This window comes from Tateyamaria pelophila (assembly GCF_019966495.1).
GTDB lineage: Bacteria > Pseudomonadota > Alphaproteobacteria > Rhodobacterales > Rhodobacteraceae > Tateyamaria > Tateyamaria pelophila.
In genome coordinates this window covers 1-56723 of record NZ_JAIMIA010000025.1, presented here as the reverse complement: position 1 = coordinate 56723, position 56723 = coordinate 1, and the positions used below count along the sequence as shown (strand labels likewise).

Genomic DNA, 56723 nt, shown 5'->3' with positions numbered 1-56723 from the left:
GAGCACATGACAACAAACCCAGGCGGACGGGTTTTGGCCTGAGTCATATAACGCAGCTTGATCCGCTTGCCTTGCGGTGCCGGAGGCGGGTGCGCTTCGACCATGCCCACAAGCCAGCGGTTCAATTGCGCCGTTGTCACGCGACGATTCCACACGTCGTAGGCGCGCAGGATGGCATCATGCAGACGATCGAGGCCACGGCCTGTCTTGGCTGAAACCGTCACCAGAGGTGCCCCGCGCAGCTGTGGCAAAAGCCGCTCGAAGCTTTCCTTCAGATCTCGCAGCTTGACCTGCTTGTCATCCTCGATGTCCCATTTGTTGACCGCGATGACGACAGCCCTGCCCTCACGTTCGGCCAGGTCTGCGATGCGCAGATCCTGTTGTTCAAAGGGAATCGCTGCGTCCAACAGCACAACAACAACCTCGGCAAACTTCACGGCGCGCAGCCCGTCACCCACGCTGAGCTTTTCGAGCTTTTCCTGTACCTTGGCCTTTTTGCGCATGCCTGCCGTGTCAAAAATGCGCATCGGGGTTTCCCCCCAGGTCGTGCGCAGGGAAATCGCATCGCGTGTTATGCCCGCTTCTGGGCCGGTCAGCAGACGTTCTTCGCCGACGATCTGGTTGATCAGCGTGGATTTGCCCGCATTCGGCCGACCGACGACCGCCACCTGCAAGGGTTTGGCATGTGTGGGCACCGGCACGACATCCTCGTCGTCTTCGTCCACGATCACATCAACCTCCGGAGCGTCACCTGTGGCACGTTCGGCGAACTTGTCGGCCAAAGGCTGTAGCTGGGCGTAGAGATCGTTGAGGCCTTCGCCATGTTCCGCAGAGAGACGGATCGGTTCGCCCAGACCCAGCGAGTAGGCTTCGATCATGCCCGCGTCCGCGGCGGACCCCTCAGCCTTGTTCGCGGCCAGCAAGACATGATCCGCACGTTTGCGCAGGATTTCGGCAAAAACCTGATCGGTGGGCGTGACGCCAGCACGGGCATCAATCATGAACAGGCACACGTCGGCCATGTCGACGGCCCGTTCCGTCAGGCGGCGCATCCGGCCTTGCAGGCTTTCATCCGTGGCTTCTTCCAGTCCGGCCGTGTCGATCACGGTGAATTTCAGGTCCGCCAGTCGGGCAGCGCCTTCGCGCAAATCACGCGTGACGCCGGGCTGGTCATCGACCAATGCAAGGCGTTTGCCAACGAGGCGATTGAAGAGTGTCGACTTGCCCACATTGGGCCGTCCGACGATGGCGAGGGTCATGGACATTGTGCGTACCGGAAATCAGATCAAGCGCGGCACATAGACCATCTGCCGCCAAACGGAAAGGACCGAAACGCAAGGTGCGATTCAGCGATACGCCACAAGCCGACCATCCCGCGAGACGATATAAAGGGTTTGTCCCGCCACAACCGGCGCCGTCGTCGCACCGCTGGCAATTTCCGTCCTGCCCAACAGCGCGCCGGATTTGGGGTCAAAACTTCGGATTACCCCGTCGGATGACGCCACAATCAAGCGCCCCCCGGCCAGTATGGGCCCATGATTTGCGAAAACCTCGGCAACCCTTCTGGGCCGGTCCTTGACGAAATTTGGCAATGGAACGCCCCAGATCCGGGAGCCATCCTGTGCGTTCAGGCGCAGCAATTCGTTACGATCGCTGATAAAGAACACGCTGCCGCCCACCGGAACAACGCGTCCGATCGCGCCTTCTTTCGCGCTCCAGATCCGGGCTCCGCTGGCGGCGTTCACAGCGACCACCCGACCCGACTGGTTACCAGCATAGATCACGCCGTTCGCCTCGATCGGCTGGCCTGTTACATCACCGATGTTGGCCAGCGCCCGACCTCTGCGCTCGCCGACCACGGTCGCGCCCCAGCGCTGCAACCCGCCCTTGCGGAACACCGCCTGCATCTCACCCGATCCGAAAGCGAATACGACCAGATCACCGGCCAGCACCGGAGTGGGGGCGCCCAACACATTGGATGCACTTGCAGCGCCCGTTATCTGCCACTGCATGCGCCCCGTCCTTTTGTCGATGGCCCATCCGGTCATGTCCCCGGCGATCACATAGAGCAGATCGCCGTAAATCATCGGCGCGCCTGCGCCCGTCGTTTCGAGGTCCTGCGTCCAGAGGGTCGCGCCTGTGGTTGCGTCCAGCGCGGACACCGCACCAAAACCGCTCGCCACGTAGAGAACGTTCCCTTCGACGGCCAACCCACCGCCTGTTGCGTCCGCCTCATCGGCCCCATCCGGCAGGACATTGCGCTGCCAGATCACACCGCCCGACGTGGAAATCGCAGAAACGAGAGTCAGCGCGTCGAGCGTAAAGACTCGCCCTCCCGACACGACCGGGTCGGCGACGATGCGGTGCCTGCGGCTGTCGCCCTCGCCGATACCGACGCTCCAAACCGGTGTCAGGGACGTGGAAAGCCTTGGGTTGTCGGTACGGAACGCCTGGGTTCCGCGGTTTTGGGCCGCGTCCGCATTGGCGACCTGTGCGGGCAACCGGATATCTGGTGCCGCGTTGACGGGTCGGACAATCTGTGTGGCTTCTTCGGCTTCGCTGCTCGAAAAGACAGCCGTGATCGGCTCGCGTTTGCCAGGCAGAATGACATCAGGTTCCGTACAAGCCGACAGGATTGTAGCCAAAACCGCAAATGCACCCACCGCAACATACCCGCGTCGCACTCGACCAGTCGCGTTCAGCTCAGGTGCTGTCCGAATACGTGTTTCAGCCATGTTGCAGCCCTTATTCATCGGGCGTGTCTGCCGTACCATCCACCGTCAGCGCGCCCCCCAGCGCCACAATTGCCTGAAGGGCACGACGTTGCAAGCCCGTGGTCGCTTCTGCATCGTCCATGATCATCCGGAACCGTTCAATGGCCGCGTCAGTATTGCCCGTTTCGATGTCGATCAACGCCAGCTGTTCTTCGGCAAGGACCCGCAACGAAACGCCCGGTACGGCCAGAGATTCGAACGCGGCGCGGCGCGCCTCTGCATCCAGCGTGTCGGACTGAAGCGTCAACGCCTTGAAGGTGGCGACCTGCCGATAGATCAATGGAATATCAGGGTTGAGGGACACCCCATTCAACGTCTCGACAGCGGCCTCGGTCTCGCCCGCTTCGGTCTGCACCCCTGCGGTCATGAAAGCCAGGATCGCCGCTCCTTGTGGAGTATCCGCTTGCGCTGCGGCAAGTGCTGCGGCGCGACCTTCATCGTCATCAATGCTGAGACCGGCGAGCATTGCATCTCCGAGAGCCTCGGCTTGTGCGGTAGCTTGCGCGCGACGGTATTCGTTGAAGCCCGCAGCCCCAACAACCAGCACGATGAACAGAACAGCGATCCACCCATAACGCCACAGATAGCCATAGAGCCGGTCCCGGCGCACCTCTTCGTTGACCTCTTGGATAAAGCTGTCGCTGTCGCTCACGCCTGCGCTCCTCATACTGGGCCATATTTCAGGCCTCACGCTCGAATTCGCGACCCTCTTATAGCGCCGGCGCGGTCAAGCCAAGGGCAACAAAAACACATGGCCACTGCGACATTTGGGGACCATTGCAGAATACTCGCAAAAAAAGTATTCTGAACTGGTTAGTTCAGTAAAAAAACGTCCTAAATAAAGTTGATAGGCTGCCTTGGGTGGCAATCGATTCTGTCAAGAAAGAGCGTAAATGCGTATTGTATCGTTTATCCTTGCCATCATTGCGGCAGTGGGAACTTATCTTTGGGTGATCGAGCGAGACAGCACGCAGGCCTTTTTCGCCGAGCGTTCTGGCAGCGCCGAAGCCGTTGAGGCCGCTTCAGAAACCGCTGAACCCGAGGCGGAGACAGTAGCCGAGGTCGCTCCCGACGCAGACAACCTGATAAAGGTGGTCGCCCGACGTTCCATTGCACGTGAAATTGACAGCGCTGTGATCCTGCGCGGCCAGACTCAGGCCATCCGCCAGGTCGCCGTGCGCGCGGAGACCTCATCGACTGTTTTGTCGCCACCCTTGCGCAAAGGGACTTTCGTCGAGGAAGGGCAACTGCTGTGCCGCCTTGACCCGGGCGCGCGGGCGTCATCCCTGGCGGAAGCCCGCGCACGTGTGGCCGAAGCGGTGGCACGCAAAACCGAAGCCGAGAGCCGTGTTCCCGAAAGCCAGGCCCGTGTCGCCGAAGCGCAGGCGCTTCTGGAAGAGGCGCGTGTAAACCAAACCGCAGCCACAAGCCTGAGTGCGGGCGGATTTGCATCGCAAACCCGCTTGAAGAACAGCCAGGCACTTTTCGCCGCCGCAGAAGCCGCCTTGGAAGCCGCGCGCGCTGGTGTGATTGGTGCGAAATCGGGCATCGAATCGGCCCAGGCGTCGATCGAAAGCGCCATCGCCGGGGTCGCCGCTGCCGAGATTGAACTGGAACGGCTGGAGATTCACGCCCCCTTCGCGGGTCTTTTGGAAAGTGACACGGCCGAGTTGGGCAGCCTGCTTCAAGAGGGCTCGCTCTGTGCGACGATCATCCAGCTTGATCCAATCAAACTGTCCGCCTACGTCCCGGAAACCGAAGTGAACCGGGTGCATGTCGGTGCGCAAGCCTCTGCATCGCTGGCCGCGGGCGGTGGCACGGTTACAGGTGTCGTGACCTTCCTCAGCCGCTCTTCTGATCCGACGACACGCACCTTCCTCGTCGAGATCGAAGTGCCAAATCCTGACCTTGCGATCCGCGATGGCCAGACCGCCGAAATTCTCATTGCAGCCGATGGCGCTAGGGCACATCTGCTACCCGCATCCGCATTGACCCTGAACGAGGACGGACAGATCGGGCTGCGCACCATTTCGGACAGCGACGTCGTCGCCTTCACGCCTGTGAAGGTCATGCGCGATACGGTACAGGGCGTTTGGCTGACCGGACTGCCCGATGAGATCAACGTGATCGTCGTCGGACAGGAATTCGTGACCGCAGGCGTAACCGTCGCTCCGACCTATCAGGAGCAGACCCAATGACCGGCGTCGTTGATTGGGCCGCCTCAAGGGCGCGGATGGTTCTGGCCTTTATCGTGCTGTCGCTGGTCGTCGGCGCCGCAGCCTATATCAGCTTGCCCAAAGAGGGTGAGCCAGACATCGAAATACCGACCCTCATCATCTCCGTCCCCTTCCCCGGGATTTCGGCGGCTGATAGCGAAACGTTGTTGATCCAACCGATGGAGACGGAACTGTCCGACCTCGACGGATTGAAAAAAATGACCGCGACGGCCGCCGAAGGCTACGCGAACATCGTTCTGGAATTTGAATTTGGCTGGGACAAGACCAAGGTCATGGCCGATGTCCGCGATGCGATGGACGGTGCCCAATCGGATTTTCCCTCGGGCTTTGAGCAATACACGCTGGACGAATTCAATTTCTCCGAATTCCCGATCATCATCGTCAACCTGACCGGTCCCGTGCCGGAACGCACGATCACGCGCGTTGCCAAGGACTTGCAGGACGACATTGAATCCCTGGATGCCGTGCTCGAGGCCAGCATCGTCGGCAGCCGCGACGAGATGGTTGAGGTCATCATCGACCCGTTGCGGCTTGAGGCCTACAACGTCACCGCCGGTGAGTTGATCACCGTCGTTCAAAACAACAACCAGCTGATCGCCGCGGGTGAGGTTGAAACGGCCCAGGGGGCTTTCGCGGTCAAGATACCGTCCTCGTTCAATGAAACGCGCGATATCTACAGACTGCCCGTCAAAACCAATGGTGATCGGGTGGTCACCCTTGGTGATGTGGCAGAGATCAATCTGACATTTGAGGACAAGTTGTCCACTGCACGGTTCGACGGCGTTGATACGGTCGCGCTTCAGGTGGTCAAGCGGAAGGGCTTCAACCTGATCGACACGGCCACGGCCGTGAAGGCACTCGTTTCGGAACGCGCGGCCGAGTGGCCCGATGGCTTGCAGGCTGCGGTAGAGGTTGGCACCTCGAATGACCAAAGCCGGGTCGTCGATTCCATGGTCAAACAATTGCAGGGGTCGGTCTTTACCGCGATCGCGCTTGTGATGCTGGTGTCGCTCGCAGCGCTGGGACCCCGCGCATCGCTCTTGGTGGGCTTTGCGATCCCGACGTCTTTCCTTCTGTGCTTTGTGCTCTTGGCCATCATGGGCATCTCGATCTCGAATATCGTGATGTTCGGCCTGATCCTGTCGGTGGGGATGCTGGTGGACGGTGCGATCGTGGTCGTCGAATATGCCGACAAACGGCAACAACAGGGCGTCGGGCCGATGCAGTCCTATGTGGATGCGGCCAAGCGCATGTTCTGGCCGGTTGTGTCGTCGACCGCCACGACGCTCTGCGCCTTCCTGCCGATGCTGTTCTGGCCGGGCGTGCCGGGCCAGTTCATGGGCATGTTGCCTGTGACGCTGATCTTCGTCCTTTCCGCCTCCCTGATCGTGGCCCTGATCTATCTGCCTGTAATGGGGGGTGTGCTTGGGCGCATCATGAACTGGTTCTCCACGCAAAACCTCCGGATCGCCAGATTGCCCTTTCTTGCGCATCTGATGCTGTTTCCATTGTCCGCGCTGTTCATTGCATCCGCCGCAGGGTTGGGACCGCTACAGGCGAACATTACGACGGTATTTGCAACGATGGATCAACAGGACACTTGGGGATCCGTTCTGCCCAGCCTGACGAGCGTCTTTGCGAATGGGCTCGGCATGACCGCATTGGTCGGGCTTGCCTTGACCGGCGTGATCATGGTGTTGCTTTCGATCACAGCGGTCTTCCTGCGACTGGGATGGGCCGGATTATGGGCGGGGCGCAAGGTGTTCGGCAGACGTGAGGGACATGTCACATCCGGCTATCAACGCTCGGGCTTTGGCTATTTCGTTCAGGGCATTGTCGGCAACCCCGTCATGCCGATGGTCATGATAGGGGCCGTGTTTGTCTTTGTCGGCACAACCCTGATCTATTTCATGAACAACAACAACGGCGTGGAGTTCTTTGTCGACACGGAGCCGGAAGAAGCCATCGTATACGTTCTGGCGCGCGGTAACCTCAGCCTCGATGAAAAGGACGCCTTGCTGCGGCAGGCCGAACAGGTCGTTATCGATCACCCCGGCATATCGAGCGTCTTTGCCTTTGCAGGCAGCGGCGGGCTGAACGCCAACACCGGCGGCGCCTCGTCCCCCAAAGATGCAGTTGGACAGATCCAACTCGAAACCATCCCGTGGGAAGACCGGCCCGACTCGAACCAGCCGTGGTTCACAATTCCGATCGTCAATTACACGGTGATGCACAAGGTCAAAGCCGAGACTTTCGATGGCGACACCATCATGGACGAATTGACCGCCGCGTTGGCCCAGATACCGGGCATCAAGACCGAAGTGCTCAATCTCAGCCGTGGCCCGGCCAGCGGCAAACCCGTGCATCTGCGCATCAAGGGCGACAACTTCGAACAATTGGTCGACGTCGCAGGCCAGGCCCGCAGCAAATTTGAAGCGACCCCCGGCCTGATCAAGATCGAAGACACCCGTCCCCTGCCCGGCATCGACTGGCAGATTGACGTGGACGTCGAAAAGGCGGGCCGCTACGGCGCTGACGTGGCAACCGTGGGCGCGATGGTCCAACTGGTCACACGCGGCTTGCTGCTGGACACGATGCGCGTCGACAGTTCGGATGAAGAGATCGAGATCCGCGTGCGCCTGCCCGAAGAAGACCGCGTTTTGTCGACGCTGGATACGCTCAAGGTGCGCACAGGCGACGGGCTGGTACCGCTGGCCAACTTCATAACCCGGACCCCCGTAGCCGAACTGGCCCAGATCAACCGGGTGGATCAGAAGCGGTATTTCGATGTCAAAGCCGACGTGGCAGCAGGCCTGCAAAAGCTTGTCGAAACCGTTGAGGTCGACGGGGTCGACGTTGAACAGATCGTTGCCACATTGCGACCCTCACCCGACGGAACAATCGTCGCGGACAGCCAGGAACGCTATGATGTGCTGGCCCTCGAAAACGGCACAACAGGTCGCGACCTCGCGTCCGAGTTGGCAAGCGGCACGCTTCGGATGCTGCCCGTAAACGCCAACGAACGGATTGCACATTTGAACAAATGGCTCGACACCAATCCTTTCGGCCCGGGCTTTGAAACCGAATGGACCGGCGATCAGGAAGATCAGGCAGAATCAGGCGCCTTCCTGATGAAGGCCTTTGCCGGTGCTTTGGGCCTGATGTTCATCATCCTGCTGGCGCAATTCAACAGTGTCTATAACGCCTTGCTGGTGTTGGGCGCGGTTGTTTTGTCAACGGCAGGTGTCCTGATCGGCATGCTGGTCATGGAACAGCCTTTCTCTATCATCATGACCGGCACCGGGATCGTCGCGCTCGCCGGTATTGTCGTGAACAACAACATCGTGCTGATCGACACCTATCAGGAGTACGAGAAATATATGCCGAGGATCGAAGCAATCATTCGCACGGCCCAGGATCGTATTCGCCCCGTGCTGCTGACCACGATCACGACGATGGCGGGTCTGGCGCCGATGATGTTCGGCCTGAGCCTCGATTTCGGCGATGGCGGCTATACGGTCGACAGCCCCACGGCGCTTTGGTGGAAACAACTCGCAACAGCCGTGGTCTTTGGCCTCGGAATCGCGACGGCGCTGACACTCCTCGTCACACCGTCGCTGCTGGCCATGCGGGTCTGGGTCGTGACCTACGCGCTGTGGACCAGCCGCCTTCTGGCCAAACTGTCGCTCGGACGTGCCAGCACCGCATCCCGCGATTGGGCTTTGGTCCGCAAGGCAAGCGTGATGGAAAATCGCGAAATCGTTTGGGATTTCGACGAGGTGGACCCACCCCAAAGTCAAACCCAGGAACCGACACTGCCGACCGCACCGCTCAGGGCCGCGGAATAAAGCCACCTTTTTGGGTCCAGAAAGACCAAAGGCCGGAGCACCCGCCCCGGCCTTTGGTATTTTAGCGCACTCTGGGACGGCGGGCGGGGCGTCTTTGCGGCGCAGCCGTCAAAGAGCGCCGTTCGTCGTCACAGCGTCTCGTCGGATTGCTGGCGGTACCACAATTGCGCATAGCGCCCATCCTTGGCCAACAAAGCCTCATGGGTCCCGGTTTCCACAATCTCACCCTGTTCCAGCACCACAATGCGATCGGCTTCGGCAATCGTACTCAGGCGATGGGCAATGGTCAGCACGGTCCGGCCTTCTCCTGCCCGCACCAAAGCGTCCTTGATGTCCTGTTCGGTCTCGCTGTCCAGCGCGCTTGTCGCCTCGTCCAGCAAAAGGATCGGCGGGTTTTTCAGCAAGGTCCGGGCAATCCCGACGCGCTGCTTCTCTCCGCCCGACAATTTCAGACCGCGTTCGCCGACGGTGGTGTCATAGCCATCGGGCAGCTGTTCGATGAATTCGTGAATTTGAGCCGCCTTTGCAGCCTCAATGATCTCCGACGGGATCGCCCCATCGCGGCCATAAGCAATGTTGTAGCGGATCGTATCGTTGAACAGCACCGTATCCTGCGGCACCACACCGATCGCCGCGTGCAGGCTGTCCTGGGTCACGTCGCGGATATCCTGCCCATCAATGCGCAGCGCCCCCCCGCCCACATCGTAAAAGCGGAACAGCAGACGGCCGATGGTAGATTTGCCCGACCCGGTCGAGCCGACAATCGCCACCATCTCGCCCGGTTCCGCCACCACTGACACGCCTTTGAGAATGGGCCGCGCCGCATCGTAGCCGAAATGCACGTCATCCAGTTCAACCCGACCGCCCTTGACCTGCAACGGTTTGGCATCCGGCGCATCAACGACTTCAGACGGTTGTTCAAGCAGATCGAACATCTCACCCATGTCCACAAGAGCCTGACGGATCTCGCGGTAGACCGTCCCGAGAAAGTTCAGCGGCATGGTGATCTGGATCATATAGGCGTTGACCATCACGAAATCCCCGACGGTCAGCGTGCCGTTCTGAACGCCAATCGCGGCCATGACCATGACACCAACGAGGCCCGCCGTGATGATCACGGATTGACCGAAATTCAGAAACGCCAGTGAATAGCTGGTTTTCAGGGCCGCAGCCTCATAGCCTTCCATGGCGCTGTCATAACGGGCAGCTTCGCGTTTTTCGGCCCCGAAATACTTGACGGTTTCAAAGTTCAGCAAGCTGTCGATGGCCTTTTGGTTGGCATCGGTGTCCTGGTCGTTCATCTGGCGGCGCAGCTTCACCCGCCATTCAGTCACCGCGAACGTGAACCAGACATAAAGGGCAATCGTGCCTGTGACGACGAACAGATAACTGACGTCGAACATGATCGTCAGCACGATCCCGATCAGGACCAGTTCCAGCACCAATGGACCGATGGAAAACAGCAGGAACCGCAATAGGAAATCGACGCCTTTGACGCCACGCTCGATGATCCGGCTCAACCCGCCTGTCTTTCGGGTGATGTGATAACGCATCGACAGGCGGTGAATGTGTTCAAAGGTCTCCAGCGCCAACATCCGCAGCGCACGTTGCCCCACCCGGGCGAAAATCGCATCCCGCAACTGTTGAAACCCGACATTCATCAACCGGGCAATCCCGTAGGCAACCGTCAGACCAATCGCGCCCAAAGCCAGCGTCGGCACACCTTCGCCCGCCAGAACATCCACCGCATCGCGATACAGGATCGGAGTTCCGACAGACACTAGCTTGGAAAAGACCAGCGCGATCATGGCCAGTACGACGCGCTTTTTCACCCAAGGCATGTCATCCGGCCAAAGATATGGCGCGACCTTGCGGATCGTGCGCATGCCAGAGTTATGCTCTGAGGCGTCGTTCTTGTTGGCCGGGTCAGGCTTTGGATTGGCCGGATCGGCCTTGTCCGCGGCAGCGGTCGTATCAGCGGGCATAGGGAAAGTGTCCTGTTTCTACAGGCTTGTAACATAGGGCACTGCACCCGGAGTTGCCAGTGCGTGCAGCGGCGCGATCAGCTCAATCCGGCAATGCGAATATCTGACCCGGATAAATCAGGTCCGGATCAACGATCCTGTTCCGATTGGCATCATAGATCTGGACATAGAGCGACCCCTCGCCGTAGCGCTCGCGCGCAATCGCCCACAGTGTCGAACCCGTCTGAACCGTGATCCGCTTTGCCGTTTTCGGGTCAGCTTCCAACCCGATCAGCACCTGCGGGTCCTCGCGCCGGAAGGGTGTTTCCACGCGGCTGAGCACGTCGCCGGATGCATCGACCTCATCCAAGCGCAGCGTATACACACCCGTATCGATATCCGGCAGATCACCGCGCCAGCGGCCCTGCGCATCCACACGCAACTCCGCCACGGGCCGGTTGTTCACATAGACCCGCACGACCTGCGCATCAGATTTTGCCCTGCCGGAGAGTTGCACACCGCCTGTGTCCGAATAACTGATGGTGTCGATGGACATACTCTCCGACGCCCCAAGTCGCGGCCTCAGAACCTCGACACCTTCCGAGGTGGATTTCAAGACCGTGATCTGTTGCTGCGTCGCCGGTACGTCAGACGAGGTCGCAGCCAATTGCTGGTCAGAATCTTGCGCCATTGCGGATTGTAGGGTTTCGGTCGGCCCGGACGTTGGGCTGGACACAACGCCACCATCGGTGATCGGCGGCCGGTTTTCGACGGCAACTTCATCATCCTGACGGGCCGCTGGAGCGGCTTCGACAACATCAGGTTCTGCCGACGGTTCCACCTCAGGCGATATCCCGGCGACGATTGTCGGCGCCTCGGGCGTCTCAATGGCGGCTGAGGCATTCGGGCGGGTGTTGGTTTCGGTGCTGGTGGCGGGAAGCGCTTCGGCCACGGCTTGGGGCACAGAGGACGGCGCCAGAATGATTTCGTCAGGCGACGTGAGCGTCGTATCGCCCGACCGCTGCACAATGGTCAGCACCTGCGCGGTTGTTTTTGGCTCGATCATCGTGATCGCCGCAAAACCGCCGCCCGCATCCGTGGTGACACTGGTATTTTCGACGCCGTCCAACAGAACGAATACCTTGCTGCCCGGAGAGGCGCGGCCCGCCACGATGGTCAACCCGTCCGGCTCAACACGCACTTCGTCGATAGATGGCGGTGTTTCGGCAACCGCAGTCTGAGGGTCGGTCGCAGTGGCCGTCATGTCCTCTGCCTCGTCGGTCGGCGGCGAAACTTCGGGCGCGGGTGCGGAGATTTCAACGGCCGCGTCTGGCCCGGCTGCGATGCGGCTGTTGATGTACAATCCCGCGCCGATCGCTGCCACGGCGAAAACGGTCGCTGACACGACCATCGCAGTGTTGGAGCCTACCAATGCAGCCCATTTCGACATCGTCGTCCTTCCTATGCCCCGCTTTGGCGTGGGCCGTGTTGCGCTTCCTTAGCAGGCGACGATAAAAGGGTCAAAACACCGCTGTTCACACCAACCATCCCCCATCGCATGTCAAGGACCACTCCATGCCTCAAAAATCTGTTTGCGTCTATTGCGGTTCACGCACCGGGGTTGACCCGGCTTATATGGCCGGGGCCGAAACACTGGGTAAGGCTCTGGCCGCGAGGGATTGGCGTTTGGTGTACGGCGCAGGCGACGTTGGGCTCATGGGCGCTGTCGCGCGCGCGGCGCAGGCGGCGGGGGCCGATACGTTCGGGGTGATCCCCAAACATCTGGTCGAGTGGGAGGTCGGAAAAGTCGATCTGACCCGCTACATCGTGACCGAAACCATGCACGAACGCAAAAAGGTCATGTTCATGAACTGCGATGCGGTGGTCGTGCTGCCCGGTGGGGCGGGATCGCTGGACGAACTGTTCGAAGTGTTGACATGGCGGCAGTTGGGTCTGCACGAGAAGCATGTCGTCGTGATGAATACAAACGGCTATTGGGATCCGCTGATGGCCTTGCTGCACCATGTGGTCGATCAGGGCTTTGCCGATGCGTCATTGCTGGAATACCTGACCATCGCGGACGACCCGGAGCAGGTCATGGCAATCCTGTCGGACGCGTAACGACGGGCTGTTCAAAAAAAAGCCCCCGCAGGGTTTCATCCTTGCGGGGGCTTCTTTCATATCTTCCACCGTGACGGGATGCGTTGAACGGCGAGCCACAGGCGGTGTATGTCGGCGATCACATGCGCGAGGCGACGTTTTCCCAGTTCACCAGATTGTCGAGGAAGTTGGTGAGGTAGGCCGGACGTTTGTTGCGGAAATCGATGTAGTAGGAATGCTCCCAGACATCACAGCCCAACAGCGCCGTCTGACCGAAACACAGCGGGTTCACGCCATTCTCGGTCTTGGTGACTTTCAGGCTGCCATCGGCATCCTTGACCAACCACGCCCAACCGGACCCGAACTGACCTGCGCCCGCCGCAGAGAAATCTTCCTTGAACTTGTCGACCGAGCCAAAGCTCTCGACAATCGCTTTTTCAAGCTCGCCGGGCATGGCGCTGTCGCCCGGACCCATCATTTCCCAGAACTGATTGTGGTTCCAAAGCTGGCTGATGTTGTTGAAGATACCGTTTTGGGCGACGGAAGAGGCGTCATAAGTGCCCTTGATGATCTCTTCGAGAGATTTGCCTGCCCACTCCGTGCCTTCAATCGCCTTGTTGCCATTGGTCACATAAGCGTTGTGGTGCAGATCATGGTGATATTCCATGGTTTCTGCGGACATGCCTTTGGATGCAAGCGCATCATGGGCATAGGGAAGATCGGGAAGTTCAAAAGCCATTGTGGATCCTCGTTTTTGAATTGCGTTCCCGTGATACATGCGGCGCGGCCCCAACGAGGTCAAGGGCAGCCGCATTTAAAAGACCGGTGTCAGACGCCCAAATCGACGGACAAAGGATGATCGATGGCACCAGTGCCACCCACGCAAATCTCATGAGACGGATGCTGGATATGTCCCGAACTGGCTGCATGGCACCTCAGAGCAGAACGCGCGGCACCGTCGACCGGACCATGACACCTTTCGTTTAAAAGGCGCCAACCTTGCTGCCTTTTCGGGCCGCCGTTTTCAGCAAGTCAAACATGTATTGCGCGTGACTCCGAAAACAGACGATCTGAAACGTATCTGCATTGGGCATCCAGAACGCGGCCGCGACCTGGGCCAGTCTGGTACGTCGGAACATCCCTGGCTGAAACACGGCCGGGCTGAGGTCGACCGGAGCCAGTTTGGCCATGACATCGCGCGCCGCCGGGCCCGACACACGGAACAGGGCCCGCGCATCAGAGACATTGACCGCCAGAGCGTGGGTCTTGGCCAGCGCGGTCTGAATCCTGGCCAGGTCTGCCGCGACCGTGTCGTAGGGGCACAGCAGCAGAAATTCGTCTGGTGACATCCAGCACAGACCCCGATCGCCCACACCGTTGGCCTGCCCCGGGCCGGGCATCTCGACCTTTGTCGCGGCTGCGATAGCCTTTTTCACGGCCTTGTCTTTCATATCGGCCCGCAAGGTGATCATGCCTTGCAAGGGCGCTTCGGCGATGTCGGCAATGCCGTCAGACCATGTTGCTCCGTGCATCGCGGATACAGCGTTAGACATTCTGCTTCTCCCCTTCCGGGTCATAAAAGACGGCGCTTACGATCTTGGCCTGATAGGTCTTTCCATCGGTGCCGGGGAAATCAATGACTTCACCCATCCGGTCCGGCCCATGCAGCACCAGCCCCATCGCAATCCCCTTGTCCAGATTGGGGGAGTGGTAGGAAGACGTGACGCGGCCTTGCACATTTTTCTGCCCGTTTGCATTGGTGCCTGCGGCAACCGCGTAGGCGCCATCCGGCAGCACGGACCCGTCAAGCGTTTCTAGTCCGACCAGCTGCCATCGCTCCGGATCGGACATATGGGTCCGGGTATGGGCGCGTTTGCCCAGATAATCCTCTTTCTTTTTGGAAAGCGCCCAATGCAGTCCGAGGTCCTGAGGAATAACGGTGCCGTCCGTCTCGTCCCCGATCATGATAAAGCCCTTTTCGGCCCGCAGGATGTGCAAGGCTTCGGTCCCGTATGGCATCACACCCAGATCTTCCCCCGCCGCCATCAAGGCATCCCAGAATGCCTGCCCTTCGGAGGCGCGCACCGCGATCTCATAGCTCAATTCACCCGAGAACGAGATCCGATAGACCCGCACGTCAAAGCCACCAAGGGAGCCATCCGCCCACTCCATGAAGCCGAGCGCCTCTTTGGACACGTCCATGCCGCCCAGTGTCTCGAGCGCCTTGCGGGCATTGGGGCCAACAACAGCGATTTGCGCGTATTGTTCGGTTACATTGGCAACGTAGACCTTCCACTCCCACCATTCGGTCTGCAGCCATTCTTCCATATGGGCATGGATGCTTTCCGCACCGCCCGTCGTGGTGTGGCACAGGAACGTGTCCTCGTCGATCCGCGCGACGACCCCGTCATCGACCAGGAACCCGTTTTCGCTGCACATCAGCCCATAGCGGCATTTGCCCGGCTTCAGCGTACTCATCACATTGGTGTAGAGCATGTCGAGGAACTTGCCCGCGTCCGGCCCCTTGACGATGATCTTGCCCAGGGTCGAGGCGTCGAGCAGGCCAAGGTGTTCACGGGTGTTCCTGACCTCACGCATGACGGCATCATGCACTCGCTCGCCAGAACGAACGAAAGCGTATGGTCGCCGCCATTGGCCGACCGGTTCCCAATCGGCCCCGTTGGCATCATGCCAGTCATGCATGGGCGTGCGCCGGATGGGTTGAAATACGTCACCGCGCGCTTCGCCGCCGATGGCACCCATGGAAATCGGCGTATACGGCGGGCGGAAGGTCGTCGTACCGGTTTGCGGTATCGGCTGGTTCAGGGCATCCGACAGGATCGCGAGGCCGTTGATATTGCTCATCTTGCCTTGATCCGTAGCCATGCCCAAGGTGGTATATCGCTTGGCGTGCTCGACGCTTTCGAAACCTTCCTGCGCGGCCAGTTGCACGTCGCTCACTTTGACGTCGTTCTGATAATCCAGCCATGATTTCGAGCGCAGCGCGACACTTGCACCCTGCGGCATCAGCCAGACAGGGGCCATCGGGGCCTGATCCACGCAAGAGCCTTCGGGTGCGCTGGCCCTTTTGGGTTCGAACCCCGCGGCTTTGGCGGCGCCCTGCCCCATCGCGTGGGCATCGCCGAGCAGTTCCATCAGCCCGAAATGACCGTTGGCGGCACCAGCGGGGCTTACGAATGGCGCGCCGTCGGCACCTTTGGGCGCTTTGTCCACATCCGGGCGGAACATGGCAAAGTTATTGTCCCATATCAGCTTGCCCCCGCAATGCGACCACAGGTGCACAACCGGAGACCAGCCCCCCGACATCGCCACCGCGTCGCAGGCAACTTCTTCCAGCACAGCGCCTTCACCGGCCTGCGCGCAGATCGCCACACCGGTCACACGCTTGCCGCCCAACACCTTGGACACGCCATGCCCCATCATCACGCGGATACCGGCCGCCTTGGCTTCGGCGACCAGTGCGCTGTCTTCGGACAAGCTGCGTGCATCCAGAATGACAGGCACCGTCAGACCGGCGTTTTTCAGAACAATTGCAGTCCGATACGCATCATCATTGTTGGTGACGACCACGGTACGATCCCCGGCGCAGACACCGTAATTCACCACATAATCCCGCACGGCTGATGCCAGCATCACCCCCGGAATATCGTTGCCTGCAAAGCTCAGGGGACGTTCGATCGCACCGGTCGCCGTCACCACTTGTCCGGCCCGGATCCGCCACAAACGATGGCGCGGGCCGTCTGCGTCGGGTTGATGGTCGGTCAGCCGCTCGTAGCCCAACACATACCCGTGGTCATAGACACCTGCGCCCATGGTGCGCGCGCGGAGCGTGACATTTTCCATCTCGGACAACTCAGCGATGAGTTCATCCACGACGTTATCCACAGGTTTGCCATCCACCTCGCCACCGTCGACGGGCGCGCGTCCGCCCCAATGGGCTGTCTGCTCCAGAACGATCACCTTTGCGCCGGACTGTGCGGCCGCTTTGGCCGCATGCAGACCCGCAATCCCTCCGCCGATGACCAGCACATCGCAGAACGGATAGAAGTGTTCGTAGCTGTCAAAATCACGCCCTTTCGGGGCCTGCCCCAAGCCTGCCGCTTGACGAATGAACGGCTCGTAGACGTGTTTCCAGAGCGGACGGGGATGAATGAACATCTTGTAGTAAAAGCCCGCAGGCATAAAGCGCGAGAGCTTGGCATTGATTGCGCCCACGTCGAATTCGAGGCTCGGCCAGTGGTTCTGGCTGGTGGCAAGCAGCCCTTCGAAGAGTTCAGTGGTCGTAGCCCTCTGGTTTGGTTCGAAATGGCCCTCGACCCCGAGGTTGACCAACGCGTTGGGCTCTTCGACGCCCGCGGCAACGATCCCGCGGGGCCGGTGATATTTGAATGAGCGGCCCACCAGCATCTGGTCATTGGCCAGCAGGGCCGAAGCCAATGTGTCCCCTTCAAAACCCTTGAGCTGTTTGCCGTTGAAGGTGAACCGGATCGCCCGGTCCTTGTTCAGCAGGCGGCCATGTGTGGCGAGACGTGTACTCATGGGAATCGGGCCTCAACGCTGGCGGAGAGGTAGGAGCCTCCGGCGGGAGTTTTTCGGGCAAGATGAAGTGGGATCATGAGAAGGTCCTCCAGGACCAACCGGGCCTTTTTCCGCTGATCTTGTCGCAAAGGTCCTTGGGCGGCTCCAGCGTCTGGGCGGGATATGTGCCGAAGATTTCGAGCGTCATCGTGCAGCGCGCCGCGTGGAACCACTTGCCGCAGCCATAGACATGCCGCCACCGTTCGAAATGCACACCTTTGGGGTTTTCGCGCATGAACAGGTAGCCCTGGAAGTCATCATCGGACGAGCCCGGCCCGAACCGTTTCAGATGTGCCTCGCCACCGGCGTGGAATTCGGTTTCTTCACCGGTTTGCCCGCAACATGGGCAGGTCAGGATCAACATGGGCAGGCTCCGATCGGGGGGGGCGGACACGCAAAAGGCAGACGTCCGAAAACGCCTGCCTGTCGTTGTGGGTGGATGTGAGTGGACGTTATTCGGTTGCGACGGGTGCTGTTTCCGCAACGGGCGCGATGACGTCACCAGCGGGCGCGGTGCCATCCCCGGTACCGCCCATGGCCAGCAGCACGACGATGCCCAGAACGACAACAAGCGCCACGATGACGCCGCGCCGACTGACGCCGTCGCCCCTGTGCAGGTTAAGGTTTGAGTGGTCTGACATGATGAAACCTCCAAATTGTGAGCCTTCATCAGAGCACAGCCCGCGCGTTGCACAATATCGCCGCTGCGCTGATGCCGAAAGCGGCCAATGTCGGCCAATATCGACAAGCTCGATTGGCTGCGTCCCGCCAAATGACCGCAGCGCGCCGCGATATTTTTGCGTGACGCATCGGGATATGCCATGTAAGTGTAAACTTTAGTTGACAGGAGAATGGCATGAGCAAAGAGATGGGGGCCGTTTTGGTCTTTGGCGCAATCATCGTTATTGCGCTTGTGATGTTCGCTGCGGAACGTCGCGGTGTCGCCAAACGCAAAGAGGCGCGCGGAGGGCGCGAGATCGATGTCAGCAACCTGATTGCCTTTGGCTCTGCGGCGGGCGAAGGCGAAAAGACCAAGACCCCGAAGTAGTTCCATCCCTTTATCGAGCATCTGCGCAGCCTTGCAATACAGATTTCCGCCTGCCCTCGAGGGCAGCCGCCAGGATGGCAGACCGGTCAGCATACCCATTCCCCGCAGGCCATGAATCTGTGGACGATCCGATCGCCGAATCCCCATTGCAAGGTCGCCACGGTCAGCAACATCACGTTCAGGAAGTTGAACATTTCCGCTTGCGTCCGGAGTTGATCGAAATTGCGCTCTTCGGTCAGGAAATCAACGGCATACCCTTCTTGAGGGATCTCCGTAGGCGGTTTGCCCTGTTTGATGGCCATGAGTTCAATGCCATATTCATGCAAAAGCTTTTCGACTGTTTTTTGCCGCCCCAGTTCGATCTTGGTCAACCGGTCGGTAAAGAACAGAATAGACGCCGCAGCACCCAGTGCACCGAACCGTTGAAACAGCTCGGCATTGCCACGCAACAGCATGAAAATGGTGCCGAGCGCCCAGATCGTCAGCCCGGTAAAGGCCGCAAGACGTCCGAAACGCCGCAGGATATAGCGCGAGGTCAGCACTTTAATGCGCCACCCCGGCCGCGACGCTTTCGTCGATGAACTTGCCGGCCCGGAACCGATCAAGCGAGAATTCTTCGGTCAGAGGCGAATGCCCTTTTGCGATCAGTTCCGCCATGGCCCAGCCCGATCCCGGGATCGCCTTGAATCCGCCCGTACCCCAGCCGCAGTTGATAAACACACCGTCGACCGGCGTCTTGGACAGGATCGGTGAGCGGTCGCCGGTGACATCCACGATCCCGCCCCATTGCCGCAACATCTTGAGACGGCTGATCATCGGGAATGTCTCGATCAGCGCACGCACGGTTTCTTCGATATGATGGAACGACCCGCGCTGGGTGTAGTTGTTGTAGCCGTCGGTACCGCCACCTATCACCATCTCGCCCTTGTCGGACTGGCTCATGTAGCCGTGGACAGTGTTGGCCATCACCACAACATCCATGCAAGGTTTGATGGGTTCGCTGACCAGCGCCTGCAAGGCGACCGATTCGATCGGCAACCGAAAACCCGCCATTTCGGCCAGATGCCCCGAATGCCCCGCAACGACCATGCCAAGCTTGTCGCACTCTATCGCGCCCTTGCTCGTATCGACGCCCACGACCTTGCCCCCGTCGCGCCGTATGCCTGTGACTTCGCATTGCTGGATCACATCCATGCCCATATCGGAACAGGCCCGCGCATAACCCCAGGCCACCGCATCGTGGCGCGCCGTACCACCACGCGCTTGCCACAAGCCTCCAAGGACGGGGTAGCGTGGGCCGTTGATGTTGATGATCGGCACCAGTTCCTTGACCTTTTCCGGGCCGATGAACTCGGTTGTCACCCCTTGCAGCGCGTTGGCATGCGCGGTCCGCTGATAACCGCGGATTTCGTGCTGGGTTTGCGCCAGCATGATCACGCCCCGCGGACTGAACATGACGTTGTAGTTCAAGTCCTGACTCATCGTCTCGTATAGCGAGCGGGACTTTTCATAAATCGCCGCCGATGGATCCTGAAGGTAGTTCGACCGGATGATCGTCGTGTTCCGTCCGGTGTTACCGCCGCCAAGCCACCCTTTTTCAAGGATCGCCACATTGGTGATGCCAAAATTCTTGCCCAGGTAATACGCGGTCGCAAGGCCGTGCCCGCCGGCACCGATGATGATCACATCGTACCTTGCCTTTGGCTCGGGCGCGCGCCACGCCCGCTCCCAACCGGTATGGTGACGCATGGCCTCACGGGCGATGGCAAAGGCGGAATAGCGTTTCATGAGCGTTTGTCCGGAGCTGGAATCGAAAGAGCTTGAGCTTTGAGTTTTAATGGCCGTTCGACCAAAGAAAAAGGCCCGCACTGGCGGCACTTTCTCGCGGTTTTGCGACACGTTGTCTTTTGGATGCTGGCAAAGCAACCCCCTGCCCTGACGCAGCTGTGTAGCAGGCGCGCGGGTTTGTCTCTTTTGCAATCCCGTTGCAGAGGTTACATGAGCACAAAGATGCAAGATTTAGAGGCAAAATGCTGTTTTGGAGTTTGACCGCGGTACTGACATTGCTCGTCGCGGGAACCTTGTCTGTCACCTTGCTGCGGGGGCGCAAGGAGGGTCGGCCGCCTGCGTCCTATGATCTGGACGTCTACCGTGATCAGCTCAAGGAAGTGGAGCGTGATCTGGCGCGCGGCGTGGTATCCGAAGCGGACGCCGAGCGGGCGCGCACCGAAGTGTCGCGGCGCATTCTGGCCGCAGACGCCGCTCTTGGTGCAGAAAACAGCATGGTGCGCACCCGTGGCGGGCTGGTGACTGCAGGTCTGACATCGCTCCTGGTCGCAGGCGGAGCTTATTTTCTTTATCTGGAGCTTGGTGCGCCGGGGTACGGCGATCTGGCGCTGGCGGACCGCATCGAGCGCGCTGAGGTTTTGCGCGCGGAGCGTCCCAGTCAGGAGACCGCCGAAGCTGGATTGCCTCCGAGCATGACAGGCGCCGCGCCAGCGTCTCCGGATTACGTTGCCCTCGTTGAACAGCTGCGCGAAACGGTGGCAACCCGCCCCAACGATCTGCAAGGACATATACTGTTGGTGCAGTCGGAGGCCCAGCTTGGCAACTTTGCGGCCGCGCATGCGGCAAAAGCGCGCGTGATCGAATTGAAAGGCGCGTCAGCCACGGCCACGGATTTCTCGGATTACGCAGATCTGCTGATCCTTGCGGCCGGCGGCTATGTCTCGCCCGCGGCCGAGGCGGTGCTGGAGCGCGCCCTTGCGATGGACCCGACCAATGGCACGGCCAGCTACTACTTCGGCCTCATGATGGCGCAGACCGGGCGACCCGACACAGCCTTGCGGGTCTGGGATCAGTTGTTGCGTGCGGGTCCGCCCGACGCGCCGTGGATCCCCCCCATCGAAGCTCAGATCGAGGATATCGCGGTGCGCGCTGGCGTGAATTATGCCCGCCCGACGATCGGCACAGGGCGCGGACCGTCTGCGGAAGATATCGAAGCGGCAGGAGAGATGTCTCCGGCGGAACGGATGGAGATGATCCAGGGTATGGTTTCGGGCCTCAGCGACCGACTGGCCACCGAGGGCGGCCCGGTCGAGGATTGGGCGCGGCTGATCTCTGCGCTTGGTGTTCTGGGTCAGATGGGTCAGGCGCGGTCCGTTTTCGAGAATGCAAAAGTCGCCTTCGAGGGCGACCCGCGTGCCGCCGACATCCTGAACGAAGCGGCGGATCGGGTTGGTTTACAATGATCACCGACGACACCCAGGAATTCATCGCAGCGCTGCCTGCGTTGCGGCCTTTGATGGGGCTGGACCTTGGCGACAAGACGATTGGTGTTTCGGTCTCCGATACTTACCGATCCGTTGCGACCCCGCTGGAAACCGTCAGGCGCAAGAAATTCGGCGTGGATGCGGCGCGCCTTCTGGCCTTGATCGCGGAACGCTCTGTCGGGGGTCTGGTGCTGGGATTGCCACGCAACATGGATGGCTCTGAAGGGCCAAGGTGCCAATCCACACGCGCCTTTGCCCGCAATTTTGCAGGGCTCTGGGATGGACCCATCACCTTTTGGGATGAACGGCTGAGCACGGTGGCCGCTGAAAAAGCGCTGCTTGAGGCGGATACGACACGCAAACGTCGCGCAGAAGTCATTGACCACGTGGCGGCTGGATATATCCTGCAAGGACTGCTGGATCGGCTGGCAGTCATGGCGAGGCAGGAATGACAGAGACGGTTCCCAACAATCTGGTCTGGACGCGGCAGGAAATCGAAAGCCCCTGCGTCCAAATCTGTGTGATTCATCCCGAAACACGTCTGTGTGCAGGCTGCGCCAGATCCATTGACGAGATCGGCGCCTGGAGCCGGATGACCCACGACGAAAGGCGCGCGATCATGGCTGAACTTCCAGGCCGTGAGCCTGCGCCCAAGACCCGGCGCGGCGGTCGGAATGCCCGTCTGAAGCGTTAAGCAGTCACGCCGCGAGCCAATCCGCAGGATCGGGGAACTCCGGTCGGAAGAACGCAACCATACGCCCGGGTCCGTCCGGCCCCTCCCAAGGCGCGGTGCCATGCAACGCAAAGCGATGAATGAGGTAGCTTTGCCCCGGCGTGGCGCGCAAAGGCACCCTCTCGCAGATCTCGAACACCCTCCGCCGTGCGGCATGGTAAGCGTCTGTCAGATCCACGGACCCTATGGCCTGTGTCCCGACCGCCTCCGCCAAAGCTGCCCGCATGATGCGGTGACTGCCACGCCACACGACCGTCGGCGCAGAGGCCACGTCGTTCAAAGGCAATCCGAGAATATAGGCGTGAAATTCACGCGCATACCTGCGCCGCGCAGGCCCTTCGGGCAATAACCCATCCACATGGGCCGCACAGCGATTGATACGGAACCGGTGATTGGCGTCGCTTTCGTCAGGGTCCTGCAGCGGATAGCCCGGATAGATGATGGAGACCTGCGCCCGGTGCTGTGGCAGTCTTGGAACGTCGCGCTCCCACGGGCCGCTCAGCGAGACCCCGGCAACCCTGCCACCCGGATCGTTGGACAACACATCCACCCCGACAAACCAGGTCTTGCCGTGCCGCAGGTTGGCGACCCGCATGCTGTGATCTGACACAATGGGTTCGGCGACACGGCGTGCAACCGCCGCCCAGGCCGCAACGCGCGGATCAGCATCGAACAGGACGAACCCGTCCTCCTCCATCATCCAGAAATCACCTTGTAGAGCATGTTCAGCGCCACCAGGATCAGGAAGGTTGCGAACACCCGCTTGAGCGGCGCCGGATTCATCTTGTGGGCCAGCCACACCCCAATCGGGGTCGTCATCAGCGTCATTGCAATAATCACGCCAAAGGCCACAAGATTCACCGCCCCGATTGTGAGAGGCGGAACGGGTTCGCTTACGTCCAAGAACAAGAACCCGATGACGGACGGCACCGCGATCAATACGCCAAACCCGGCGGCGGTGGCCACGGCACGATGGATCGGCACGCCATACAGCGTCATCAATGGCACACCAAAGCTGCCGCCCCCGATGCCCATCAGTACCGACAAGAAGCCGACGATCGGCGAAAAAACGGTCCGCGCCAGTCCAACGGGCATTGTCTCACCCAGCCGCCAGGAGGACCGACCAAAGGCCATGTAGATCCCTACAAGGAAGGCCAGAACGCCAAAGATGATCTGCAAGGTCGTCGATCGCAATTGCGCGACCAGCAAAACGCCCAGAACCGCACCAACCGCAATGCCCGGCGCCCAGGTCTTCAGAATGTCCCATTCCACCGCACCTTTTTTGTTGTGGCTCAGAACAGAACGCACGGACGTGACGATGATCGTGGCCAGAGAGGTCGCGAGACACATCTGCATCAACTGCGGATTATCATACCCGAGGCTCTGAAACGCGTAGAAAAAGGCCAGAACCAATACGACGCCACCGCCGACCCCCAACAGCCCCGCCAAGATACCGGCAATGGCTCCGATGACGCAGAGCAGGACAAACATCTGAAGCAACAGGTAAATATCGGGCATCTACGGCATCCTTCGCGCTTGGCGTTGCGCTACACCGCTTTGGCGTCGGATGCCAGTGCCGTGACTTGCAACAAGGCCGCGTGGACCAGTTCAGGCCCGGCACCGGGCTTCGTCGCCCCCTCGCTCAGTGTTCGGCGCCAGCCGCGCGCACCCGGCCGCCCGGCAAACAGACCGAGCATATGGCGCGTAATCTGATGCAGGCGCCCCCCTGCGCGCAGGTGCGCTTCGATATAAGGTAGCATGGTCCTGACGGCATCCTCGGCCGAGGTATCAGGACCAGAGCCAAAGATCCGCCGGTCGGCCGTGCAGAGTATATCGGCAGGTTGATGATATGCGGCCCGGCCGATCATCACGCCGTCCAGCCCCGCCTCAAGCAGCTGCTCTGCCTGATCCAGCGATGTGATGCCCCCGTTGATCGAGATATGCAGGTTCGGAAAATATTCCTTCATCTGCATCACGAGCGGGTAATCCAACGGCGGAACGTCGCGGTTTTCCTTTGGGCTCAGGCCCTTCAGCCACGCTTTGCGCGCATGAATGGTCACACGTTCACAGCCTGCTGCAACGATCCGCGCCAGAAACTCGGGCAAAACCACGTTCGGGTTCTGATCGTCGACACCAATGCGGCATTTGACCGTAATCTCTGCATCCACCGCAGCGCGCATGGCCGCCACGCAGTCTGCAACCAGCGCCGGATCACGCATCAGCACGGCTCCAAATGTGCCTGACTGCACCCGGTCCGAGGGGCACCCGCAATTCAAATTGATCTCGGGATACCCCGCCGCCTCTCCAAGACGGGCCGCTTTCGCAAGTTCCTTGGGATCAGATCCGCCCAACTGCAAGGCCACCGGGTGTTCCGCCGGATCATGAGCCAGCAAGTGCAAAGCCCCACCCCGAACAAGCGCAGGCGCGGTCACCATCTCGGTGTAAAGCAACGTCTGCCTGCTCAATTGACGGTGAATGAACCGGCAATGCCGATCGGTCCAATCCATCATGGGCGCAGTAGACAATTTCGCTGCCGCAGTGGCGGCGTTGGTGGGCATTCTTCGCTCTCCTATGGTCGCAGTTACGGTTTTCGGGACCATGTTGCACACATACTGCACACGAATTGGGGCAGTCTAGCCCCCCGAGACTGAAGACCTGCAATCGGCGGTGATTGCGTAGGTTTGGCAAACAGGGCGGCTTACTCCGACCGCAGCCGGTTGCGAGCATGAGCTTTCAACAAGTCTCAGAAACCCCCTGTGCTACTTACGTGCAAGCCATCACCTAACTTATTGTTTCTAGATTACATCCAATCCACTTCCATCGCTGATCATGTGGATACAAGCTCAAAAAAAATCACTGCGATCAATTCTGGCTTCGAGGTTTACTGGTAGACGCCGTCTGACCTACGCAGAGTCTGTCTTATGTCAAGAGATCTAGGGTCGGCAATACCGATACCATTGGGCGCCCATTCCGCCTTTTTATCACCGCTGGGCAAGTCAGCGATTACACCGGAGCAGCAGGTTTGATGAATGGGTTGCCAGAGGCCCGGTGGCTCCTCGCTGGTCGAGAGCATAATGCCGACTGGTTCCGCAATACCCTTAGAAACAACGGAACGAAGCCCCGCATATCGGGACGCAAGTCTCAAAATAAGACAGTCAACAATGACACGCGCCGCTACAAAAGACGCAACAGGATTGAGAGCATGTTCGGCAAGATCAAGGACCGGCGCAGGGTCGCAAGCCGCCAAGACAGAACCGCAACCGTCTTCCTCTCCGCTATCGCTCTCGCAGCAACCGTCATATTCTGGTTATGAGTGCTGAGCCTAAGACAAGCCAAAAGCGAAGGTCCGATTTCGCCCTGCAAGGTCAGGAGACCATTCTGGTTGCTAGAAACCCCATAGTGTGACGCAAAGTTAACTCCCGTTTCTGTCTTCAAACGCATATCCCATCGACCGGTCACGACACATAGGAACGTGCCAAACATCACCGATCTTGCACCTTTATTCGCATAGGTTTGCTGCAAAAAAAGCAATGGTAAACGACATTGGCTGCTGCAATGGTTTTTGGGTCAGGAGGGCGCTTATGCAAGACACGAAAGGACCTAAAGGCTACCATGACATTGGCGGAGATCAGGCTGGCGACATTCCGATGATTGAACTCCCTTGGTTGCATTGGGAAAAGCAAGTCGAAGCCATTCGCGGTCTTCTTGGCGACGGCACACGCCGGATCGTATCCCTTGATGAAGTGCGGCGCGGTTTCGAGAGTTTTGGTGTGGAAAAGTACGACACTCTTTCTTTCTACAGGCGCCGCATGGAGGCCATGACCGATATTTTGATCGAGAAGGGCATTCTTTCCCGCGCGGAACTTGACGCCGCGATTGAAGCCGGAAAGGCGCGTTGGAACGATGTGGATACCAAGACGTGACACGGTTTTCGCCCGGAGATCGCGTTCGGGTTCTGGCGCTTGGCAAGGCCGGGCATGTCCGCATCCCACACTACATCAGACAGCAAATTGGGCACATCGTCCAGTATTGCGGGACGTATCTGAACTCTGAGGATCTGGCCATCGGCATAACCTCAAGGCGTGCGGTTGATCTCTACAGGGTGTCGTTTTCACAAGCGCGACTGTGGCGGGACGCGGACATCCCGGAACACGACACACTGGTCATCGAAATCTATGACCACTGGCTGACAAGCGTAGAGGAGACCACCCATGCCCCATGATCATGGCCACGGAGAACATGAAGCCATCGCCATCGAGGACGACGCGGGAAACATCGAAGCGCAGATCATCGTTGACGCGCTGCAAGAGGTATTGATCGCCAAGGGCCTGCTAACGGCGCATGAAGTCACCGCATCAATTGCAAAACTGGAAAGCCCGGGGGTTCACCTTGGTGCGAGGATTATCGCCAAAGCGTGGACCGAACCCGCTTATAGGGATCGCCTTTTGTCTGACGGGCGCGCGGCGGTGCAAGAGCTTGATATTCCGGTAACCGAAGCCCGCATCATCGTCGTCGAGAATACAGAAAACGTGGACAATCTGATCACCTGCACGCTCTGTTCCTGTTACCCCAGGTCCATTCTCGGGCAACCTCCGTCGTGGTATATCTCCAAGGCCTATAGGGCCCGATCCGTACGCGAACCACGCCGTGTATTGGCGGAGTTCGGGCTGCATTTGCCCGAAAGCACTCAACTCATTGTGCATGATAGCAATGCCGACATGCGCTATCTGGTGTTGCCTCAACCGCCTGACGGCGTGGATCAGTGCACGATTGACGATCTGGAGGCACGCATCTCGCGGGATCACCTCATTGGCGTCGCGCGGGATGTGTGATGAGCATAATTCGCGCAAGACAAGGAAACGAGACGGACCTTGAGCGGTTCCGCCAACAGGCTGACCTGTGGGAGCATCGTATCCACGCTCTGGTCGCCCTGTGCGACACAGATGAGGGCAAAACCCACAGCGTCCACGGCCCGTTGGCTGGCGTCACAGTCGGCGTGAAGGATATCATCGACGTTGTCGGCGTTGCGACGCGTAATGGCAGTGATGCGTGCAAAGATGCCCCCCCGGCCACCAAAGATGCCAGCGTCGTTGCATCCTTGCGCGCAGCCGGTGCGCGGATCGTGGCCAAGACGACGACGACGGAATTCGCATTCACCGATCCCACGGCCTGCCGCAATCCATTTGATCTGAACCGCACGCCCGGCGGGTCAAGCAGCGGTTCTGGCGCCGCTGTCGCCGCAGGTCTGGTCGATATCGGCCTCGGAACGCAGACCGCAGGGTCGCTGTGTCGCCCTGCGGCCTACTGTGGGGTTGTTGGCTTCAAGCCATCTTACGCCTTATTGTCCACTATTGGCGTTACACCGCTGTCTCCCAGTTTTGACAGTGTGGGCATTATCGCAGGAACAGTCGAACTGGCGCGGTCTGCTTTTGCTGCGATGACCACGTCAACGGTTCAAACGCATGATATGTCGTCCGTAACGGCGATCTGTGGTCTTTGGAACACCAGCGTCGTCCCTTACGCCGATACATTGGCTGCGTTTAATGATGCGGCGACAGTACTCGCGACCCTCGGCTTGGGGACTGAACAAACCACTTTGCAGGCAGATGTCGAGCAGATCGTCACAGCGCACAGGACAGTCATGACCTACGAGGCTGCCATGGCACATGGGGCGATACTGTCTGATGCGCGGGCTGATCTGCTGAAGCCGAAATTCGCGGCAGGCTTGCGGTCCGGAACTGCGATTTCATCTGACGCGGCCGCGCGTGCGGCAGAGTACCTGGCCGAGGCGAAGCGAGCATTTTGGGCAGGCCTTGCTGGTGTTGATGTGGTGTTGACTCTACCTGTACCGGACGGGCCGCCGCTTATTGACGGCACCACCGGATATCAAGACTGGTTGACGCCCTGGACCGTCTTTGGCGGCCCGCTGATTTGTCTGCCATGGGGACTGGATAGGCTGAAAAGACCGCGCTCTGTCATGCTTGCAGCGCGGCCGGGACAGGATGCACAGTTGTTATCGATTGCCGCTAAGTTGGAAGCCCTGGGCCCGTCGCGCCCCCTGCCCCAATTACCACGCCGCTAGACCCTGAGCCGTACTGTCGCGTCAACTTCGACGGAAGCATTTCCCGGCAGGCCAGAGACGCCAACGGCCGTACGCGCGTGCCAGCCCCGATCCCCGAACAGAGCAATGAAAACCTCGGTCGCGCCATTGATGACTGCGGGACTGTTTGGAAATCCGGACTGACAATTCACGAAACCACCGAGCCTGAGAATGACATCCACGCGATCCAGATCACCGTCGCAAGCTTCGCGCAGCCGATAGATCAGGTTCAGCGCGCAAATCTGTGCAGCCGCGCGAGCGTCCTCAATTCCTTCAGGGGTGTCCTCGACAGGCCCTCTATGCGTGACCTCACCGCCCCACTCGCAGATCTGGCCGGATAGATAGACAACCGCCCCGTCCTTGCGAAACGGCAGGAACTGACCCCGAGGCGTCCAGTCAGGCGGCAGCTCCAGACCAAGATCAATCAGCTTTTTTTCGGCATCCGACGTCATGCCGGGACTGACGTTTGCGCAAGGTATGTCCGCCAATCGCCGAGTGCGGTGATGTCTGTGGCCCCTTTGGTGCCACTCGCTTCGCAAATGAACCCTTTCACAGAAGCCCCATCCGACAATTCGATCGTGCCGATCCCCAACGGCGCAGGGATCCTGGCCATAAATGACCCAAAGGCGGCCGTAGGCAGCGACCATATTTCGAGCGCAATTGCGCCTGTATCGGCGCCATCAGATCGCACCATTCCAGGCCGTTCCGGTGGACCACCTGCGAGGGCATAGAATTTGTAGTTGGCCGCACTCTGCGCCTTGCGCACAAACGTCGCCCCCAAATCGGTCAGTTGCCAATTCAGCGGTAGGCTCGTCATATGAGCGCCACAGACCGCAAGCTCCATCTGGTCGGATGGCGCGTTCGGGAGCGGCGTTGGACTGGGTACCCGATGGGCGGTTGCCCCCATGTTGCGAGGGCAATCCTCTTCAAAGCCACGCGCAACGGCGGCCACCGCGGCGTCGTTGCCCGCCGCGGCCAGCAGCGTGACGCTGCCCGGTCTGCCATCGCTGCGCGGTGCCGTCGGCACAGCAATGCCACACATATCCAAGAGGTTCACAAAGTTGGTGTAGGTCCCGTTGTTGGAATTGGGCGTGATGGGATCTGCGTCCAGATCCGCAACTGAATAGAACGTCGGGATCGTCGGGACACAAAGCATGTCCAGATGTTCCAACATTGGCTCTGCCGCACGTTTCAGATCAGCGAGACGGTAGATCCCATTGAACGCATCGGCAGCCGACATGCTTTCGGCATGGGTGATGATCTTACGCGTCACCGGATGGATCGCGTCTGGATTGCTGGCCAACAACGCGTCGATGACTGTGTAGCGCTCTGCCACCCATGCACCTTCATAAAGCATGCGGGCAATGGCATAGAGAGGCTCAAAGTCGATCGTCTCGATGGTGGCACCTGTTGCCGCCAGCAACGCGACGTCCCGATCAAACGCGTCTTTTTGAACATCATCACCGAAGAACTCGATGGTATCGGCATTCGGCACCCCTACCCGCAAAGGCATTCGCGGCGCTGTCAGTTCTTGATGCGTCAAAGGTTTCGAATATGCATCTGCCGGATCAAACCCCCGCGCCACGGCAAAGGCCGCATAAGCGTCATCAACGGTCAATGCAAAAATCGAGATGGTGTCCAGCGTTCGACAGGCCGGGACAACTCCGCTGGCCGACAAAGCCCCCAATGTGGGCTTGAGCCCAACAATGTTGTTGAGTGCTGCGGGCACTCGGCCCGAGCCGGCCGTATCCGTACCCAAAGAGAACGTGACGATTCCGTGCCCGACAATCACGCCAGAGCCGCCCGACGAGCCGCCTGGCACAATTAAAGGATCCACTGAATTCAATGGCGCACCATAAGGCGTGCGCACGCCGACAAGACCCGTCGCAAATTGATCAAGATTGGTCTTTCCAATCATCAGCGCGCCCGCCGCCCGCAGCTTGGCAACCACAAAGGCGTCGGTATCAGGCATGTAAGCATATGCGGGACAGCCCGCCGTAGTTTCAATGCTTGCGACGTCGATGTTGTCCTTTACCGCATAGGGAATGCCCCACAGCGGCATATCGGGGTCATAAGCTCCAAGGCCCTCGGCCTCGGCGCGCAGGGTCTCGCGGTCGCACAAGTGGATGAAAATCCCGGGGTCATTCGCCGCATCCAGGCGCGCAAAGATCTCATCAATGACGGCAGCAGGCTTTGTGCCAGCGGCATAAGCGCCACGAAGTGCAGCAAGCGTGAATGGCAGGTTGGTCAGCATGGGGTCTTCTCCGCGTAGGTGCAGTTAGTTTGTCTTGCGTCGTTGTGGCGGTGCGGGCGCTGCCGCCAGCAACATTTTGGTATAATCGCTTCTTGGGTTGGACATGACGTTTTGTGCGGCACCTTGCTCCACGATTTCACCATCTTTCATGACGATCACATGATCGCAGAGCAACCGCACGACGTGTAGGTCATGACTGACGAACAGATAGCTGAGACCCAGTTTGATCCGCAGATCCACGAGCAGGTTCAAAACAACCGCCTGAATGGACACATCAAGCGCTGCCGTGGGCTCATCAAGGATGAGGAATCTTGGCTCAAGCGCGACTGCCCGCGCAATGCCAACCCGTGCCTTCTGGCCGCCTGACAGCTGATGTGGAAATCGGTCCAGCAAGGACAGCGGCAAACCGACCAACGTCGCCAGTTCTTCGATCCGCGTGGCCAGTTCGGCACCGCGCATACGGCCCAATCGGCGCAATGGTTCCGCAATGGTCTGGCGCGCGGAGTGGCGGGGGTTCAGGCTGTCGGTGGCGTCCTGAAACACCATTTGAATGTCTGCGCGCCTCGCATCTCCGGCAAAGCCACGGGCCGGCGCGGTCGCGATGTCTTCGCCATCAAAAATGATCTCGCCGCTGGTGGCGTCCATGAGCCGCACCAGAATTTCCGAGGTCGTGGATTTACCACACCCGCTTTCGCCCACAAGTCCCACGCACTGGCCCTCGTTGATCTTGAAAGATATGCCTTTGACCGCATGGACCGGACCGGATTTGCCCATATAGGTCTTGGTCAGGTTGCGAACCTCCAGCAACGGTTGATCGCTGATTTTTGGGGTCACCATTGTACCCCGCTCTTGCGGCGGCAACAGGCTGCGCACGTCAGTGCCAGCACGCGGCGTCGCATCCACAAGCTTGCGGCTATAGGGGTGCTGCGGGTCACTGAAAATCTGCGCCGGGTCTCCTTGTTCGACGATCACGCCGTCCTTCATCACCAGGATCCGGTCGCAGTATTGCGCGGCGAGGCCAAGGTCATGCGTGATCAGGATGCTGCTCATGTCGCGCTCGCGGATCAGGTCGCGCACAAGGTCCATGACTGCCTTTTGGGTCGTGATATCCAAACCCGTGGTGGGCTCGTCGGCAATCAGAAGGCGCGGATCACAGGCCAACGCAATCGCACAAACAATGCGTTGACACATGCCACCTGACAGTTCGAACGGATAGGCGTTATAGCGGGCCGAGGCATCGTTGATCTTGACCGCCTCGAGCGCAGCAATCGCCTTTTCGCGCGCATCAAACCGGGTGGCGCGCGCATGATGGCGCAGCACGTCTTCAATCTGGTGGCCGACTTTGCGGATCGGATTCAAGGCGGCACGCGGGTTCTGGAAGATCATGGATATCTCGCGCCCACGGATGTCGCGCATGTCACGTTCAGCCGCACGGCGTAAATCGACGCCGGAATACGTCGCCTCACCTGCCTTGATCACTCCCCCGGCGTCGAGGATACGCATCAAAGCATAGGAGGTGACCGATTTGCCGGATCCGCTTTCACCAACAACGCCCAGGATCTCCCCCTTGGACACGTCAAAACTGATCCCGCGCACTGCATCCACGACGCCGCGCCGGGTGTTAAACGAGACGGCAAGGTCCCTGACAGACAACATCGCGCTCATGTCCGCTTGCGCGGATCGACGATGTCGCGCAGGCCGTCCCCCAGAAGGTTGAAGGTAAAGACCGCAATCATCAGCCACAGGCCGGGAAAGACGGCGAGCCACCATTCGCCCGAGACGATGAAATTCGCCCCCTCCGCAACCATGATGCCCCATTCCGCTGTTGGCGGGCTTACCCCCAGACCGATAAACGACAAGCCAGCAGCATTCAGGATTGCCCATCCGAGGTTCAAGGACACTTGCACCATCATTGGCGGCAGGGCGTTGGGAAAGATATGGAGCGCCAGTACACGAACATCCGAGTTGCCCGCCAGCTTGGCGGCACGCGCAAAGCCTGCATCGCGGCGGATATTGACCTCGGCGCGCACCAGTCGAGCGTAAAACGGCATGTTGATGATCGCAGTCGCGTAGATGATGTTTTCGATTGTATTGCCCAGCGCCGCGACAATGCCCATTGCCAGGACAAACAACGGAAACGCCATGATCGTATCGAGAAAACGATTCAGGATGATATCGAGCCAGCCGCCCCAATAGCCCGCGACGCAGCCCAGAATTGATCCGACGATAAAGGACAAGGCAACCGCCGCAACCGAGATCGACAGATCGAGCCGCGTGGCCACGATTACCCGACTGAACACATCGCGGCCCACATTGTCGGTGCCAAACCAATGAGCTGCCGACGGCGGCTGCAGGGCGTTGGATGCATTGGTCGCCAGCGGATCGTAAGGCACCAGCATAGGCCCAAACACTGCCGAAAAGATCAACAAGGCAAACATGCCAAAGGCAATCAACGTCACCGGGTTTGCCCGCAGAACATATAGAATGTGATCGTAATTCCCGCGCGTCTTGCTGGCCTGTTGTTGCGATACTTCCGTCATTTGGATGAAAACCCGATGCGGGGGTCAATCGCCGTATAGAGCAGGTCAATCACCAGATTAAGCGCCACGAACAAGAGCGCCATCGCCAACACAAAACCTTGCACCGCTGCGTAATCCGACACGACAAGGGCCTCGACCGCATAGGATCCGATCCCGGGCCAGGCAAAGACCTTTTCCACCAGCACATTGGCCCCGAGGGCAAAGGAAAACACCATCCCCAGCGTGGTCACCACCGGCAGCAAGGCGTTGCGAAATGCATAGCGGAAAAGGACTGTTCGATTGGACAGTCCAGCGGCACGTGCGGTGCGGATGAAATCCGATGACAGGGCGCTCAGCATCGCAGCTCGCGTCATCCGCGCAATCGGGGCCAAGGTGAACAGGGCCAAAGTACCGGCGGGCAAAATCAGTTGTTTGGCCGCCCCGCGCCAGGTTTCCCAATCTCCCATCAAAGCCGCGTCAATCAGGTAAAAGCCCGTCACATGATCCGGGTCGAGATAGATGAAATCCAGACGTCCCAAGGGTGAAGGCGCGATGCCCAACAGGTAATAGAAAACGTAGATCAGCAGGATTCCAGTGAAAAACGTGGGCAAAGAAACACCCGCTGTCACCACGACACGACATAGATGGTCTACCCAGGTCCCCGGTCGGGTCGCAGCCAGAACACCAAGCGGGACGGCAATTGCTATGGCAAGCAACAACGCCGTCAGTGTCAATTCAAGAGATGCAGGCAGCCGTTTGGCCAAATCCTCAGCAACGGATCGACCGCTTGAAAGCGATTGCCCGAGATCTCCTTGCAACAAATCACCCACGTAGATGAGAAATTGCTGTGCCATTGGTTTGTCCAAACCCATGGCAACACGGGTTTGTTCAATGGAGTCAGCATCTGCAGCCACCCCTGCAAAGTAGACCGCCGGGTCTCCGGGCAGCGCGCGTGTCAGCAAAAAGCTGATCACCACGACGCCGATGACAACCGGGATGGCCTGGACTATGCGCAACCCGGTCGCACGAAGCCGCGGAGAGGTGGCAAGCATAGGTCAGACAGTCTTCAAAGGACGGATGTCCAACTGACGATGGAACCAGAACTCATACCCGTCGACACCATTGGCCGCGACATTCAGGGCGGGCTGGTAGAGCGGGATGCGTGGCAATTCATCCAGCACGATCTCGAACATGCGTTTGATCTTGGGCGCATATTCAGGATCATCCATCGGCATGTGCAATGTCGCATTCGTCAGTTCTTCGATCTCTTCATTCCGGTAGTTCGAGGAGTTGAACAGGTGGCCATCCTGATATGCCCAGAAGAAATAATAGTCCGGCGTGTCGAGCCAGCCCCCGAAGGTTTCCAGGTGCAGCGGCAAACGCTTTTCAACCAAAGATGCCGTGCGCCAATTCGCACCCGGGATTTTTTCAATCTCGACCGTGATCCCGATCTGGCCAAGCGCTTCCTGTATCAGAATCGCTGTTGGCTCCATCCAGGACACAAGATCGAGGCTGATTGAAAGCGGCACGTCGAAGCCTTCCGCAAAGCCTGACTTGGCCATGTGTTCCTTGGCCTTTTCCAGGTCGGTATAGTATTGTGACTTGCGCGGCCACGCGATGTCGTTGATCTCTTCCTCACCGCCCCAAAGTGGCACGCCTCGACCATACGCTGCGGCCTGAAAGATGTCCGCATAGGGGATCGCGTAGGCAAGCGCCTTGCGCACGTCGGGGTCTTGGAATGGCTCGAAGGCAAAGTTTGGGCACAGGCAGAACATGCAGTTCACGACCGGGGTCGAAAACACGTCCAGCGTCTCTGCAAGCTCGGCGGCATCCTTGTCTGGAATGTCAAAAGCAACCTGTACGTCTCCACGTTCAACCAGCGCGCGCCGCGTGGCCGGGCTGGGCACTTCGCGCACGACCACACGCTTGAGCGCGGGCAACGGGCCACCGACCCAGTCATCATTGCGCTCGTAAACCATCTGTTCGCCGGGGGTCCATCGAGCGATCTTGAATGCGCCCGACCCGGCGGGAGTCATGTGCAAGTACTCCAGCGCCCATGGATCTTCCTCTGTGGCATTGGCAAGCGCCTCGACCGAGTTGATGATATAGGGAACAGGCACTGCCAGATCCGGAATCGAGAGCTTTGAGGGGAAATCCAGCTTGATCACGAATGTCTCGTCATCGACGGCTTCAAACTGATCGGGGCGGACAAACCCACCGGCCTTCATCTGTACACTTGGGAAACCACCAACAGAAACGGCGCGATCAAACGACCATTTCACATCAGCAGCCGTGACCTTGCGCCCGTCCCAGAATTTCGCGTCAGGCTTCAGCTTGAATGTCAGCGTCAGACCGTCGTCAGATTCTGTCCAGCTTTCGGCGAGTTCCGGCTCGACGACGCCGTAATCAAACGAGTAACCGCCACCTGGGGCTTCCTTGGTGCCAAAGGATACCAGCCGGTCATAGCAATTGACCCCGACCTGATAGGATGCGCGGCTGGTGCCGGACCGGTGCAGATCGAGCGAATTGATTGTCTGTCCCGACACCACGACCAACGTGTCCGACCCTTGGGCGGCAGCGGGCATCGCGCAGGAACGGCAAGACAGAGGCGCTGGCGGCCCCCATTTTCAAGAAATTACGACGGGTGGTCTGATCGGTCATGAATTCTGCCTTCTCGATGTTGGCTAAAATGTTTCGGGATTCGATGGTTGCGACAACGGTGCGCTGGAAAAGCGTCAAATTCTAATGCTATAAAATCACATACGCGGTGCATTTTTTGCAGCGCTTGCAGGGAGGATTGCCTCATGAAGTATCTCAGGACGTTCGAATTGATCGAAGCCGTCGTCCGCGCGGGATCAATTCGCAAAGCCGCGGAAGATACACACCTCACTGCGTCCGCCCTGAACCGGCGCATCCAGAACTTCGAGCAGGAGTTTGGCTGGCCGATCTTTGAACGGTTGCCGCGCGGCATGCGCCTGAACCCGGCAGGCGAGCTTTTGATGCAGCACATCGGCCTGCAACGAACCGATCTGGCACGCGTTCAATCCCAGGTCGCCGATCTGTCGGGGGAACGGCGGGGCCATATCTCTATCGCCTGCTCCCAAGCCCTGCTGCCCTATTTCATGCCTGACCAGATCGCGATCTATCGGGCCGCGCATCCCGGCGTCAGCTTTACGGTCAACGTACGCGACCGCACCCAGGCAGAGCAGGATCTGGCGTCGTTCAGCAGTGATCTCGCCCTTGTTTTCGAACCCGTTCATCTGGTTGATTTCGAGGTTCTGTATGCTCTGCCACAGCCGGTTCACGCCGTTTTCCAGCGTGAAAACGCCATGGCGCGCAAGCCCGAATTGCGTCTGCACGATTGTTTGGCGCATAAACTGGTTTTGCCCTCCGCCGCATACGGCGTGCGCCACTTGCTGGAACTGGCCGCGGCGCGCAAAGGTCGCAGCCTTGCGCCGATTGTGGAAACCGAGTCCTTCGACCTGATCCGTCACTACGTCACCTGCGAAGATGCGGTCGGATTTCAAATCCCCATTGGTCTGAGCGCCGAAAAACAGGACACGATCGCCCATCGGCCCCTGGCAGAACGGGACGTTCCGGTGGGGCGTCTTCTGTTGGGTCAAAAGAAAGGCCGCACCCTGCCCGTTGCATCCTCCAAGTTTGGCCAGCAACTTGTTGCCGCGTTAGAACAGCGGGCGGCGCACTGATCTAGATCGCGAGACGGCCCACGCAGTAATCCATCATTAGGTCCTGTCGGCAGAACGGCGAAACGCGGACTGCATCACCATCTTGCACCACGCGCATCCTTGGCGTCATCGCCCCGCGTTTGCACTTGTGCAGCGCCAAACGACGAACGATGCATTTTTTGCACCATTCCGGTGAAATCTTAGCAGACGACAACAACGCTTGGATGGGGTCATGCTCAGCCTCAAAGATGCAGTTGGGCGATATGCCCCAAACAGCGCTGCCGCGTTTAGCCAATGCCAAAGGAGCACTTCATGCCGATTACACCATTTTCTCGCCGGGGATTTCTGAAAGGGACGGCAGCACTCGCCAGCGCGACGGCGCTCCCTCAAATCGCGACCGCAGCCGCGCATTCCCCAATGACCGTCGGTTTCATATATGTCGGACCAAAGGATGACTTCGGCTACAATCAGGCACATGCTGAAGGGGCAGCCGCAGTAAAGGCCATGGATGGCGTCGTTGTTGTAGAAGAAGAAAACGTCGCTGAAACCACCGATGTCCAGAACTCGATGGAATCCATGATCAATTTCGACAGCGCCAAGCTGCTCTTCCCCACGTCTTTTGGCTACTTCAACCCGCATGTTCTCGAGGTCGCTCCAAGGCACCCCGACGTGCGGTTCCAGCACGCCGCCGGTCTGTGGACGGACGGGATGCCAACCAATGTCGGGTCATACTTCGGCTATATCGGCATGGGGCAATACCTGAACGGGATCACCGCAGGGCACGCCACAACGACAAAAAAGATCGGCTTTGTCGCAGCCAAGCCGATCCCGCAGGTTTTGCTCAACATCAATTCCTTCCTGTTGGGCGCGCGGCAGGTTGATCCGGAGATTACCTGCCAGGTCATCTTTACCGGCGAATGGTCGCTTGCTGTCAAAGAGGCCGAGGCAACAAATGCACTGGCGGATGCGGGCTGTGACGTCATCACTTGCCACGTGGATGGGCCCAAGGTCGTCATGGAAACCGCCGCGGGACGTGATTGTTTTGTCTGTGGCTACCACGCCGATCAGTCACCGCTCGCGCCGGAGAAATACCTGACAGGTGCAGAATGGAACTGGGCGGGCGTTTACACCGGCATGGTTCAGACTATGCTGGATGGCGGCACAATCGGGAATTTTGTGCGCGGCGGGCTGGCCGATGGATTCATCAAGATGTCGCCATTGGGTCCCGCCGTATCCGACGCATCACGCGCACAGTTCGAATCCGTGAAGGCCGAGATCATGGCAGGTGGCTTTGCAGCCATCAAAGGACCGCTGAACGATAACTCAGGGGCGGCACTTCTGAGCGCGGGCGAGGCTTTGGTCGAAAACGATATTGCGCTCGAAAGCATGGACTATCTGGTCGAGGGCGTGATCGGCTCAACCTCCTGATCGCAGGCGCCGGGGGCACTCATGACAGATCATGCAGCACAGGCACCTCTGGCCCTGCCCGCGTCAAGCCGCGTGTTGGGCCAGGTTGCGCGACGCGCCGAAGCCGTTGTACTTCCCGTCGCCGCATTGCTCGTCGGCTTTGCTGTGTTCAGCATCTTTCTGCTGGTACAGGGCAAATCCCCAGCCGACTTTTTTGCGCTGACCTATCGCGCTGGGTTTGGCACCGCGTTTTCATGGCAAAACACACTATCGCGCACCGCGCCTTTGCTCTTTGCAGCGCTCTGTGTCGCCCTGCCCGCGCGCCTTGGCCTTGTGATCATCGGTGGAGAGGGCGCCATGGTGCTGGGGGGCGTGGCTGCCGGGGCCGCAGGTGTGGCACTCAGCGGTGCAATAGGTCTGATTGCCTTGCCGCTGATGGCGGCTTTTGCCATGATCATCGGCGGTCTGTGGATCGGCGCTGTGGGGGCCTTACGTTACTACCGCGGTGTCAACGAGACCATTGCCAGCCTGTTGATGGCGTATATCGCTATCGCGCTGATGAACCACCTTGTTGAGGGTCCGTTGCGCGACCCTGAAAGCCTGAACAAACCCTCCACCGCCCCCTTGCCAACGCCATTGCGTGTCGGCGACATCCCAGGGTGGGAGGTGCATTGGGGCCTTGCATTTGGCGTGCTCTGCTGCGTCCTCGCCTGGGTCTTGATCGACAAGACGACATGGGGCTTTGCCGCCCGGATAGCAGGCGGAAACATGCGCGCCGCACAGGTGCAGGGTCTGGCTGTCGGCCCTCTGATCATCGGCTTCACCGCCCTCGGCGGCGCGCTTGCCGGGCTTGCGGGTTTTTTCGAAGTCGCCGCTGTCCACGGATCCGCCAACGCCAGTCTGGCGTCGGGCTATGGCTACACCGGTATCCTGATCGCCTTTCTTGCCCGCCACAATCCGCTTGCGATCATCCCCGTGGCCATCCTGCTTGCGGGGTTCGAGGCAGCCTCAGGGTTGACCCAACGGCGGATGGATTTGCCCGACGCCACGACCCTTGTCCTGCAAGGTTTTGTCTTTGTGTCGATTCTGATGAGCGATACGCTTTACGGCCGGTTCAAGATATTTACCCCCGAACGCTGGAGGACCGGCGATGGAAAATGATCTGGGACTTTGGGTGATCCCGCTTGCCATTCTTGGGGGCGCGATCCGGGTGTCGACCCCGTTTCTGTTCGTGAGCCTCGGCGAAGTGCTGACCGAACGGTCCGGTCGCATCAACCTGGGACTGGAAGGCACGTTAGTCTTTGGCGCGATGTCCGGCTACGCCATTGCCTACCTGACAGGATCCCCTTGGCTTGGCGTCTTGGCCGCGGCCCTTGGCGGCGCGTTTTTCGGTTTGACCCACGGGCTGATCTGTTCCTTGCCAAGGGTGAATGACATCGCGGTGGGCATCGCCATTATGATCCTCGGTATGGGTCTCGCGTTCTATTTCGGCAAACCCTATGTCCAGCCTGTGGCTCCGGACCTGCCATCGATCAACTTTGGCTGGTGGTCCGATGTGCCGCAGGTCAAAGCCGCCTTGCGGGTCAACGTGCTGTTCCTGATAGGGGCAGCTCTGGCCTTTGGCATGTGGTGGATGTTCCGCGCGACCAAGGTCGGACTGATTGTACGTGTCGTAGGTGACAGCACCGACGCGGCGCGCGCCATGGGCCTACGCCCTGCCCTGATCCGCACGCTGGCCACAGCCGCAGGCGGCGCCTTTGCCGGTGTGGGTGGCGCATATCTGTCTCTGTTCTATCCCGGCAGCTGGAATGAAGGGATCTCTTCGGGTCAGGGCCTGATGGCTGTGGCCCTTGTGATTTTCGCGCGCTGGAATCCCATAGCCTGTTTTGGCGCGGCGTTGCTCTTTGGCGGCGCAGGTGCGCTTGGCCCGACCCTGCAATCCGTCGGGATTTCGGAAGGATACTATCTGTTTTTCGCCGCCCCCTACGTGCTGACACTGGGCGTCCTGATCGCAACCTCCTCCCCCTCGCGCGCCATGACCGGCGCACCGGGCGAGTTGAGCATAACCAAATAGGAGAACAAAATGAACGGTCTTGGAGGTCTGAACAAATCACCCAACGGTGTGGTCATCGGCTTGGTGCAGTTGAAACTGCCGCTGGTCGTCACCCCGGCTGACCTTGCCGCGCAAACTGCGCGCATCGTTCAGATGACGGCCAAGGCGCGGCGCAATATGGGCACGATGGATCTCGTCGTCTTTCCCGAGTATGCGCTGCATGGCCTGTCGATGGACATCAACCCCGACATCATGTGCAGCATGGACGGCCCCGAGGTCGCAGCCTTCAAACAGGCCTGCATCGACAACGACATCTGGGGCTGCTTTTCGATCATGGAAAAGAACCCAGACGGCATGCCCTGGAACACCGGGCTGATCATCGACAACACAGGTCAGGTAAAGCTGTATTATCGCAAAATGCATCCATGGGTGCCGGTAGAGCCCTGGGCGCCGGGCGATGGCGGCATTCCGGTGATCGACGGGCCCAAGGGCTGCAAACTGTCGCTGATCATCTGTCACGACGGCATGTTCCCGGAAATGGCGCGGGAGGCGGCCTATAAAGGGGCCGAGATCATGCTGCGCACGGCAGGCTACACCGCACCCATCCGTGACAGTTGGAAGTTCACCAATCAATCCAATGCATTCTGCAACCTCATGGTCACGGCCAATGTCTGCATGTGCGGCTCTGATGGGACTTTTGACTCCATGGGCGAAGGGATGATCTGCAACTTTGACGGCAGCATCATCGCGCACGGCACCTCCGGCCGGGTGGATGAAATCATAACTGCCGAAGTACGCCCCGATCTGGTGCGCGAGGCGCGGATCAACTGGGGGGTGGAGAATAATATCTACCAATTTGGCCATCGCGGCTATGTGGCAGTCAAGGGCGGGGCGCAGGATTGCCCCTATACCTACATGACCGATCTGGCCGCCGGGCAGTACCGTTTGCCATGGGAAGACGAAGTGAAAGTCACCGATGGCACGGGCTTTGGCTTTCCCGCGTCCACTCAGAGCTACACCATGACAAAACAAGAGGCCGCAGAATGAAGGATGCGGGCCTTCACACCATCACGGCAGACCCATATGCGTGGCCATACAACGGAGATCTGCGCCCTGAAAACACCACGCTGATCATCATCGACATGCAGACCGACTTTTGCGGTGAAGGCGGCTATGTCGACAAGATGGGCTATGATCTGTCAATGACGCAGGCCCCGATTGAACCGATCAAACGCGTTCTGTCCGCCATGCGCGCGAAGGGCTATCACATCATCCACACCCGCGAAGGCCACCGTCCCGACCTTGCCGACCTGCCCGCAAACAAACGTTGGCGCAGTCGACAAATCGGCGCAGGTATCGGCGATCCCGGCCCTTGCGGCAAAATCCTTGTGCGGGGCGAACCCGGCTGGGACATCATCCCCGAACTTTACCCGATTGTAGGCGAGCCGATCATCGACAAGCCTGGCAAGGGCAGCTTTTGCGCGACCGATCTGGAAATGATCCTGCACACGCGTGGCATTGAAAATATCATTCTGACCGGCATCACCACAGACGTCTGTGTCTCGACCACCATGCGCGAAGGCAATGACCGAGGTTTTGAATGCCTTGTGCTGTCTGATTGCTGCGGGGCGACCGACAAGGGCAACCACGAGGCCGCCCTGAAGATGGTAACGATGCAGGGCGGCGTGTTCGGCGCGGTCAGCGACAGCGAAACACTGTTGAACCAATTGCCATGACAGACATCGACGGCGCCATCGAGGTCGAAACCCTACATATGACGATGCGGTTCGGTGCGTTTACCGCGCTGGACGACTGCTCCATCCATATCAAACCGGGCAGTTTTCATGCCCTGCTGGGCGAAAACGGCGCAGGCAAGTCAACGCTCGTCAAATGCATGATGGGCTTTTATCACGCCACGTCCGGCGAAATGTTGGTGAACAGGAAAGAAGCCCGCATTGCCGACCCAAAGGCGGCCCATACCCTCGGCCTTGGCATGGTTTACCAGCATTTTACGCTGGTGCCATCACTGACTGCGGCAGAAAATCTGGTGATCAGTCGCGAAGACGCGCCGCAGGTGATCAACTGGCGCGCCGAACGCGCGGCGTTGCAGGCGTTCATGGCAAAAATGCCGTTTCAAGTGCCACTGGATCAGCCGGTCCGCGCCCTTGCCGCCGGAGAAAAGCAAAAGCTTGAAATCCTAAAACAGCTCTATCTTGGCCGCCGCTTTCTGATCCTTGATGAACCGACCTCGGTGTTGACCCCGGACGAAGCAGACGAGGTGCTGGGCCATGTGCGCAAGCTGTGCGAGGACGGCATCATCTCGGTGTTGATGATCACGCACAAGTTTCGCGAAGTCACCGCCTATGCCGATGAGGTCTCGGTCCTGAGGCGCGGCAAGTTGGTGGGCAGCGGCAAGGTGAGCGATCTGACCCACGCGGATATGGCGGCGATGATGATGGGGGACGCGACACTGGCCGAACCTGGCGAACGCACGGGGGGCGCTGGCGCACCGGTTTTGCAAGTCCAGGGCGTCCGCGCGCAAGACAGATCGGGACACAAGGGCATCGAAATTGCCAACCTGACCGTGCACGCAGGTGAAATCGTCGGGATCGCGGGGATATCCGGCAACGGTCAGATGGAATTGATGGAAATCCTGACCGGCCAACGTGCGCTCCTAAGCGGCCAGGTCCTCGTTCAGGGCGCGCCCTATGGCGCCTCGCGCAAAGAAGCCTTCAGTAACCGCGTCAGGTACCTGCCAGAAGAACCTTTGCAAAATGCCTGTGCCCCACGGATGTCGGTTACGGAAAACATTGCCTTTCGCAGTTTTGACGTCCACGACGGATCGAAACGGTTCTGGCTTTCACCGCGTGACATGCGCGACCGCGCCGCCAACCTGGTCTCAGCCTTCAAGGTCAAGACCGCCTCGCTGGACAGCCCGGTGCAATCGCTTTCGGGGGGCAACGTCCAACGCGCGGTGCTGGCGCGCGAATTGTCGGGCGAGGTTGATCTCCTGGTGATCTCGAACCCTTGTTTTGGCCTTGATTTTTCCGCCGTTAGCGAGATTCGCGCCCGCATCATGAGCGCACGCAACAAAAACGCAGCGATACTACTCATGTCAGAGGACCTGGATGAAATCATGGAACTGTCCGACCGTGTTCTTGTGATGTCTGAGGGGCGCATCGCCCATGACACACCGATCGCGGAGGCCGATATAGCCACAATCGGGCACTACATGGGCGGACACGCCTGATGGCTCGGATCGCAACCGCCCTGCCCTTTGCATTTGACTTTGAACCCGTCACCACCGCGCTCATTGTCATTGACATGCAGCGCGACTTTATCGAACCGGGCGGTTTCGGCGAAACGCTAGGCAATGATGTCAGCCTGTTGCAATCCATTGTGCCGACCACGGCCGCCCTGATCGCACTTTGTCGCGCCCATGGCGTACCCGTCATCCACACCCGCGAATGTCACAAACCCGACTTGTCTGACCTGCCCGCAGCCAAACGCGACCGCGGCAACCCAGACTTGCGCATCGGAGATCCCGGACCGATGGGCCGCATTCTGATCGCCGGAGAGCGTGGCGCCGACATCATCCCCGATGTCTATCCCATCGTGGGCGAATTGGTCATCGACAAGCCGGGAAAGGGCGCGTTTTACGCGACTGGCCTTTCAGATCACCTGGCCAAGCTCGGAACCAAAACGCTGATCTTTGCAGGTGTTACAACAGAAGTTTGCGTGCAAACGACAATGCGCGAGGCGAACGACCGCGGCTTTGACAGCCTTCTGATCGAGGACGCAACCGAAAGCTATTTTCCCGCCTTCAAAGCCGCGACACTGGACATGATCCGGGCGCAAGGCGCCATCGTCGGCTGGACTGCAACTTGTGCTGAACTGGAGGTTGCCCTGAATGAATAATCCAATCGTACTCTCCGAATTAATCGACACGTGGACGGACTTGCCCTTTTCCTACTTTCGCGAAGGGGTTGAGATTCATCACATTCAGCAAGGCTCACCCGCAGTCGCGATCTTGCGCTATGCACCCGGCGCAAAAGTGCCTCTGCATTTGCACACTGGGCTGGAAACGATCCTTGTTCTTGAAGGTATCCAATCAGATGAACGCGGGGATTACGGAAAGGGAACGGTTATACTGAACCCGCAGGGGACGTCTCATTCCGTTTGGTCCAAGTCCGGTTGCGCCGTCTTTATTCAATGGGAGCGTCCCGTCGAGTTTCTTGAATGAGAGCATATTGAAGCGGTCCAGCTGTTCGTTCAGTCTTTGATCGGCTTACGCGGTTCCGGTGAGCAGGCTGTGGGTAAGACGCCTTCTTTCGACCGACACAAGAAGCCAAATATCCATGCAAAAAAGAAGCGTTCAATTGTCTGTGGAGATTACATGCCTATCACCCCCTACTCCATTGAAGTTATGGTATTTTTAGCCTGAATTCCTTCTTTGAACCCAAAGCAAACCGTATTCTTCTCAGATTGATTAGGTCGTCCGTCAGAGACCGTTAGGCACCTTGGGATTGGTTTTCGCACCCCGCCATCGGAAGGCACTTGCCCATAACTTTTCTTGTCAGACCACCTCGTGGCAAGGGGGCAGACCAGCATCGTGCTGATTGGCAGATGACGCGACAAGGCAAATTTGCTTAGGCCAACGCACTCTGGATCTGACGAGACATCAGCAATCCGGACGCAAACCGCGCGAGGCAAGAGAGCACAGGTCAACTGCGCAAAATCATGCGCCAATGTTGATGGATTGTCAGCACTCACGACTGTGCGACGCACTTTGCGACAAATATCCCGGAGTTTCACTCCAGAGGGGTGATCTGTTGGTTCTTCGAACAGTGCGCCGAAAGCATCCGCTGAGCAGGCTGCTGGAATTGTGCGAGCGGTCGGGAGGTAATCTGAGCCGTCAGGCTGCGTCCCAAAGTGCTTCGTAATGCGCAATGATCTCAAGCATGCGGGCGCGGTCAAAGCTTGGGTCATGCCCGCCGTGAACTATTGTGATAGGCAGCGACTTCAACAGATCGAACGTTGCCCTGTAATCCTCCACGCTCATCCCCGGTCCTTCGTAGATCAGCGGCCCGTCATAAATTGCGTCGGCGGCAAAGAGCACACCGGTCGACGTCTCAAACAATCCGATGCCGCCGGGAGAGTGCCCAGGCAGATGCAACACGTCGTAGATATGATTGCCAAGATCGACCGTGTCGCCGTGGTTGAGAAGTCCAGTGGCAGGCGCCCCGGTCAGGCGGTAGCTCTCGGGATCGTACCCCTGAAACGGCAGCGCTTCGATCAGGGTTTCGCCGATGGGTGGGTAGCCCGCGTCGAGAAATGTTTGCAGCAATCGTTCCGGCATATCACGCCGAAACAGCGTGTTCAGGCCCGAAGGCTGCGCCATTTCCTTAGCCTCGGCGGGATGGACAAGACGTGTATCAAACTCATGCACCGCGCCGATATGGTCGATGTGGGTGTGGGATGACACGCAAATGATCTCTTTGTCCGGATCCCGGCGCAACGTATCGAGATAGGGTTTGAACGGGATCACCCCCATTCCGGTGTCGAGAATCATGTCGCGCTTGCTGCCTTCGACAAGAAACATGTTGGCCTGTTCCAACACATGGATATGCGGCTCGATGATCAGCGTCGTATCTGCGTCAATTCTTTTAGCTTCGAACCAGGCGTCGGCAACGGGCAATGTCATGATGTCAGTCCAATTCAGGGCGAATTGCCCAGGTGATTACGATGCCCGGTGGCAGAGTCTCGGCCAGCCAGGCGCTCAACGCCGCTTGCAACGTTTGGGCCACGCCTGATCGGTCTGGCATTTCACATAGCCAGAGAACGGCCTTGGCATGACCACGCCTTCCAAGGGTCGGGAAAACGTAAAAGCAGCCGAGGTATTCGCCCGATGGGTCGCGGACGATCCACGAGAACGACCGACGCGCCGTAAATTCGCGTTCATGCCAGGCCAGATCGATCAGATTGTCCGCGCGCGTCAGACCCTCCGGCCAGCTTCCAAAGATGCCCGTCATCAAAGGCCCTGCCGCCATTACAGCGTCAAAGTCTTCGTCCACGAAGTCCGGCGACAATGGCGTCAGGCGATATGTGCCGAGTGCGAAGTCGCGCGGCAGGACGACATCAGCGAAATCAGGGTGCGGATCCATATTACTCAGCCGGCTCTTTTGCCTCGCGTTTGAAGGGGTTCTCTTCAGGCACCTCGTAGTCCGGCGTAAAAATCCCGTTTTCTTTGGCGTCAGCCATATAGCGGAACGCGTGTAGCGACATGCGCATCAGGTGGTCACCTGCCTTCATAGGCGGATATTTTGCGACCGTTTCAGGCGTGCGGAACTTTTCCAAGGGTTCGACAATCGCGTCATAGTCGAGGCCAAAAAAGAGCGGCATTGAGTAGCGCTCCCTACCGGTGTTTATGACCCGGTGTTGCGTTGACTTGAACTGACCACCGGACCACGTCTCGAAAATGTCGCCGATGTTTACGATAAAGGTACCCGGGATGGGCGGTGCTTCGATCCACACGTCATCTGCATTCATCACCTGCAGCCCGGGCGCGCCCTGCAACAGGATGGTGAAGCACTCGAAATCGGAATGGGCCGAGATACCTGTCATGTCCTTGGTCTGCGGCATTTCGTTCTTGATGTAACGCAACAGGCGCAATTGGGATGTCGGGCATGTGATCTGTCGGGTCAGGTCTTCGGTTGGCACGCCGAGTTCAAGCGCCAGGGCGTCAAGCATCCGCAGTCCGAGGTTGAAAATGGCATCGTAGTAGCCGGCGACTGTCTTTTGCCAACCGGGGATGTCTGGCCACACATTTGGACCCGTCATACGCCATCCCGCGAGGTAGTCGGGATGGTCCGCAGGCGCCTCAAAAGACATGTCCCATGCCTCGTTGAAATTCATGACCTTGGGAAAATCCGTCCCATTTTCTTCGAATGGGACGTACCCACGATGGTTGGTGGTGAAGCCTGACCAATACTTCATTTTGAAGCTTCGCGGCTTTTCGTGGAACTCCTTTGAGGCGGCAAAGGTCGCGTCGATTTGATCCTGCGGAATGCCGTGGCCGGTGATGTAGAAGAATCCCGATGTCCGTGCAGCTTCGCCCAACTCGGCGGCAACGCGCGCCTTTTCTGCGTCATCGCCGGAGAAAAGCCCCGAAAGATCGATGACGGGCAAAGTCGCATCGTCTGTCGTGAGCGCCTTGAGTTCTGTATTGCCTGCTTCAGCCATTGTTTGTCCCCATACATGCATTGAGTTGGAGCATGCACTGATCACGTCGTCGATGACTCTGCGGCGTCTAAGAAAGATCATTTGTCCGGACGGTTTGCCTTCATTTTAAGCAGTCGACCTGACGAATGGTGCATTTCGGGTCAGTTGCGTTGACGGATTGGGGCCAACTGGCCGCTCCTGACACTGAAGAAACAGAATGCGCGCCCGACCTATCCAAGGGCCCGAGTCGTGGGGAGTTGAAAGGAAACACCATGTCCAAGCTGAACAGACGAACGCTCTTGAAATCCGGTGTCGCAGGGCTGGCCGCCTCGACACTTGCATCACCGTTGATTGCGCAATCACGCAGCGTGCGGATCGGATCCTATGGCGGCTACTTTGAAAACAGCTTCAAGGAACATGTCTATCCGGCATTCACCGAAGCGACCGGGATCGCGGTGGAAAGCATCACGCAGCCAAACTCTTCGGACTGGCTGGTGACGATGCAACAGGCCGTGGCTGCCGGGAACATCCCAACGGACATCTCGCTGTTTGCGCGCGATTCGATGATCAAGGCCAGCCGTATCGGCGAACTGATTGCGCCGCTGGACCTGAGCAAGATCAAAGCCGCCAGTAACCTCGACAGCTATTTTGTCTTTGAAGGCAACGAAGGCCCACAAGGCGTCGGCGCGATGTCTTGGTTCTCGGCCATGGTGTTCAACCCGAACGAGGTGGAGACCCCGACCAGTTGGGCGGACTTCTGGGACACAGACCGCTTTGAGGCGTCATTGGGCATGGGCCGCAACTATAATGCCGGCCTTTTCGACTTTACTGCGGCGACGTTCTTTGACGGCACAGAAACGATGATGTCCAACGACGGGGTTATTGCCATCCTCGAAAAAATCGCGGAGTTGAAGCCAAATGTGGCACTGTGGTGGACGGCAGAAAGCCAAATGGAACAGTCCATGAAGAACGGCGACGTGGTTGCCGGGCAATACTATCTCGACGTGGCCAATCTGATGGCGCTGGACGGCTTCCCAATCAAACCGACCTTCCCCAAAGAGGGCAATCTACAGGATTACGGCTCGTGGTGCCTGACGGCAGGCTCGGACAAGGCTGCCGAAGCGGCCGAGTTTATGAACTTCTCGTCAGATCCTGCCATTCAGGCTCTGATGAGCCGTAAAATCGGCACTGCGCCTCTGGTCGACAAGTCGATGACCGACCTGACAGACGAAGAGTTCAACTTTGTCTCCGGTGCACCTGCCATCAGACCCGCCTACGAGGCGTATCTCGACAACGAGACCTTTATCAAGGAAAGCTGGGACAAAATGCTGGCTGCGTCCTGAGCGCATGGGGGGTCTTGTTCTCAAGGGTATTTCCAAGTCATTTGGAAATACCCGCGCCGTTGAACCCACCGACCTGACCTTTGCAAAAGGGGAGCTCACAGCACTTCTTGGTCCGTCGGGATGCGGTAAGACGACGCTTTTGCGCATGATCGCAGGGCTGGAGGAACCGACCCGGGGAGTTATTCTGCTCGGCGACACCGACATCACCCGATTGACGGCGCACAAGCGCAAGTTCGGGATGGTGTTTCAGAGCTTTGCGCTGTTCCCGCATTACTCCGTTCGCGAGAACGTGGCCTATTCCCTGATCATTGACGGAGTTCCAAAGGCTCAAGCCTACGAAAAAGCAAACGAGCTTCTTGAGACAGTGCAGCTTGTGGGGTTTGGCGACCGTCGGATCGGCGAGCTTTCGGGCGGTCAACGCCAGCGCGTGGCCATCGCGCGGGCACTTGCGCAGGAGCCTGAGGTCTTCTTGCTGGATGAACCGATGTCTGCGCTCGACGCAAAGCTGCGCGAAGAGATGCAGGTGGAGCTGCGCCTGTTGCAGCAACGTCTGGGGATCACAACCATTGTTGTCACACACGATCAACGCGAGGCGATGACCATGGCGGACCAGATTGTCGTCATGTCCAACGGCCGGGTCGAACAAATCGCCAAACCGCAGGACGTCTACCATAAGCCAGCCAACGCATTTGTTGCCGATTTCATCGGCAAGGCCAATTTTTTCGACGGTGTCTATCGGGACGGGGCGATACAGGTTGGTGATTGTCGCCTGAAGGCGAAGGCGGGATTTCAGTCAGGCAGCCTGGTCAGAGTGGCAATCCGGCCCGAGCGCACATGTATCGATGACGACCCGGGCGAAAACCGGATACCGGCGCGTGTCATGTTTGTTCGTGACCTTGGTCCTTTGCGCGAATATCACCTGCAGTCCGAGATCGGGCCGATTATCGTTGAATACGCAGCAGGCGAAACCGGTCCAAGCCTGGTGAAGGGCGATACGACCACCGTGCGCCTTCCACCCGATGCGCTACAGGTGTTTCCCGGGGCCAGGGCCGCGTGACAATTGCCGATGACATAAGCGTATCCCGAGCGGACCGGCCTGAGCGACGGGTCAGCACGTTGCCTGCCAAAACCATCCTGCTTGGCCTGTTGACATCCATCATCGTGGTTTTCTGCGTTTTGCCGTTCCTTTTGGTGCTCGCGATTTCCTTCGGGCGCAAAGTCGATGGCGCGGCATGGGTTTGGGATTTTACATTCGACAACTACCAGCGCTTCTTTGTCGGGGTGCTGTGGCCCGACGAGGTGACATTCCTATACCTTCAGCAACTTGGCTTTTCGTTCTACTTCGCCGTGATCGCCTCGCTGCTGGCGGTGTTGACCGCGCTGCCGTTCACTTTGCAGCTGACCCGGCTCAAACGCACATCACAGGCGATGTGGCTGGTTTTCATTATGGCGTCGCTGTCGCTGTCGGAAGTTTTCATAGTGATGGGATGGGACATCCTTCTATCCAACAACTCCGGCTTGCCCAAGCTGTTCAAAGAGACCGGCCTGACCCAGTGGCTGAAGGATGTGGGCTGGTTCCAGCATTTGCGAGACTGGGGCCTCGCCAATCCGCGCAACGTCAAATTCAAGACATCTGATTTCGCCACGATCCTGACGATGAGTTATCTTGTGTGGCCTTATGCGGTCATCCTGCTTTATCCTGCATTGTCCCGCCTTGATCCCTCTCTGTCAGAGGCTGCGCGCACCATGGGGGCTAGCCGCTGGACGGTCACGCGCACTGTAACGCTACCCTCGATCCGCCTGCCACTTTTCGGAACAACGCTGCTGCTCTTCGTCTTTCTTCTGGGCACCTATGTATCGATCACCGTCTTTGCCGCGCCAAACAAGCATACCACGGCCGTGGCCATCTATTCCAACATTCGCGGCGCAAACCTGAACGCGCCTTTTGGCGCAACCCAAGCCATAATGCTTTTGATCTCTGCGAGTGCATGCCTGTACCTCGGGCATGTCTTCAATCGTCGGTCCGAGGTGCGCTGATGCGGATATTTGGGGCTTTTTACATGGGGCTTTCGGCGCTCCTGCTCGCGTTACCCATCGTCGTGGTTTGCGCAGCTGCGCTGAATTCGGGCCGCAGCATGTTCTTTCCGCCCCAAGACCCAACCTTGGCACGTTTTGGCGAGTTCTTTGTCTCCGAACCGGTCTGGACCAACGCGCTGTGGAACTCGATAATCGTCGCGGTGGGTGCAGCGACGCTCGCGGTCCTGATGGCTTGGCCGATTGCATATCTGCTCTGGTCCACAGGCTCGAAACTGTCCAAGACGCTTGCGGGCCTCGGCTCACTCCCCTTTGCCGTGCCGCCGATCGTGTTTGGTGTTGGCCTTGGATTTTTCTGGGCCTTCACCGGTGGATTGGGCGCGCTTTGGGCTGGCGTCATCAGCCACGCAATCCTGCTGATGGCGCTGCCGCTGGTGACCATTTCAATCGGGTTGCAATCCATCGACCGATCGCATCTGGACGCTGCCGCAACCATGGGCGCGACCGAGCAGGTGGCCTTCAAGACCGTGGTTCTGCCGCAGACAGTTCCTTATACGATCTCCGGCTTCTTCTTTGTGCTCGTCTTGTCGTTCAACGAATTCATCGTGATCTTCTTCGTCTCGGCGTCGTCCTATGCGACGGTCACTCTGCAAATTTTCAACTCCCTTCGGAACGGCTACACGCCGACCATGGCGGTCGCTGCCATCACCTTCCTTGCAGTGTCGGTGCTGGTTTTTTCCGCCATTGCCCGCTGGGGTGACCTGCCGCGCCTGATGGGCGCCGATCAATCCCGAAAGTAAGGAGAAGTCCAATGCCGCGCCAACCCACCCTCGTCGGACAGCCTGTGCTGATGGTTATCGACATCCAGAAATCCGCCTTCATGGATCACAAGGCCGGTATTCCCTGTATGCCCGGATACCGCGACAACATGGAGCGCGCCAAACGCGTCGTAGACGCCGCACATGACTCGGGCATCCCGGTGATCTTCTTTCAGGAAATCCACCGCCGCGACCTGATCGACTATGGCCGCGAGCTTGACGGCACCGAAGACATCCATTGTCTCGAAGGTGAGCCGGGCACGCCGGTCGCCAGGGAAGAGATGGACATGCGACCAACCGACTATTTTGTGCACAAACGGCGCTATTCCGTGTTCTTCGGCACCGAAACCGAAATCCTGCTCAAAGGTCTGAAGGCCGAAACACTGATCATGATCGGCGGCATGACGGATGTATGCGTCCATTACAGCTTTGCCGATGGCCACCAGCACGACTACTATTGTCGCGTCGTCGCCGACTGCGTAGGCGGCACCTCGCCAGAAGCGCATCAAGCCTCGCTCAATGCCATGGAATACCTTCAGGAGGGCTCTGTACTTTCGGCAGATCAGATCATCGATGCCATAACCTCTGCCAAACTGGCTGCCGAGTGAGTCTGGAAAACGACATTCAGGGGCACTGGATCCGGGACTGGATAAAAGCCCCAAGTTTCGAAGATCATACCACACGTGTCCATTGGGCGCAGGTGGGTCTGGACTATGCCGATGTGCGCATCCCGCGCGATCGTCCAGATCTGTCGAATGTATCAGCGCTCGATGCTCTTTCCGCAGATGACCTGATAAAGCTGGCGCAGGCCGAAGGGTTTGCCGGGCATGTCACGTTGCGAGGCGACCAGTGTACCTGGCATCGCGAGATCAACCTTCACGGCACGCCAGATGCGCCGGACGTGGGCGAAATAAGCTTTGATGCTGAAGGACGTATGGTCGAAACTGGCGTGCATGCCGAATACACCGAGCTTTGGGAACGGCGCCTCGGCAGCGACCCAAAGGCCATTCGCTTTTCCAGCGTCATGTATGCAGGCCTTCTTGTCACGATTGGCGAGATGTCCGTGATTGGCATTGGCCGCCGGAACAAGCCGTCGACAAAGCCACTGATCGAGGCTCTGCGCACCGGGCGCGTCCCGGACGGCATAGGAGTGCTTTTTGACGGCCTTCACGCCGTTGGTCGCCAGTCGGGCGGTTCTGTTGTTGCTGATCTGGCGACCCAACCCTTCGCCGAAGGGTGTCCCATACTTTCGGTGATGGATAGCCACATCGTGTGGCATCGTGTTGGATTTGATGGCACCCGCTCAGATATCGTGCTCGAGATCGAAACCCTGACCATATGATCCATTTCGACGGGATGACGTGGATATCGAAGCCGAAACCGTCATGATCCGCGACAGAAAACACCCGCGATCCGAGATCGGAAATGACCAGACCGTGCCTTTGCTGGATGGGCCCGTTGTCATCGACGATGACCTGATCGAAGTGATCGAAATTGTGTTCGGCAGATTGAAGAACCGGCGGTGTGTTGCAACACGGTAAGACCGCTGCCCAAAGGTCTTCCTATCCGCAATCGCCCTCGCTGCACTCTTCATATATTGGCGATGAGATGCTGTAACCCGCACTGTATTCGGCGCGCGCCAAGCCCTTCAGCAGAACATGATCGCGTTGGAACTGTCCCTGAGAGGTCTGCTCCGGAACTTTGACCTCAAGGGGGCGCGCGATCTCACGCGTCAGGTTCGAGGACCACCTCTGAATACCAATCTGAAGCCGCGCCAAAAAAATGGTCTGAACGCGTCGCTAATCCCTAACCGTTGCCTGCTTGATCGCAGGCCTTCGGGGTTCCGCAGGGACGACGGGGTCTGGACCGTTGCTGACTTTAATCAAGCACGCCTACGAGAGGGGTACATCGGAATTACATCGAACCAGCATCATGTTGGCAGCCCCCGCGCTGACCACGAACCGAAGCATGTACCCCAAGGACCGCAGCCGAAGGCCTCGAAAGAACGCAGGGCGAACACGAACAGAGCTGACAGGACCGCTTCGGCGGATCACTTTGATTGCGCAAAATCGCTTGAATGCCGCAGTCCCTTTCCCGAAGGCCTGAGCCCAGGTAAACCATTGATGCGGTCTGGCCGCCCTATCGTTCAGCCTGCTCTAAAACTTCCTCCGCGCTTTTTCAAAGCTGTCAGAGATCGATTTCCACGCGCTTTCAAAACCACCCTGCATTTCTTTCCAAGCCTGCTCCGAAGCATCCATGGCCTCGTTCATTTTAGTGCGCATTTCATCGCGGTTCTTTTCCAGTTCCGCGATCTGCTCACGATATTTGGCCTCTGCATCGCCCTGTGCCGCTTTGGCCTCCGCGTACAGCTTATCAATCTGGGCCTGCCATTCCTTCATCGCGGCCTCAGCTTTGGCCTTCATCTCTTTCTGGTCGATCATATATTTTCCTATCTTCTTTCAAAAGGCTCCGCCAAATGCCAGTCATGTCTTTCGTCACTGTTGGACCATTCAACTGGCGAAGCCACACGCAATTCTCAGTCTTGTCTGGTCAGCAGAGAGGACGTTCTTCCCACCTACCATAAACAGCGGACATTTTCACATAATTCGCGGCCGTCGGCATCTCAGCCCGGCATCCGCCCTTTTGTTCAAGCATCGTCGGCTGACATAAAGGCTGCCGTGCAGGACCTGAGGGCGGACAGAACGTTACGTTTCGCGCGCGACCGGATCTTCGGTCCTTGCATGAGGACGCAAATTCTCACGAAGACTGAAACGGACCTGAACCGCAGTATTTCAGAACCTGCATGCCAAGCTCCGTACCCGCTCAAAGATTGCAAGATCCGCCCCATCGCCATGCAAACAGAGCATACCGACTATGGTTAGGTAAACGGCAACTCACTCATATGTTCGTGCCAACCAACGACGCCTCATTAATATGAAAGAAGCAAAGATGAGCACGCACATGAATTTCGAAAAGCCGACGCAGGCTGAAATCGAAAAGATCATCCATCAAGCGCACCAGATGCGCAGCGAATACCTCGCCAAATCCATCAAGGCTGGCTTGTCCAACCTGCGCGGTGTTCTCACGCACCAGAAACCTATCGACAACGCAACGGCCTGACCTCTGGCGTCTGCTCGCTCAGGAGTTGCGGCAGCAGTCTGTCCGGGACCGTTCACTGTCAGATTTGAACAGAGTTGACGTCCCTTTGCCGATCGCCGGCATCCGGAACGAGCCGAACTCACAGTTTGGCGATACGCGGTGGATCGAATTCCACCATTTGAAACGAAAGACCGAAGACATGACACTTCAAAATATTCTCACCGTCCATCCCTTCGAGGGATTCCTTGATACGATCCATCAGTTCAGAGCCGATCACGCTGAACGGCGCAGGGCACGAGCCGTCTACGACCGGACATGGCGCGAGCTTTCGGCAATGTCTGACCGGGAACGGGCGGATATCGGCATCCACAGATCTGACATCCCCGGAATCGCGTCCGAAGCCGCTGCTATGAGCCGCAAGACGTCCTAGCTTTTTAAAAGTTCGGCGAGCGTCCCAAACGATCACGGGGACGATGTCGATCCGGTCGCACTGCGCATTTGGACGTGGCTTGCAAGGAAAGTGATCGATCTCCCGGAACGGAAGACAGCGCCGTTTGTTATCTTGGCCAAGCGTGACACGTCCGCGGATCGCAAGATTTATCCGAACACACAGTAAAAGGATTACGACCATGAAAATTCTGATGGTTCTTACATCGCACGACAAACTTGGCGACACCGGCAAGAAGACCGGCTTCTGGCTCGAGGAATTCGCGGCCCCCTATTACGTCTTCAAGGACGCAGCCGCTGACATCACACTCGCCTCGCCCAAGGGCGGTCAGCCGCCCCTGGATCCCGGCAGTGACACTGACGATGCGCAGACCGAGGCGACCCAGCGTTTCAAGCTTGACGCGGACGCACAAAAGGTGCTCGCCGACACCAAGGTGCTGTCATCGATTGATGCCGATGGGTTTGACGCGATCTTTTATCCCGGTGGTCACGGCCCGCTGTGGGATCTGGCAGAGGATGCCTGTTGATTTTCGCTGAGAAGTGACCCGGTAGCCCCCCAGATTTTCACTGAGAACTGACCCATGTGAACACATTGCCCTGACGGATTCGGTCGGGGAGATATGGAGTGATCGACATGGGATTTTTGAGTGTTATTCGACGCTGGGCATTGCGTGACAAAATGCCAATCCGCGAGATAGCCCGGCGGACGGGCCTGTCTCGCAACACCATCAGGAAGTACCTGCGCGAGGGCGCGGTGGAGCCGAAGTTCAAGACGCCATCCCGGCCGAGCAAGCTGGATCCGTATGCGGATCGGTTGTCGGCCTGGTTGCTGGCGCAGACGCGGAGGCCACGCAAGGAACGTCGAACCGTGAAGCAGATGCATGCTGACTTGGTCAAGCTTGGCTATGATGGTTCGTACGGGCGTGTGGCGGCCTTTGCCCGTGTGTGGCATGCCGATCGACATCGGGCGGAGCAAACGACCGGACGTGGCACCTTTGTGCCGTTGGTGTTTCAGCCCGGCGAGGCATTCCAGTTTGATTGGAGCGAAGACTGGGCCAATATCGGCGGTGAACGGGTCAAGCTCCAGGTGGCCCATATCAAGCTGTCACACAGCCGGGCGTTTCTGGTGCGGGCTTACCCGCTGCAAACCCACGAGATGCTGTTTGA

Annotated in this window: 54 protein-coding genes and 4 pseudogenes (1 of these 58 running past the window's edge); 33 read left to right on the top strand and 25 right to left on the bottom strand. The window is 58.8% G+C overall.

The window, feature by feature from the left end; translation table 11 throughout:
• From der to LC354_RS10470, 3 genes are all read right to left on the bottom strand, one after another.
• Positions 1-1265, bottom strand: the 5' portion of a protein-coding gene (der, locus tag LC354_RS10480; RefSeq protein ID WP_223423580.1) for a ribosome biogenesis GTPase Der. Its footprint begins 187 nt before the window's first position; the window shows 1265 of its 1452 coding nt (coding positions 1-1265); its start codon is at positions 1263-1265; the stop codon falls past the left edge of the window.
• Between the two features lie 81 nt (positions 1266-1346).
• Positions 1347-2735 (bottom strand): outer membrane protein assembly factor BamB family protein, encoded by a 1389-nt coding sequence (locus LC354_RS10475; RefSeq protein ID WP_223423578.1) that lies wholly within the window; start codon positions 2733-2735, stop codon positions 1347-1349.
• Between the two features lie 10 nt (positions 2736-2745).
• A complete protein-coding gene (locus LC354_RS10470) occupies positions 2746-3426 on the bottom strand; it encodes a hypothetical protein (RefSeq protein WP_223423576.1) in 681 nt (226 codons plus the stop codon).
• 241 nt (positions 3427-3667) lie between these two features.
• On the opposite strand from LC354_RS10470, the gene LC354_RS10465 reads away from it, so the two are divergent.
• Both LC354_RS10465 and LC354_RS10460 read left to right on the top strand, forming a co-directional pair.
• Positions 3668-4972, top strand: a complete 1305-nt coding sequence (locus tag LC354_RS10465; RefSeq protein ID WP_223423575.1) for an efflux RND transporter periplasmic adaptor subunit — start codon at positions 3668-3670, stop codon at positions 4970-4972.
• A complete protein-coding gene (locus tag LC354_RS10460) occupies positions 4969-8859 on the top strand; it encodes an efflux RND transporter permease subunit (protein WP_223423573.1) in 3891 nt (1296 codons plus the stop codon). The genes LC354_RS10465 and LC354_RS10460 overlap by 4 nt, the downstream gene beginning before the upstream one ends.
• 128 nt (positions 8860-8987) lie before the next feature.
• Here LC354_RS10460 and LC354_RS10455 read toward each other — a convergent pair whose 3' ends face one another.
• Both LC354_RS10455 and LC354_RS10450 read right to left on the bottom strand, forming a co-directional pair.
• Entirely contained in the window at positions 8988-10844 is a 1857-nt protein-coding gene (locus tag LC354_RS10455) for an ABCB family ABC transporter ATP-binding protein/permease (protein ID WP_317849300.1), read from the bottom strand.
• 82 nt (positions 10845-10926) lie between these two features.
• A complete protein-coding gene (locus tag LC354_RS10450) occupies positions 10927-12273 on the bottom strand; it encodes a LysM peptidoglycan-binding domain-containing protein (protein WP_223423571.1) in 1347 nt (448 codons plus the stop codon).
• A gap of 125 nt (positions 12274-12398) precedes the next feature.
• On the opposite strand from LC354_RS10450, the gene LC354_RS10445 reads away from it, so the two are divergent.
• Entirely contained in the window at positions 12399-12944 is a 546-nt protein-coding gene (locus tag LC354_RS10445) for an LOG family protein (protein WP_223423570.1), read from the top strand.
• A 118-nt stretch (positions 12945-13062) separates the two neighbouring features.
• Here the strand turns inward: LC354_RS10445 and LC354_RS10440 are convergent, their stop codons facing one another.
• The 5 genes from LC354_RS10440 to LC354_RS10420 form a co-directional block, all read right to left on the bottom strand.
• Complete coding sequence (locus LC354_RS10440; RefSeq protein WP_223423568.1) at positions 13063-13662, bottom strand: superoxide dismutase; 600 nt, start codon at positions 13660-13662, stop codon at positions 13063-13065.
• A gap of 244 nt (positions 13663-13906) precedes the next feature.
• Positions 13907-14476: a sarcosine oxidase subunit gamma gene (locus tag LC354_RS10435; RefSeq protein ID WP_223423567.1), complete on the bottom strand. Its 570-nt coding sequence runs from the start codon at positions 14474-14476 to the stop codon at positions 13907-13909.
• Entirely contained in the window at positions 14469-17483 is a 3015-nt protein-coding gene (locus LC354_RS10430) for a sarcosine oxidase subunit alpha family protein (RefSeq protein ID WP_223423566.1), read from the bottom strand. Before LC354_RS10430 ends, LC354_RS10435 begins: the two co-directional genes overlap by 8 nt.
• 73 nt (positions 17484-17556) lie before the next feature.
• The gene (locus LC354_RS10425) at positions 17557-17886 is read right to left on the bottom strand and encodes a sarcosine oxidase subunit delta (RefSeq protein ID WP_223423564.1); all 330 of its coding nucleotides are present in this window, start codon (positions 17884-17886) and stop codon (positions 17557-17559) included.
• An 88-nt stretch (positions 17887-17974) separates the two neighbouring features.
• On the bottom strand, positions 17975-18163 hold the full coding sequence (locus tag LC354_RS10420; protein ID WP_223423563.1) for a hypothetical protein: 189 nt from the start codon (positions 18161-18163) through the stop codon (positions 17975-17977).
• 215 nt (positions 18164-18378) lie between these two features.
• On the opposite strand from LC354_RS10420, the gene LC354_RS10415 reads away from it, so the two are divergent.
• A complete protein-coding gene (locus LC354_RS10415; protein ID WP_223423561.1) occupies positions 18379-18570 on the top strand; it encodes a hypothetical protein in 192 nt (63 codons plus the stop codon).
• An 86-nt stretch (positions 18571-18656) separates the two neighbouring features.
• On the opposite strand, the gene LC354_RS10410 is transcribed toward LC354_RS10415, so the two are convergent.
• Positions 18657-19112, bottom strand: coding sequence for a hypothetical protein (locus LC354_RS10410; protein WP_223423559.1), 456 nt, complete (start codon positions 19110-19112; stop codon positions 18657-18659).
• 1 nt (position 19113) lies between these two features.
• Positions 19114-20358 carry a sarcosine oxidase subunit beta family protein gene (locus tag LC354_RS10405; RefSeq protein ID WP_223423558.1) on the bottom strand — a complete coding sequence of 415 codons (1245 nt, stop codon included), beginning with the start codon at positions 20356-20358 and terminating at the stop codon, positions 19114-19116.
• A 242-nt stretch (positions 20359-20600) separates the two neighbouring features.
• On the opposite strand from LC354_RS10405, the gene ccmI reads away from it, so the two are divergent.
• From ccmI to LC354_RS10390, 3 genes are read left to right on the top strand one after another with little or no spacing between them, the layout of a single operon-like run.
• Positions 20601-21821 (top strand): c-type cytochrome biogenesis protein CcmI, encoded by a 1221-nt coding sequence (ccmI, locus tag LC354_RS10400; protein ID WP_223423556.1) that lies wholly within the window; start codon positions 20601-20603, stop codon positions 21819-21821.
• Positions 21818-22294 carry a Holliday junction resolvase RuvX gene (gene ruvX / locus LC354_RS10395; RefSeq protein ID WP_223423554.1) on the top strand — a complete coding sequence of 159 codons (477 nt, stop codon included), beginning with the start codon at positions 21818-21820 and terminating at the stop codon, positions 22292-22294. Before ccmI ends, ruvX begins: the two co-directional genes overlap by 4 nt.
• Complete coding sequence (locus LC354_RS10390) at positions 22291-22536, top strand: DUF1289 domain-containing protein (RefSeq protein ID WP_223423552.1); 246 nt, start codon at positions 22291-22293, stop codon at positions 22534-22536. The genes ruvX and LC354_RS10390 overlap by 4 nt, the downstream gene beginning before the upstream one ends.
• A gap of 4 nt (positions 22537-22540) precedes the next feature.
• Here the strand turns inward: LC354_RS10390 and LC354_RS10385 are convergent, their stop codons facing one another.
• Genes LC354_RS10385 through dusA form a run of 3 tightly spaced genes read right to left on the bottom strand, consistent with a single transcriptional unit; the run spans position 22541 to position 25133 of the window.
• Positions 22541-23275: a hypothetical protein gene (locus tag LC354_RS10385; RefSeq protein ID WP_223423550.1), complete on the bottom strand. Its 735-nt coding sequence runs from the start codon at positions 23273-23275 to the stop codon at positions 22541-22543.
• The gene (locus LC354_RS10380) at positions 23272-24093 is read right to left on the bottom strand and encodes a sulfite exporter TauE/SafE family protein (RefSeq protein ID WP_223423548.1); all 822 of its coding nucleotides are present in this window, start codon (positions 24091-24093) and stop codon (positions 23272-23274) included. Before LC354_RS10380 ends, LC354_RS10385 begins: the two co-directional genes overlap by 4 nt.
• A gap of 29 nt (positions 24094-24122) precedes the next feature.
• The gene (dusA, locus tag LC354_RS10375; RefSeq protein ID WP_223423546.1) at positions 24123-25133 is read right to left on the bottom strand and encodes a tRNA dihydrouridine(20/20a) synthase DusA; all 1011 of its coding nucleotides are present in this window, start codon (positions 25131-25133) and stop codon (positions 24123-24125) included.
• A gap of 389 nt (positions 25134-25522) precedes the next feature.
• Between dusA and LC354_RS10370 the strand changes: the two are divergent.
• From LC354_RS10370 to LC354_RS10355, 5 genes and pseudogenes are all read left to right on the top strand, one after another.
• Positions 25523-25888 (top strand): annotated as a pseudogene (locus LC354_RS10370) (transposase); the annotation flags it as partial.
• Between the two features lie 268 nt (positions 25889-26156).
• Positions 26157-26498 (top strand): nitrile hydratase, encoded by a 342-nt coding sequence (locus tag LC354_RS27990; protein ID WP_399203341.1) that lies wholly within the window; start codon positions 26157-26159, stop codon positions 26496-26498.
• Positions 26495-26797, top strand: a complete 303-nt coding sequence (locus tag LC354_RS27985; RefSeq protein WP_399203339.1) for an SH3-like domain-containing protein — start codon at positions 26495-26497, stop codon at positions 26795-26797. Before LC354_RS27990 ends, LC354_RS27985 begins: the two co-directional genes overlap by 4 nt.
• Positions 26787-27407: a nitrile hydratase subunit alpha gene (locus tag LC354_RS10360; protein WP_223423544.1), complete on the top strand. Its 621-nt coding sequence runs from the start codon at positions 26787-26789 to the stop codon at positions 27405-27407. The genes LC354_RS27985 and LC354_RS10360 overlap by 11 nt, the downstream gene beginning before the upstream one ends.
• The gene (locus LC354_RS10355; protein WP_223423542.1) at positions 27407-28657 is read left to right on the top strand and encodes an amidase; all 1251 of its coding nucleotides are present in this window, start codon (positions 27407-27409) and stop codon (positions 28655-28657) included. The genes LC354_RS10360 and LC354_RS10355 overlap by 1 nt, the downstream gene beginning before the upstream one ends.
• Here the strand turns inward: LC354_RS10355 and LC354_RS10350 are convergent.
• From LC354_RS10350 to LC354_RS10325, 6 genes are read right to left on the bottom strand one after another with little or no spacing between them, the layout of a single operon-like run.
• Complete coding sequence (locus LC354_RS10350; protein WP_223423540.1) at positions 28654-29127, bottom strand: RidA family protein; 474 nt, start codon at positions 29125-29127, stop codon at positions 28654-28656. The two genes, LC354_RS10355 and LC354_RS10350, sit on opposite strands and share 4 nt — an antisense overlap.
• Complete coding sequence (atzF, locus tag LC354_RS10345; RefSeq protein WP_223423538.1) at positions 29124-30929, bottom strand: allophanate hydrolase; 1806 nt, start codon at positions 30927-30929, stop codon at positions 29124-29126. The genes LC354_RS10350 and atzF overlap by 4 nt, the downstream gene beginning before the upstream one ends.
• A gap of 24 nt (positions 30930-30953) precedes the next feature.
• The gene (locus LC354_RS10340; RefSeq protein WP_223423536.1) at positions 30954-32594 is read right to left on the bottom strand and encodes a dipeptide ABC transporter ATP-binding protein; all 1641 of its coding nucleotides are present in this window, start codon (positions 32592-32594) and stop codon (positions 30954-30956) included.
• Positions 32591-33469 (bottom strand): ABC transporter permease, encoded by an 879-nt coding sequence (locus LC354_RS10335; protein ID WP_223423534.1) that lies wholly within the window; start codon positions 33467-33469, stop codon positions 32591-32593. Before LC354_RS10335 ends, LC354_RS10340 begins: the two co-directional genes overlap by 4 nt.
• On the bottom strand, positions 33466-34500 hold the full coding sequence (locus LC354_RS10330; RefSeq protein ID WP_223423532.1) for an ABC transporter permease: 1035 nt from the start codon (positions 34498-34500) through the stop codon (positions 33466-33468). Before LC354_RS10330 ends, LC354_RS10335 begins: the two co-directional genes overlap by 4 nt.
• Before the next feature lie 3 nt (positions 34501-34503).
• Complete coding sequence (locus tag LC354_RS10325) at positions 34504-36033, bottom strand: ABC transporter substrate-binding protein (RefSeq protein ID WP_223423530.1); 1530 nt, start codon at positions 36031-36033, stop codon at positions 34504-34506.
• 219 nt (positions 36034-36252) lie between these two features.
• Between LC354_RS10325 and LC354_RS10320 the strand changes: the two genes are divergently transcribed.
• The 9 genes from LC354_RS10320 to LC354_RS10280 all read left to right on the top strand — a co-directional run bounded on the left by LC354_RS10320 (position 36253) and on the right by LC354_RS10280 (position 44837).
• The gene (locus LC354_RS10320; protein WP_223423528.1) at positions 36253-37155 is read left to right on the top strand and encodes a LysR family transcriptional regulator; all 903 of its coding nucleotides are present in this window, start codon (positions 36253-36255) and stop codon (positions 37153-37155) included.
• 291 nt (positions 37156-37446) lie between these two features.
• Positions 37447-38562 carry a BMP family ABC transporter substrate-binding protein gene (locus tag LC354_RS10315; protein ID WP_223423526.1) on the top strand — a complete coding sequence of 372 codons (1116 nt, stop codon included), beginning with the start codon at positions 37447-37449 and terminating at the stop codon, positions 38560-38562.
• Positions 38563-38583: 21 nt separating this feature from the next.
• Complete coding sequence (locus LC354_RS10310; RefSeq protein ID WP_223423524.1) at positions 38584-39702, top strand: ABC transporter permease; 1119 nt, start codon at positions 38584-38586, stop codon at positions 39700-39702.
• Complete coding sequence (locus LC354_RS10305) at positions 39692-40615, top strand: ABC transporter permease (protein WP_223423521.1); 924 nt, start codon at positions 39692-39694, stop codon at positions 40613-40615. Before LC354_RS10310 ends, LC354_RS10305 begins: the two co-directional genes overlap by 11 nt.
• Before the next feature lie 9 nt (positions 40616-40624).
• The gene (locus LC354_RS10300) at positions 40625-41641 is read left to right on the top strand and encodes a formamidase (RefSeq protein ID WP_223423519.1); all 1017 of its coding nucleotides are present in this window, start codon (positions 40625-40627) and stop codon (positions 41639-41641) included.
• The gene (biuH, locus tag LC354_RS10295) at positions 41638-42330 is read left to right on the top strand and encodes a biuret amidohydrolase (protein WP_223423517.1); all 693 of its coding nucleotides are present in this window, start codon (positions 41638-41640) and stop codon (positions 42328-42330) included. Before LC354_RS10300 ends, biuH begins: the two co-directional genes overlap by 4 nt.
• The gene (locus tag LC354_RS10290; RefSeq protein WP_223423515.1) at positions 42327-43844 is read left to right on the top strand and encodes an ABC transporter ATP-binding protein; all 1518 of its coding nucleotides are present in this window, start codon (positions 42327-42329) and stop codon (positions 43842-43844) included. Before biuH ends, LC354_RS10290 begins: the two co-directional genes overlap by 4 nt.
• The gene (locus LC354_RS10285) at positions 43844-44512 is read left to right on the top strand and encodes a cysteine hydrolase family protein (RefSeq protein WP_223423513.1); all 669 of its coding nucleotides are present in this window, start codon (positions 43844-43846) and stop codon (positions 44510-44512) included. The genes LC354_RS10290 and LC354_RS10285 overlap by 1 nt, the downstream gene beginning before the upstream one ends.
• Positions 44505-44837, top strand: a complete 333-nt coding sequence (locus LC354_RS10280) for a cupin domain-containing protein (RefSeq protein ID WP_223423511.1) — start codon at positions 44505-44507, stop codon at positions 44835-44837. Before LC354_RS10285 ends, LC354_RS10280 begins: the two co-directional genes overlap by 8 nt.
• A gap of 672 nt (positions 44838-45509) precedes the next feature.
• On the opposite strand, the gene LC354_RS10275 is transcribed toward LC354_RS10280, so the two are convergent.
• From LC354_RS10275 to LC354_RS10265, 3 genes are read right to left on the bottom strand one after another with little or no spacing between them, the layout of a single operon-like run.
• Positions 45510-46298 (bottom strand): MBL fold metallo-hydrolase, encoded by a 789-nt coding sequence (locus LC354_RS10275; protein ID WP_223423509.1) that lies wholly within the window; start codon positions 46296-46298, stop codon positions 45510-45512.
• A 4-nt stretch (positions 46299-46302) separates the two neighbouring features.
• Positions 46303-46758, bottom strand: coding sequence for a hypothetical protein (locus LC354_RS10270; protein WP_223423508.1), 456 nt, complete (start codon positions 46756-46758; stop codon positions 46303-46305).
• A 1-nt stretch (position 46759) separates the two neighbouring features.
• Positions 46760-47836: an isopenicillin N synthase family dioxygenase gene (locus LC354_RS10265; protein ID WP_223423506.1), complete on the bottom strand. Its 1077-nt coding sequence runs from the start codon at positions 47834-47836 to the stop codon at positions 46760-46762.
• A gap of 251 nt (positions 47837-48087) precedes the next feature.
• Between LC354_RS10265 and LC354_RS10260 the strand changes: the two genes are divergently transcribed.
• From LC354_RS10260 to LC354_RS28250, 8 genes and pseudogenes are all read left to right on the top strand, one after another.
• Positions 48088-49158 carry an extracellular solute-binding protein gene (locus tag LC354_RS10260; protein ID WP_223423504.1) on the top strand — a complete coding sequence of 357 codons (1071 nt, stop codon included), beginning with the start codon at positions 48088-48090 and terminating at the stop codon, positions 49156-49158.
• Between the two features lie 4 nt (positions 49159-49162).
• Complete coding sequence (locus LC354_RS10255) at positions 49163-50215, top strand: ABC transporter ATP-binding protein (RefSeq protein ID WP_223423503.1); 1053 nt, start codon at positions 49163-49165, stop codon at positions 50213-50215.
• Between the two features lie 59 nt (positions 50216-50274).
• Positions 50275-51195, top strand: a complete 921-nt coding sequence (locus tag LC354_RS10250; RefSeq protein ID WP_223423501.1) for an ABC transporter permease — start codon at positions 50275-50277, stop codon at positions 51193-51195.
• Positions 51195-51992 (top strand): ABC transporter permease, encoded by a 798-nt coding sequence (locus LC354_RS10245; RefSeq protein ID WP_223423500.1) that lies wholly within the window; start codon positions 51195-51197, stop codon positions 51990-51992. The genes LC354_RS10250 and LC354_RS10245 overlap by 1 nt, the downstream gene beginning before the upstream one ends.
• Positions 51993-52003: 11 nt before the next feature.
• A complete protein-coding gene (locus LC354_RS10240) occupies positions 52004-52618 on the top strand; it encodes a cysteine hydrolase family protein (RefSeq protein ID WP_223423498.1) in 615 nt (204 codons plus the stop codon).
• On the top strand, positions 52615-53352 hold the full coding sequence (locus LC354_RS10235) for a hypothetical protein (protein ID WP_223423496.1): 738 nt from the start codon (positions 52615-52617) through the stop codon (positions 53350-53352). Before LC354_RS10240 ends, LC354_RS10235 begins: the two co-directional genes overlap by 4 nt.
• A 145-nt stretch (positions 53353-53497) precedes the next feature.
• A pseudogene (locus LC354_RS10230) lies at positions 53498-53617 on the top strand (IS5/IS1182 family transposase); the annotation flags it as partial.
• A 12-nt stretch (positions 53618-53629) separates the two neighbouring features.
• A pseudogene (locus tag LC354_RS28250) lies at positions 53630-53762 on the top strand (IS110 family transposase); the annotation flags it as partial.
• A gap of 404 nt (positions 53763-54166) precedes the next feature.
• Here LC354_RS28250 and LC354_RS10225 read toward each other — a convergent pair.
• Complete coding sequence (locus LC354_RS10225) at positions 54167-54451, bottom strand: sll1863 family stress response protein (RefSeq protein WP_223423495.1); 285 nt, start codon at positions 54449-54451, stop codon at positions 54167-54169.
• A 508-nt stretch (positions 54452-54959) separates the two neighbouring features.
• Here LC354_RS10225 and LC354_RS10220 point away from each other — a divergent pair.
• The 4 genes and pseudogenes from LC354_RS10220 to LC354_RS10205 all read left to right on the top strand — a co-directional run.
• Positions 54960-55130: an RSP_7527 family protein gene (locus LC354_RS10220; protein WP_223423493.1), complete on the top strand. Its 171-nt coding sequence runs from the start codon at positions 54960-54962 to the stop codon at positions 55128-55130.
• Between the two features lie 178 nt (positions 55131-55308).
• Entirely contained in the window at positions 55309-55539 is a 231-nt protein-coding gene (locus LC354_RS10215) for a DUF1127 domain-containing protein (protein WP_223423491.1), read from the top strand.
• 199 nt (positions 55540-55738) lie between these two features.
• Positions 55739-56077: pseudogene (locus LC354_RS10210) on the top strand (type 1 glutamine amidotransferase domain-containing protein); the annotation flags it as partial.
• A gap of 113 nt (positions 56078-56190) precedes the next feature.
• On the top strand, positions 56191-56723 hold a 533-nt coding region (locus LC354_RS10205; protein WP_317849302.1), incomplete at its 3' end, for a helix-turn-helix domain-containing protein.

What these genes read in the sequence shown, in the direction of transcription:
- LC354_RS10450 (WP_223423571.1), bottom strand. Translation starts at nt 12,273, where the DNA reads ATGTCGAAATGGGCTGCATTGGTAGGCTCCAACACTGCGATGGTCGTG.
- LC354_RS10215 (WP_223423491.1), top strand. Translation starts at nt 55,309, where the DNA reads ATGACACTTCAAAATATTCTCACCGTCCATCCCTTCGAGGGATTCCTT.
- LC354_RS10220 (WP_223423493.1), top strand. Translation starts at nt 54,960, where the DNA reads ATGAGCACGCACATGAATTTCGAAAAGCCGACGCAGGCTGAAATCGAA.
- LC354_RS10325 (WP_223423530.1), bottom strand. Translation starts at nt 36,033, where the DNA reads ATGCCCGCTGCCGCCCAAGGGTCGGACACGTTGGTCGTGGTGTCGGGA.
- LC354_RS10460 (WP_223423573.1), top strand. Translation starts at nt 4,969, where the DNA reads ATGACCGGCGTCGTTGATTGGGCCGCCTCAAGGGCGCGGATGGTTCTG.
- LC354_RS10225 (WP_223423495.1), bottom strand. Translation starts at nt 54,451, where the DNA reads ATGATCGACCAGAAAGAGATGAAGGCCAAAGCTGAGGCCGCGATGAAG.
- LC354_RS10415 (WP_223423561.1), top strand. Translation starts at nt 18,379, where the DNA reads ATGAGCAAAGAGATGGGGGCCGTTTTGGTCTTTGGCGCAATCATCGTT.
- LC354_RS10260 (WP_223423504.1), top strand. Translation starts at nt 48,088, where the DNA reads ATGTCCAAGCTGAACAGACGAACGCTCTTGAAATCCGGTGTCGCAGGG.
- LC354_RS10380 (WP_223423548.1), bottom strand. Translation starts at nt 24,093, where the DNA reads ATGCCCGATATTTACCTGTTGCTTCAGATGTTTGTCCTGCTCTGCGTC.
- LC354_RS10455 (WP_317849300.1), bottom strand. Translation starts at nt 10,844, where the DNA reads ATGCCCGCTGATACGACCGCTGCCGCGGACAAGGCCGATCCGGCCAAT.
- LC354_RS10265 (WP_223423506.1), bottom strand. Translation starts at nt 47,836, where the DNA reads ATGGCTGAAGCAGGCAATACAGAACTCAAGGCGCTCACGACAGACGAT.
- LC354_RS27990 (WP_399203341.1), top strand. Translation starts at nt 26,157, where the DNA reads ATGCAAGACACGAAAGGACCTAAAGGCTACCATGACATTGGCGGAGAT.
- LC354_RS10280 (WP_223423511.1), top strand. Translation starts at nt 44,505, where the DNA reads ATGAATAATCCAATCGTACTCTCCGAATTAATCGACACGTGGACGGAC.
- LC354_RS10310 (WP_223423524.1), top strand. Translation starts at nt 38,584, where the DNA reads ATGACAGATCATGCAGCACAGGCACCTCTGGCCCTGCCCGCGTCAAGC.
- LC354_RS10255 (WP_223423503.1), top strand. Translation starts at nt 49,163, where the DNA reads ATGGGGGGTCTTGTTCTCAAGGGTATTTCCAAGTCATTTGGAAATACC.
- LC354_RS10315 (WP_223423526.1), top strand. Translation starts at nt 37,447, where the DNA reads ATGCCGATTACACCATTTTCTCGCCGGGGATTTCTGAAAGGGACGGCA.
- LC354_RS10245 (WP_223423500.1), top strand. Translation starts at nt 51,195, where the DNA reads ATGCGGATATTTGGGGCTTTTTACATGGGGCTTTCGGCGCTCCTGCTC.
- ccmI (WP_223423556.1), top strand. Translation starts at nt 20,601, where the DNA reads ATGCTGTTTTGGAGTTTGACCGCGGTACTGACATTGCTCGTCGCGGGA.
- LC354_RS10350 (WP_223423540.1), bottom strand. Translation starts at nt 29,127, where the DNA reads ATGACGTCGGATGCCGAAAAAAAGCTGATTGATCTTGGTCTGGAGCTG.
- LC354_RS10270 (WP_223423508.1), bottom strand. Translation starts at nt 46,758, where the DNA reads ATGGATCCGCACCCTGATTTCGCTGATGTCGTCCTGCCGCGCGACTTC.
- LC354_RS10435 (WP_223423567.1), bottom strand. Translation starts at nt 14,476, where the DNA reads ATGTCTAACGCTGTATCCGCGATGCACGGAGCAACATGGTCTGACGGC.
- LC354_RS10465 (WP_223423575.1), top strand. Translation starts at nt 3,668, where the DNA reads ATGCGTATTGTATCGTTTATCCTTGCCATCATTGCGGCAGTGGGAACT.
- LC354_RS10340 (WP_223423536.1), bottom strand. Translation starts at nt 32,594, where the DNA reads ATGAGCGCGATGTTGTCTGTCAGGGACCTTGCCGTCTCGTTTAACACC.
- LC354_RS10335 (WP_223423534.1), bottom strand. Translation starts at nt 33,469, where the DNA reads ATGACGGAAGTATCGCAACAACAGGCCAGCAAGACGCGCGGGAATTAC.
- LC354_RS10430 (WP_223423566.1), bottom strand. Translation starts at nt 17,483, where the DNA reads ATGAGTACACGTCTCGCCACACATGGCCGCCTGCTGAACAAGGACCGG.
- LC354_RS10305 (WP_223423521.1), top strand. Translation starts at nt 39,692, where the DNA reads ATGGAAAATGATCTGGGACTTTGGGTGATCCCGCTTGCCATTCTTGGG.
- LC354_RS10285 (WP_223423513.1), top strand. Translation starts at nt 43,844, where the DNA reads ATGGCTCGGATCGCAACCGCCCTGCCCTTTGCATTTGACTTTGAACCC.
- dusA (WP_223423546.1), bottom strand. Translation starts at nt 25,133, where the DNA reads ATGCCCACCAACGCCGCCACTGCGGCAGCGAAATTGTCTACTGCGCCC.
- LC354_RS10420 (WP_223423563.1), bottom strand. Translation starts at nt 18,163, where the DNA reads ATGTCAGACCACTCAAACCTTAACCTGCACAGGGGCGACGGCGTCAGT.
- LC354_RS10390 (WP_223423552.1), top strand. Translation starts at nt 22,291, where the DNA reads ATGACAGAGACGGTTCCCAACAATCTGGTCTGGACGCGGCAGGAAATC.
- LC354_RS10405 (WP_223423558.1), bottom strand. Translation starts at nt 20,358, where the DNA reads ATGAAACGCTATTCCGCCTTTGCCATCGCCCGTGAGGCCATGCGTCAC.
- ruvX (WP_223423554.1), top strand. Translation starts at nt 21,818, where the DNA reads ATGATCACCGACGACACCCAGGAATTCATCGCAGCGCTGCCTGCGTTG.
- LC354_RS10355 (WP_223423542.1), top strand. Translation starts at nt 27,407, where the DNA reads ATGAGCATAATTCGCGCAAGACAAGGAAACGAGACGGACCTTGAGCGG.
- LC354_RS10290 (WP_223423515.1), top strand. Translation starts at nt 42,327, where the DNA reads ATGACAGACATCGACGGCGCCATCGAGGTCGAAACCCTACATATGACG.
- LC354_RS10320 (WP_223423528.1), top strand. Translation starts at nt 36,253, where the DNA reads ATGAAGTATCTCAGGACGTTCGAATTGATCGAAGCCGTCGTCCGCGCG.
- LC354_RS10300 (WP_223423519.1), top strand. Translation starts at nt 40,625, where the DNA reads ATGAACGGTCTTGGAGGTCTGAACAAATCACCCAACGGTGTGGTCATC.
- LC354_RS10330 (WP_223423532.1), bottom strand. Translation starts at nt 34,500, where the DNA reads ATGCTTGCCACCTCTCCGCGGCTTCGTGCGACCGGGTTGCGCATAGTC.
- atzF (WP_223423538.1), bottom strand. Translation starts at nt 30,929, where the DNA reads ATGCTGACCAACCTGCCATTCACGCTTGCTGCACTTCGTGGCGCTTAT.
- LC354_RS10445 (WP_223423570.1), top strand. Translation starts at nt 12,399, where the DNA reads ATGCCTCAAAAATCTGTTTGCGTCTATTGCGGTTCACGCACCGGGGTT.
- biuH (WP_223423517.1), top strand. Translation starts at nt 41,638, where the DNA reads ATGAAGGATGCGGGCCTTCACACCATCACGGCAGACCCATATGCGTGG.
- LC354_RS10425 (WP_223423564.1), bottom strand. Translation starts at nt 17,886, where the DNA reads ATGTTGATCCTGACCTGCCCATGTTGCGGGCAAACCGGTGAAGAAACC.
- LC354_RS10240 (WP_223423498.1), top strand. Translation starts at nt 52,004, where the DNA reads ATGCCGCGCCAACCCACCCTCGTCGGACAGCCTGTGCTGATGGTTATC.
- LC354_RS10475 (WP_223423578.1), bottom strand. Translation starts at nt 2,735, where the DNA reads ATGGCTGAAACACGTATTCGGACAGCACCTGAGCTGAACGCGACTGGT.
- LC354_RS10385 (WP_223423550.1), bottom strand. Translation starts at nt 23,275, where the DNA reads ATGATGGAGGAGGACGGGTTCGTCCTGTTCGATGCTGATCCGCGCGTT.
- LC354_RS10275 (WP_223423509.1), bottom strand. Translation starts at nt 46,298, where the DNA reads ATGACATTGCCCGTTGCCGACGCCTGGTTCGAAGCTAAAAGAATTGAC.
- LC354_RS10440 (WP_223423568.1), bottom strand. Translation starts at nt 13,662, where the DNA reads ATGGCTTTTGAACTTCCCGATCTTCCCTATGCCCATGATGCGCTTGCA.
- LC354_RS10360 (WP_223423544.1), top strand. Translation starts at nt 26,787, where the DNA reads ATGCCCCATGATCATGGCCACGGAGAACATGAAGCCATCGCCATCGAG.